Here is a 57,671-nt window from a genome sequence, read left to right on the forward strand (position 1 = left end):
AATTGCGCATGTTTAAAGTCTCCTGTGTTTTTATGCAAGACGCTCTTGGGCGTCTGTTTAATGTTTGTTACGCGTTGCTAGCCAACATAGCGTTGCACCACCTGACACCATGGCAGCGCCCTGCCAGAACGCCAGCGAAAGCGGCGCCTGCAGCAGCCAGGCCGAGAGCGCTGCGGACAGCACGGGTATGAAGTAGGACGCTCCGGCCAGAATGGTGACGTTGCCGTGCAAGATACCGATATTCCACGCGCCGTAGCCGAAGCCCATGGCCGCTGCCGCCAGTAGCAGATAGGCGATGGCGCTGCCGCTAACATGCATGGGTTCGCCACCTAGCAGCAGATATTTCACCCACAGGCTCAGCGATACCAGTATGAAAAACAGCGTCACCCCGTTCTTTCCCGCTGCCATGCGTGCCGTCACCGTGCAATAGGCCGCCCAGATCAGCGCACCGGCCAGCGCCAGCACATAGCTGAGCGGATTGGCCTGCACATTGGCCAGCATGGCGGCCGGATCGAAGCCCTGTGCACCACCCAGTACCCAGCAGATGCCGATAATCGACAGCACAAAGCCGGGCAGTATCAGCCAGTTGCTACGCTGGCGATTGAACAGTATTGCCGCCACGATCGTCAGGGTGGGCCACAGATAATTCACCATGCCCACTTCGATGGCCTGATGCGCCGTATCGGCATAGCCGATCGACAGGGCAAAGCACAATTCGTAGCTGACGAACAGCACACTGCCCCACAGCAGATAGCGGCGCGGCATATCGCCCGGCCGCACCCAGCCCACCGTCAGCAGCAGGAACAGCGAGGCCACGCTATACATCAGCGCGGCGCCGCCGGTAGCGCCGAAATGACTGCTGACGCTACGGATCAGCGCGACAAGCGAGCTCCACAGAACTACCGCCACCAGCCCGATCAGGGTAGCCCGCTTGCGCTCCATCATGCATCCATCCAGACAGTCTTCAGTTCGGTGTACTGATCATGCGCCCAGACCGACTTGTCGCGTCCGCCAAAGCCGGATTGCTTGTAGCCACCGAACGGGGTGCTGATATCGCCTTCGCCGAAGCAGTTCACCGTCACCACGCCGGCCCGTATTTCACGCGTCAGACGGATGGCGTGGCGCAGATCGTCCGTGTACACGGAAGCCGCCAGTCCGTACACCGTGTCATTGGCCAGCGCAATCGCTTCTTCCAGCGTAGTGAACGTGGTCACCACCAGCAGCGGGCCGAACACTTCCTCCTGGAATAGCCGGCTGTCGCGGCCCACGCCATCGACCACGGTCGGCTCGACATAGATCCCGTCCGCCGTGCCACCACCGGCCAGCAACGGCAGCTGTTCCTCAACGGCCAGCGCCAGATAGCTGCGCACCTTCTCGAAGTGCGCCCGGCTCACCATGGCACCCAGCCGGTTGTCCGGATCAAGCGGATCGCCCATCTTCCATGCGCGCAGATGCACAGCCATGCGATCGAGCAGCGCCTGCTTGACGTCGGCATGTACCAGCAAGCGCGAGGTGGCCGAGCAGTTCTCGCCCATATTCCAGAACGCGCCATTGACGATGTGCTGGGCCACGCTGTCGAGATCGCGCACATCGGCCAGCACCACGGCCGGATTCTTGCCGCCGCACTCGAGCACCACACGCTTCAGATTGGATTCCGCCGCATAGTGCAGGAAGCGCCGCCCCGTCGCAGTAGAGCCGGTAAAGCTGACCATGGCCACATCGGCATGGCGTCCCAGCGGCTCGCCCACTTCGCTACCGCCACCCGGCAGCACATTGAACACGCCGGCCGGTACACCGGCCTGATGCGCCAGTTCAGCCACGCGCAACGCGGTCAGCGTGGTTTCCGTGGCCGGCTTGACGACGATAGAGCAGCCTGCCGCCAGCGACGGGCCTATCTTCCATGCAAGCATCAGCAATGGGAAGTTCCACGGCAGCACCAGTCCGACCACGCCGATGGCTTCGCGCACCACCAGCGCCAGTGCATGGCTGCCCACAGGCGCCGTATGATCGTAGATCTTGTCGATCAGCTCGGCATGCCAGCGGATCGTGTGGATCGCCTCCGGCAAGTCGGTGTTCTGACATTCGCGGATAGGTTTGCCGCTATCCAGACTTTCCATCACGGCCAGCTCGTGAGCGTGCTGCTCCAGCAGGTCGGCAAAGCGCAGCAGAATCTGCTTGCGCTGGTTCGGCGTGAGTCCGCTCCAGCGGCCATCTTCAAACGCTGCCTTGGCGCAGGCCACGGCAACGTCGACATCCGCCGCCGTGCAGGCCGTGATCTGGGCCAGCACGACACCCGTGGCCGGATTGACCGAAGCGAAGCTACCACCGGCCAGTGCAGGACGGAAGCCGCCGTCAATAAAGGCTTCGGTCGGCAAGCAGATACTTGCCGCCAGCGCCGCATACTCGCGCGCGCTTAACAGTGCTGCGGCCATCAGTTCCGGCCTCCGGTAATGGCGGCCACCTCGGCTTTGAGCTGGGTGACCACACCCTGCAGCGTCGCCTGCTCTGCCGGCGTCAGGCTCTGCAGCGGTGCACGCACGCCACCGGGACGCAAGCCCACCAGTGCACAGCCATGCTTGATGGACTGGACGAATTTACCGCCTTCCAGATTATCCATCAGGCCCATCATGGCCGACATGATGCGGCGGCCCTGATCGAAGTCCTTATCCACCACGCAGGCACGGTAGAGCGCAATATGTTCCTTAGGCAGGAAATTCGAACCGGCACAGACCCAGCTCTTGGCACCCCAGGCAAAGAATTCCAGCGCCTGATCATCCCAGCCGCAGGACAGGCTGATGTCCGGATACTCGCGCGCCAGCATGTGCAGCTGACCCGTCTGGCCCGAACTTTCCTTGATCGCGACAAAATTCTTCGAACGCTGGGTGACGATGTCGAAGAACTCGCGCCCCATCGACTGGTTCATACGGCCCGGATAGTTGTACAGCATCACAGGCAGACCAGCCGCCTGATCGATCGCCAGCGCATGGGCGGCGTTTTCCTGCTCGGTCGGCAGCGCATACGGTGGCGTCCCCACCAGTATGGCGTCAGCCTTGAGCTCGCGTGCCAGCTTGGCATACTCGACCGACTCTTCCGTGCGGATAGCGCCGGTGCCGATGATGAGCTGGCGTCGGCCGCCAATGACCTGACGTGCCAGCGTCGCCAGCTCGCAGCGTTCCTGCGCCGTGTGGGCATAGTATTCGCCCGTCGAACCGGCGATGATGATGCCGTGCACGCCCTGTTCGATCAGGTATTCCAGCACTTCCGTGAATGCTGCGTGGTCGATGCTGCCGTCGGCCTTGAGCGGCGTGATTGCAGGAGTGTAAATGCCTTCGAATTGCATGATGATCTCTCTTGAAAAGGAATAGGATGATGTGGTGAGCGCTCGGTGCTTTAGTGCATTAGCGCTTGAGCGAGGCAGCCTGTTCGAGGCTCATGCCACGCGTTTCCGGCGCCAGCCAGACCGATACCAGCAGGCCGACACAGGACACGCCTGCAGCGACATACATGGTGTTGCCGATACCAAAGTTATGCAGCGCCATAGGAACCAGCCAGGTGCCGATGGCTGAGCCAACCCGCGTCATGGACGAGCCGATACCGACGGCAAACGCGCGGATTTCGGTCGGGAACAGTTCATTCGGATACACCAGTTCCAGCACCTGCGCGCCGCCGATGAACAAGGCATAGGCGCCGAACATCAGCAGTACTAACGCTTCGGCGCTATGCGACAGCGCTCCCAGCCCCAGCAAAGCCAGCGTCGACCACAGGAAGCTGTGGATGATCAGCGGACGGCGACCCATGCTATCGATCAGACGCGTGGCAATCACGCAGCCCAGCACGAACAGCAGCGTAATCAGCACCGAACCATAGGCGGCCCAGTTGCCCTTCAGATTCAGCGCCTGCAGCACGACGGGAGCGAACGAATACACGGCAAACATCGGCACCACGGCAGCGGTCCAGAACACGATCACGAACAGCATGCGCTTGCCATAACCCGAGTGCAGCAGATTGCCCAGCGAGACTTTGGCTTCAGTGCTTTCCGGCGGCATATTCGCCAGCGAGAAGTTAGCGCCATACACTTGCTTGATGATGCGTTCGGCCTCGTCGTAGCGGCCCTTATTAACCAGCCAGCGTGGCGATTCCGGCGTGCCCAGTCGCACCAGCAGCAGCACCAGACCCAGCACTGCGGAACTGGCCAGTACCATGCGCCAGCCCTGCTCGCCGCCATGGGCCAGAATGAAATTGCCGAAGATATAGGACAGCGCCGCACCGACAAACCACAATATGGTCAGGCCGGCCAGACGCGGGCCGCGATTCTTCTGCGGCAGGAACTCGGTCAGCAGCGACCCTGCCACCGGATATTCAAGCCCCACGCCCATGCCGATCAGCAGACGCAGCAGGAATAGCGAGGTGCCCGATTCAACCCAGAAAGTGCCGAGCGAACCGACGATGAACAGTATCGGGCCGACGAAATACAGACGGCGTCGTCCGATCCGGTCAGTCAGCCAGCCGCCCAGGAAGCCGCTGATAAAAGTGCCCAGCATGGCCGCGGCGGCAATCATCCCCTGCCAGAAGGAATCAAGTTTCAGGTAGTCGGAAAACTGGACAATGGCGACCCCGATAATGCTCAGAATATAGCCATCGAGTATCCAGCCGCCGCCCGAGCGGACGGTCATTAGCTGGTGAAATTTATTGAGCGGCACATCCTCGATCGATATGCGCGATGGGCGTGCTGCGGCAGCAGTGCTGTGGTTCATGGCAGATTGTCTCCTTAGTAATTCTAGTTCTGCGGTTTTATGTAGTGCGTTTAACTTTCTCTGCCCGCCTGTCGTTGTCCCCACCACAGGGTGGCATTCACCCCGAGTGACAGGAAGGGTTCCGGTGGCAAGGTATTCGGCCCCGAATCACTGATCAGGAAATCGATCAGCTCATGTTTTTTGCCAGCGATCATGTCGGCCAGCAGTGCACCCGTCACGGTGCCGCGCGTCACGCCCAGACCGTTGCAGAACAGCGCGCCATACACATTCGGCGCCAGCTGGCCGAAGAAGCTCTTATGGTTTTGCGTCAGCGCCAGCGAGCCGCTCCACGTGTAGTCGAAGCTGACCTCGGGCAGCATGGGGAAACGGCGCTCGAACGAGCGGCGATGTTGCTGGGCAAAACGCTGCAGACAGCCGGGTTTGGACTGCTGGCGCGGATTGAAACTGAAGCTATTGCGCATCAGAATGCGCTGATCATGCGTGCGGCGCACGGTGCTGCCGAACGGATCGGCCGGTATCACGCCCCAGAACGATTTGCCGCCCAGCGCAGCCTGCTCTGCTTCGGTCAGTGGACGGCTCAGACTCGCATACAGATACATCGGCAGCACCGTATGCTTGAGGAAACCGAAGCGCGCGCCGAAGGCGTTATTGGCCAGTATCAGCTGATCGGCAACGATGCGTCCGTGTGCGTGCGACAGCACGATCTTGCTGCCGTATTCCACCGCGCTGATGGCGGTGTTTTCATACAGCGTGACATTGGCCGGCAAGCTATCGGCCAGTCCCTTGACCAGTGCCGATGGCTGCAGCAGCATGGTGCCCGGCGTGAACAGCGCCTGGCGGTAGAAGTCGGTGCCCAGATGGGACGGCAAGTCTGCGCCGCTGATGATTTCATACGGTTCGCCCAGCTTGTCGAGCCCGCGCCGGTAGGCTTCCAGCACTGCAATGCCGCGCGGTTCGACGGCAGCCTGATATTTGCCGCTAGGCCGCATATGGCAATCGATCTGGTGCTGCTGCACCAGCGTATGCAGCATGTTCTGGCCCAGCCGGTTGAGCTTGAGCGTGGTACGGGCGATGCCGATATCGCCGATGTAGTCGTCGGCGCCGATATCGTGCGGCAGATCGATGGCAAAGCCGGCGTTGCGGCCCGAAGTACCGAAGCCCACTTCCTGTGCCTCGATCAGCACTACTTCATCGTGCGGAAAATTGAGTGCTAGCTGGCGCGCGGCCGCCAGTCCCGTATAGCCGGCGCCCACCACCGCCCAGCGCGTGTGAGTTTCGCCGGAGTGCGCCGGACGCGCCTGACGGGCAGGTGCTGTGTGATACCAGCCACACAGCGCGTCATCCTTTGGTAGTGCGCTGATTTTTTGCATAGTGCCTCCCTTAACTGCGCTATATTTTTTATTCCAACGTATTCAAGTTGGTATCGATATAATCTTTTATCCCCGCTTCGCCCACAATCGACCTTTTATGCAGGGAATTGATAACCAGACGTTATGAATAATCACCCGTCAACTGACCAGTTACTGCTGAAGATGCCGTCCCTGCGGGCCGTGAAATGTTTTGTCGTCGCCGCGCGCTATCAGAGTTTTACCCGCGCAGCGCAGGCGCTGTGCGTAACCCAGGCCGCCATCAGCCGGCAGATCCGCGAACTGGAAGAACAGCTGGGCACCAGCCTGTTCGAGCGCGTCGGCCGTTCGGTCAGGCTGACCAGTGCCGGTACCATCTTTTTCGAAGCCGCCCAGCTTTCCTTCATCAACATTGCGCAAGCCGCCGCGCGCGTGCGCAAGGATTACGGCCAGCATGCACGGCGTACCGTCACGCTGTGCTGCTCACCGGCCTTCTCCGGCCTGTGGCTGGCGCATCGCCTGCCCGACTTTCTGAGTGCCCATCCGGACATCGATCTCGATCTGGTGACGACGCAGAATTTCGCGGCGCTCGAACCGGGCATCCATCCCGACATCTTCATCACCAAGATGGCGCGCGTGCGGGATGGCTATATCAGCTTGCCGCTGTTTCATGACCGCATCTATCCGGTCTGCACGCCCGCTTATCTGGCCGCGCATCCGCAGATCGGCACGCTGGAGGGCTTGCGCGACGCCGTGCTGCTCAACCTGAGTCCGCATGGGCGTGCCCAAGTGGCCGAGCATGTGGACTGGAGCGTGTGGCTGGCAATCCACCATCTGGATCTGGAGCAGCGCATGAAGACCGGCGCGCACTTCTTCAACGCCAACGATTACAACCTGCTAGTCCAGTTGGTGCTGAATGGTCAGGGCGTGGCGCTAGGCTTCCATCATCTGGTAGCGCCGCTCATCGCCAGCGGCTTGCTCACCAAGCCTATCGAACAGGAACTGGTACTGGAAGATACGCGCCACTATCTGGCCTACCGCGCCGACAAGACCGAGGACGATGCCTGCGTGCGCTTCCGCAACTGGTTTATGGCCCAGCTAAATTAATTCGGGCTGGCCATAGCTGGCCGAATCTTCAGACTTGCTTCATTTTTGCGGCGCCGCCAGATTGACGCGCGCCCGCTTCTCTTTCACTATCTGCCCCGCATTGCCTCTCATCCTAGTGCGCTTTCCCGTGCCGCCATGTGCCGCGGCACGGCTTTTTTTCGCGGCTCAACGCAACCAACATGACTACGCTCTTACACCGCCTATTCCTTTACACCTGCATGCTCTCGGCGCCGCTCAGCATGGCGGCACCAGACTACCAGCCTCGGCCCTACGTACAGTTCGAGCACGCCGAGTGGAGCAAGCATGCCAGCATCTACCAGATCAATACCCGCCAGTTCACACCCGAAGGCAGCTTGCGGGCTGCCGAACAGCAGCTGCCGCGCCTGAAAGAACTGGGCGTCGGCATCCTCTGGCTGATGCCCATCCATCCTATCGGACAGGTGCGGCGCAAAGGCACACTCGGTAGTCCGTATGCGGTACGCGACTTCATGGCCGTCAATCCGGAACTGGGCACGCTGGCCGATCTCAAACACTTTGTCGAGCGTGCCCATGCACTAGGCCTGCATGTGATACTGGACTGGGTGGGCAACCATACCGCCTGGGACAATGTGCTGCGCAGCAGCCATCCCGAATGGTATGCGCACGATGCACAGGGTCGGCCCCACCCTACCCCGTGGTACGACTGGGACGACATCATCGATCTTGATTATAGCCAGCCAGAACTGCGTCGCTATATGACCGAAGCCATGAAATTCTGGGTGCGCGAAGCGGGCATCGATGGCTACCGTGCCGACGCAGCCGGACTCGTGCCGCAGGATTTCTGGGACAACGCGAGTCGCGAACTGCGCCAGATAAAGCCGGTCTTCATGCTGGCGGAATGGGAGAGCCGCGACATGCATGCGCTGGCTTTCGATGCCAGCTATGCATGGACCTGGTGGGATAGTTTGCGCAACATCGTCGAAGGCAAAGCCGATGCTACAGCGCTGTACAGCTACTATGCGTGGAATGAGAAGTTCTATCCGCAACAGGCATATCGCATGCTGTATAGCACCAACCATGACAAAAATGCGTGGGAAGGAAGCGAGTATGAAATCTTCGGTGCAGCCGTGGACGCCGTCACCGCGTTTTCCTTCGTCAGCGAAGGCATACCGATGATCTATAACGGTCAGGAAGCCGGCAACCGCAAACGGCTGGCTTTCTTCGAGCGCGATCCTATCGTCTGGCAAGATGCGCCTCAGGGCGCACTGCTCAAGAAATTACTCGCGCTAAAAACCCGCAATAGCGCGCTATGGAACGGCGCGTGGGGCGCACGCATGCAACAGGTGCGCAATCAAGCGCCCAAGCAGGTGTTCAGCTTTGTACGCGAGAATCCGCGCGACAAAGTCTTTGCCGTATTCAATCTGAGCGCTAGCCCCGTCGTAGCCCGCTTCGACGCGGGACCACAACTGGGCAGCTACCGCGACTTCGCCAGCGGCGAGGCCGTAACGATAAATCCGGCCAGCGAGTTGACGCTGCCCGCCTGGGGCTACCGCATCTTGCTAAAGGAACAGCCATGACGCAACAGAACATTACCAGCGTGGTCATTGTCGGCGGCGGCACGGCCGGCTGGATGACGGCGGCCGCGCTGTCCAAAATCCTTGAGGGCAAAGTCAAGCTCACCCTGATCGAATCGGACGAAATCGCCACCGTGGGTGTGGGCGAATCGACGATACCCATGATCCAGCTATTTAACAAAGTGCTGGGCATCGATGAGAACGAATTCATCCGCGCGACCCAGGGCAGCTTCAAGCTCGGCATCGAATTCCGCGACTGGGGGCAGCTAGGTGAACGCTATATGCACGGCTTCGGCATCTTCGGTCAGCAACTCGCTACGCTGCCGTTTTACCAGTACTGGCTGCGCATGCAACAGAGCGGCAAGGCCGCCCCCATCGAACGCTACTCGATTAACCAGATGGCCGCGCTGGAAAACCGCTTCATGCGCGCCGACCGTTCGCACGCCAACTCGCCGCTGGCCGACATCGTTCATGCCTTCCATATCGACGCCGGCCGCTACGCGGGCTATCTGCGCCAGTATAGCGAGCAGCGCGGTGTGCGCCGCCTGCAAGGCAAGGTGGTGCAAACCCTGTTGCGCCCGGCGGATGGCCATGTCGAAGCCGTGCGCATGGACGATGGCGCTATCGTCAACGGCCAGCTCTTCATTGATTGCAGCGGCTTCCATGGGCTGCTGATCGAACAGGCACTGCACACCGGCTTTGAAGACTGGAGCCACTGGCTGCCGTGCAACCGGGCCTGGGCAGTGCCTTGCAGCACTACCAGCACCGTGCTGCCCTATACGCGCGCTACGGCACGTCCGGCTGGCTGGCAATGGCGCATCGGCCTGCAGCATCGCACCGGTAATGGGCATGTCTACGCGAGCGACTTTATGACGGACCAGCAGGCGCTCGATCTGCTGATGCAGCATCTGGATGGCCACCCGCTGGCCGATCCCAGACTGCTGCGCTTTACTGCAGGCCGCCGCAAGCAGACGTGGAACCGCAATGTGGTGGCCATCGGCCTGTCGTCGGGTTTCCTCGAACCGCTGGAATCCACCAGCATCCACCTGATCCAGTCCAGCATTGCCCGCCTGATCAGCTTCTTCCCTGACCAGGGTTTCAGCGCGCCGGACGTGGCCGAATTCAACCGCCAGAGCGATTTCGAAATCGAACGCATCCGCGACTTCATCATCCTGCACTACCACGCCACACGCCGTAACGACAGCGCATTCTGGGACTATTGCCGCACCATGCCGATTCCCGCCACGCTGAGCAGCAAGATCGAGCTCTACCGTTCACGGGGCCGCATCGTGCGCACCGATAACGAGCTATTCTCCGAAGTGGCATGGCTACAGGTCTTGCTTGGTCAGGGCATCACGCCGCAAGGCCACCACCCGCTAGCGGACGTGCTTGAAGATAGCGAAGTGGCCGACTATCTGGGCGACATCAGTGACGTGATTGCCAGCTGTGTGGCGCAGATGCCCGACCACGCTGAGTTCATTGCGCAGCATTGTGCCGCGCCCATCCGGCCTTGAGCATGAATGTGCACTGGCTCGACGCAGGCGGACGCAGCGGACATAATCCGCTGCTGGCCGAGATAGTCCGGGCTATGCCGCGACTGACGCGCAGCGAGCGCAAAGTCGCCGAGTGTTTGCTACAAGACCCGCCCGCATTTGCCCGCAGCACGACGTCGGTCATCGCTGAACGTACGCAGACAAGTGCGCCTAGCATCATTCGCTTTTGCCGCAGCATGGGTTACTCGGGACTGACCGAGCTTAAGCAGGCGCTGGTAGCTCACCTGAGCCGGCATGAAGCGCCACGCCTGTTCCTGCCTGCCGAAGTACCCGCGGATGATGACGCCACAAGCTTGTTGAACGAGGCCGCCGCCAGCCTTGCACAGTTGCGCCCAGTTCTCGCTGGCGCGGCCACAGAACACGCCATCCGCCTGCTGGCACAGGCGCCACAGATTGCCTGCGTCGCCGAGTATCCGCTTGGACTGGCAGCGCTGCACGCGCGCGATAGTCTGCTGCGGCACGGCTTACCCGCCAGCATACCGGCCCCGGGCCACTGGCCGCTCACGACCCCGGACGGACTAACGAGCCGCGCCAGCGGTCTATTCTTCTGCCAGCGCATGCCCGATGCCGTCATGCTGGACGCTCTGGCACAATGTGAGCAGCATGGCAACGGCGCGGTCATCATCAGCGAAATTGCGCTGGCGTCGTTTGTACCAGCCAGCGCCAGACTGGTGCTAGGCCCACCGTGCGGACAGGATCCGTTACTACCCTATCTGCTGATGAACAGCCTACTGATAGCCGGACTACTGGCCGCCCGCGCAAGGGCCCGCCCCTGAAGACAAGCCGCTCCTTCAGGCATCGTCCGACGCGATCATATAGCCGACCCCGCGCACGGTGCGGATATAGCCATCGCCGATCTTTTTACGCAGATTGAAAATATGCACATCCAGTGTCTTGCCTTCGCTATGCGGCAGTACGCGGGCTTCGATATCATCACGGGTAATCACCCGGCCAGCCTGCTGCAGCAAACTCAGCAGCAGGGCAAATTCCGTCTTCGACAATGCCAACGGTTCGCCCGCCAGCGTTACCGACTTGCGCCGCTCGTTGAGCACCAGCGCCCCCGTGCGCCACTCGCGCTCTGCGCTGTCCGGCAACAGGCCGGCGCGGCGTACCACTGCGCGCAAACGCGCCAGTAGTTCGGGGATTGCAAACGGCTTGATCAGATAGTCATCCGCGCCAAGCGAAAATGCGCCCAGCCGGTCATTCAGACTTTCCCGTGCCGTAATCACCAGCACGGGCAAGGTATAGCCGCCCGTGCGTAGCGCCGCAAGGATTTCCACGCCGTCACTATCGGGCAGCCCCAGATCGAGCAGTACCAGATCGAAATGCTCGGCCCGAACGCGCTCGAGCGCATCGCCACCGAGGCGGCACCAGACCACGCTGTAACCCTCGTTCTGGAACACCGACAGCAGTGCGCTGCCGATGCCGATATCGTCTTCGATAAGAAAGATTTTCATCTGGATAGTGTAACAGCGCGCGCCAGTTTACCAGCCACTATTGCCGCTGCCGCGGACGATCGAGTACGGATAGGGATTGTTCAAGCCCCCCTGCGCCGCATCCCGCACCGTCACGTTGCTGAAGCTGCCTTCGCCATGCACGGCGAAATTCAGACCGTAGCCGCCCGCACGATTGATGCTGACATTGCTCAACGCTAGCTGGGTCACCGTCTGGTTATAGGTCACCAGCACACCATCGTAGGTGCTATCGTTGAGTTCCAGCGTATCGACGATGATGGGCGCATTGATGGGCTGACCTTCGGCATAAATCCACAGGCCGCCGAAAGTGGTATTCCAGCCCGGATCGTAACCGCCCGTCCGGTTCAGCGTATTGCGCCGCACCTCCGTCACGCCGGCAAATGGCTGGGCATTAAAGCGCGTGCTGATCGCAATACCGGCCGCCGACACCACGGTGTCCGCGCCGATGTTGTCGAGTAGCCTGTTACTTTCGCCGCCGTAGATCGCATAAGCGTTGGCCAGCAGTGGCACCTGCGCTGTGTTGAAGCGGAAGGTGTTATTCACGTTGGCGGTATTTTGCGACCACATGGCCATGGCGTCATCGCCATTGTTACGCAGGCTGAAGTGACTAGCGGTGGAGTTTCTGACTCCGCCGGAAAAATTAATCCCGTCGGCCCAGGTATCGCGCATGCGGCAGTTGACCAGATACAGACCGTCATTGCCGGACCCCAGCCATGCGCCAACCTTCATGTGCTCTACCCACACATTCTGGATCAGCGAACCCACCCCGAAGTCGCCTTCCAGACCCGGGCTATCTTCGGCATCCTTGCGCTGCACGGAATCGCTGCTCAGCAGCAGATCTGTCACCGTGATGTTGTTGCCACGGCCGATAAAGCCGCCCTTGCCATTGATGCCGTGCAGTTCGCTATACCACATGCCGGCGCCACGCACCTGCACTGCATTCAACTCCGGCCGGCCGCTCAGAATGAACCGTCCAGCCGGCACCCACACGCCCTTGCCCGCTGCACGCGCAGCGGCGATCGCTTTGGTCATCGCCGCCATATCGTCCACTTCGTCATCGGCCTGCGCACCGTAATCTCGGATGTCGACAAAGTTAGCCGGCATGGTCTGTGGCGCATCGATCTGCTCCAGATCGACCAGATCGATCTTGTAATAGCTGGCGCTATCATCGCCATCTTTCTGTAGCCGCAGGCGCGCGCCCTTCGGAATCTCCAGTCCGCTAAAATGGCTCTCGTCATAGAAATGCGTGGCCTGCCCTTTGGCTGGATCGTCGCTGTACGGGAAGTCACCATAGTTCCACGCATAGCGCGAGGTCAGCTTCAGACTGCGGACTTTCACATCATTCACATACAGGCTCAGCGTACGGTCGATACCGCCACCGGCGGGCGCATCGGGCAGGCTGTAGCGCAGCACCAGCGCATTCGCCGCCTGTGTCGCTACCCAGCCCACATAGTCGCCGGTACGGCTCAGCGTGACTAGTTTTCGCCCCGATGATTGCGCTTCGATGCTGCGGTAGTCGCGGCTAGGTCCTGACACTACCGCATTGGTACTACCGTCCTCCGCCTCATACTCCTGATAGCTGAGCGTGGCGCCACGGGCTGCCAGCGCCTGCCCGCCCTCCACCGCCACATAGCGCAGCGCGACATTGCCACTATCGCCCTGATCGTAACGGTACATCAGCGTGTTCAGACCTGAGCGCAAGCTCAGACGGCTGGCAGCGCTGCCCCAGATGGCTGCGCCACCCGTGGCCGCCAGCGTCACTGGGCCTATACGCAGACCATTAACGTACAGGCTCAGCGTACGGCCGTCGGCATTGGCGTTAGCGTAATTGAGGTTGACAGCATAGCTGCCGGCCGCTGGCACATTCACGGTAAAGATCGCGCGCGCGCCGACGCCGCTAAAGCCGCCTATGCTTTCGCCTTTGCTGGTGCCGCCCGAAACGAAGGCATCGGCCGCACGGTAGGCCTGCCCCGCCGACTCGACCGACACCGCTGGCGTGGTGGTGGTGGTGGGCGGCGGTGCGACGACAACCGCAGCGGGCGCAGACGCGGCGGCGCCACCCGCAGCAGAGCCACCGCACCCTGTCAGCATGAGTAGTGGCAGCATGAGCGCGGCACCACAAGCGCCAAATACATTTTTCAAGACTGGTCTCCTGTTATTTTTATGCTGAATCGCTTACGGTCAGCGCTGCCTCAGTCGAGCGCGCGGAATCGTATTGCTGTGCCACCACCGGCAGCCAGCTTGAGTGTCAGCTTGTCGCTGGCACTCACCATGCGCCGTTCGATCCGGTATGCCACCGGATTGCTGCAATAGTCAGCCGTATCAGCATCGCGATAGATGGTCGCTTCATAGCGCGCGCTGGGCGCGAGGAAATCGAGCGCGACGGTCACCGCACGTTTATGCTCGTCATTGACGGCGCCCAGATACCAGTCGCGTCCGCCACGCTCCTGCCGCGCTACGATTGCGTAGTCGCCGATCACGCTCTGCAACGTACGGCTACGTTCCCAGTCCACCGGCACATCCTTGATGAACTGGAACGCATCGGCGTGCCGCTCGTAGTTCTCGGGCAAATCGGCCGCCATCTGTACTGGGCTATACAGCACCACATACAGCGCCAGCTGGTTGGCCAGCGTCGCCTGTACACGCTGGTTCACCTTTTTCTTGCCGAACGTGAGATCGAAGATGCCGGGCGTGTAATCCATCGGGCCGGCCAGCATGCGCGTGAACGGCAGCACGGTCAGATGCTCGGGCGGATTGGTCGGTTTGCCCCACGCATTCCACTCCTGCCCGCGCGCACCTTCGCGGCTCAGCATATTCGGCCAGGTGCGGCGCAAGCCCGTATCCATGACGGGTTCATGTGCCACCACGGCGATCTGCCTTGCGGTCGCCGCATCATTGACGCGCTGGTGAAAATTCACCATGTACTGACCGCCGTACCATTCGTGCTGCCGGCTGCCGTCAGCCCCCGTGCGCGGATAATGCCCGCCCTCGGCGACAAAGCCGGTTTTCACGGCCGGTACACCGTAACGCTGGTAGAACGCCATGGCATCTTCCAGCTGGGCGCCATAGTTCTCGGTGGCGCCGCCAGTCTCGTGATGTCCGATCAGCTTGACCCCTTTGCTGGCGCCGTAAGCGGTAATGGCACCGATATCAAAGTCCGGCGTCGGTTCGCTAAAGCGGAATGCCGTACCTTTGCCCCAGTCACCATCCCAGCCCTGGTTCCAGCCCTCCACCAGCACGCCACCAAAACCGTGACGTGCGGCGAAATCCATATAGCGCTGCACATTCGCCGTGTTCGCCGCGTGCTGCGGTCCAGTACTCCAGGTGCCCTTGCCAAGATGGATTTCCCACCACACGCCCACATACTTCATCGGCTTGATCCAGCTGGTATCGCTGATCTTGCTGGGTTCGTTCAGATTCAGTTCGAGGCGCGAATCGGCCAGCGCGCCGGGGCTGTCCCCCACCAGCACGGTACGCCATGGCGTGGTGAATGGCCCGCGCTTTTTCACTGCGATGCCGTCCGACCATGGATACAGGGCCGCCTTGTACAGGCCGGGGCCACGGCGTTCCAGATACATGGCGGCGAAGTCCACCAGCGCCGCCTGATGGATACTCAAATAAGTATGACGCCCCTGCAGCGTGAACGGCGTCTCCGCGCTGCGCACGCTGGCCAGGTCGCCGTGGCGGTAAGCACCTTCGAGATTGACCTTGTCATGCGCTTCAAACCACCACGCCTGATAGCGGTCGGCGAAATGGAAGCTGGTGTATTCATCGCTGATGGCCTGTTCGCTGTCCGGCGCGATCTGCCGGTAGTCATAGCGCAGACCCAGACCGTCATCAAACAGGCGGAACACCACGTCAAAGCCGCGCTGCGGCGTGTCCGCCGCAAAGCGCACACGCAGTTCGTTGTGATGGTCACGGATCAGGCGTTGCTCACCCCATGGCTGTTCCCATTCGGTGTCAACGCTGGCACGTTCCTGCGCCGTGATCGCACCGATCTTAGCTCGCGCTTCACCGGCAAAGGCCAGACCGAGTTCGGACTGTCTGAGTATGACGACACCATTTTTACTGAGCTGATACCAGGCTTTACCGGCCTCGGCAAAGCTACACAATTCCAGTGTTTTGGCGGGCGAAAGCACGCAGGCGCGCTGCGGCAGCGGAGTTTGAGCATGGGCGAGTGCGCTCGCTGTCAGCGCACACAGTAGCGCTAGAGGTCTAGAGATCATAGTAAGAATTTGCTTGCTTAATTGGCATACATGCCGGCCATAGGCCGGACTAGCATCCGGCAGCGCGCAAGGCGGCGCCGGATACACAGCGCAGCACCCGGAGTCGGGCGCTGCGGGGCGAGTCATGGCACAGGCTTAGAACTTGTAGTTCAAACCTGCCGCATAGAACTTGCCGTAGCTGACGCTATTGGTGATGATATTCGGATCCTTGGTGTATTCGCGGAACGGTGTATTGGTCAGATTATTCATCTGCACAAACACCGACACACCTTTCAGCGGGCCACTCTGCACTTCATACGAAGCCTGTACGTCGGCAATCGATTCCGAGTGGATGAAGGTGAATTGCGAATCACTGCGGTAATCCTGGATCTGGCCGATGAACGACGAACGGTAGCGCAGGTTATACGACAGCTGGAAGCCGTGTTTCTCGTAGTACAGCCGCAGGCTGGCCACATTCTTCGACAGGCCCGGCAAGGTAATCTGCGATACCTGATTATTGAACACCGGCGCATTATTCGGGTTCACAAAGCCGGATACGGGCAACTGCACATTGCTGGTGGTGTAGGAATAGTTGACAGCCGAACCGAAACCATCAAGCGGATTCCACAGCAGCCCGAACGGCAGGTTGGCGGCCAGTTCGATACCGTGCATCGCGCCACCCTCGCCATTGGTCGGCATGGTCAGGAAGCCGATCGTGCTGTTCTTGTACACGCCCTTCTGGGGCAGTGGCGTGGTGGCACTGACAAACGGTGCGAAGTCGAATTCGCGCGGCGCATTGATCACGTAGTTGTCGAGCTTCTTGAAGAATACCGCACCACTGACATAGCCATGCTTGCCGAAGTATTTTTCATACGACAGATCGAGCGAACGCGCTGCATACGGCTTCAGCTTGGGATTGCCGCCGTAACCGGACAGCGCCGGATCGTAAGGACTGGACGTCGGCAGACCGAACGACATGCCCGATTTCATGTTGTCGAGGTTAGCCCGCGAAATCTGCTTGCCGGCACCGAAACGCAGCACCTGTTCACGTCCAAGGTCAAACGCCATGTTCAGGCTCGGCAGCACGTTGTAATAGCTGGCGCCATCGCTGATGACGGAATACGGGCAGGTATCGACCGTAATGCCGGTGCACTTGGACTGGTCGACCTGATTGCCCTGCCCGCTCTGATTGGTGTGCAGCACCTGCAGACCCAGATTACCCGTGTACGGTATGCCGAACAGTTTGCTATCCAGATCGGCCATCGCATACAGCGTATTCACATCTTCCTTGACCACCCAGTCGCGCGCCAGCACGGTGGCATCAACCCAGGTATTCATCGAATAGATCGGACCGAGCGAACCGGTGGGATCGAAGCTGGCCACGCGGATGCCCACCGGACCGGCGATCGCCGTAGTGGTGCCCGGTATGGCCACGGCAGCATAGCCATCGGCGCCGTTCACGGACAGACGGCCTTCACCGTCGCCCAGGCGCGATTTTTCGCGCCGGCTAAGATTAGCGCCCACGTGTGCGCCGATCACGGGTCCCCAGTCCATTTCGCGGTGCGCCGCCAGACGTACGCTGGTGAGCTTATCGTCGATTTTCGAACGCGATAGATAACCGGCCTGTGGCGTGGCAGGACCACCACCCCAGCCATCTACGTCGGTCAGCAACATGATTTTGCGGTCCGTATAGTCGAGGCTAGGGGTGTATTTCACATCGGCGAAATTGGTGCCGTTGAAACCGCTGAAGCTGATCGAGCCGAGCTGGCTGGCGGGCGTATTGCCGGGCTGGCCAGCCGTGGTTTCATAGTTGGAATTGTAGCGATGGCCTTTCGAATACGACAGGTCGGATTCCACACGCCAGTCGTCAAGCTTCAGCTCGTTATTCCAGCCTATCGACTTGAACTGGTCCTTGCCATTAAACGTGTTGTTGCGGATGTCGCCCTTGTAGTTGCTGAAGGTACCACTGGTAGCGATGCCGTTGGCAATGGTGGCTTTGCTGAGCACGCCGTCCGGATCGTAGATACCGGCATTCAGCGCCACCGCCCCTTCGATACCGACCGCACTCTTGACTTCGCTACCATCCGAATAGAACAGATCCATGGTGGATTTGAACTTGGCGTTCGGACGGTATTGCAGCGTCATGGTGGCGCTATCGCGGTTGGTGTGCTTGTGCGTGGTTTCCGATTTAAAGCCGCCCGGCACGCCGACTTTCTGGCCGTTGTAATCGACCAGCGGCATATACCCGCCCCAGGTATCGAACGTCAGTTCATCGCCATTATTCTGGCGGAACGAAGTAATACCGACGGAAACACCCAGCGTGCGATCGGCAAACTGGTCAATGTAAGAGAAGGTCTTGCGGCGACCACTCCCCTCCTCGCCGCCCGCATCGACGCCGATGCGCTCTTTGCGCACGCCGGCCGCCATCACGCGCTTGCCGAAGTCGAGTGGACGCAGGGTACGCAGATCGACCGTCGCGGCCAGCCCCTGACCGATGATATCGGCGGTGGGCGTTTTATACACCAGCACCGAGCCGGTCAGCTCGGCCGGGAACAGATCGAATTCGGGATTGCGCGCATCACCGGTCGATGCCTGTTCGCGGCCATTCAGCAGCGAACCGTTAAAGCTCGGCGACAGCCCCCGTACGCTGACCTGGGCAGCACGGCCGGTCACCTTGTCACGCTGGGTGGTCACACCGGGCAGACGCGAAATCGATTCGGCCACAGTACTGTCGGGCAGCTTGCCGATATCCTCGGCCGACACCGCTTCCACAATCGAGCCAGCATTCTTCTTGATCGTGATGGCCGCTTCGATACCCGTACGGATACCCGTCACGTTGACTGATGCCATACCCGGCGTGGTCTCACTGCCGGCTGCCGTCACAGCAGCGCTAGACGACGGTGGATTGCTATTCTGCTCCTGCGCATGGGCCCAGCCGCTGGCTCCCAGCATCAACAGCGAACATGCGAAGGCGATAGGGGTAACATGTAGCGGCGCGTTCATGGGCGCGCAACTCTGGATTTGTTTGCTCACTTCGTATCTCCAAATATGTAGTAAAACTATTTTTCTGGCGGAGACTCGCGTAACTACGGGCACGATCCGCCTGACCGCACAGCAGTCCAGACGAATCTTACGTTGCAGCGGGAAGTGCGAAATCGTGAGGTATCGGGTTTCGAAAAAACCTGAATCAAATCTTAAGGCAGCACCAAGGTAAGTGTTGCATATATGCCCATGCCAACAAAAATAAGTAGCTAAACTACACAAATAGGAACGACAAAAGTCCTAGAGCTGGGCAGCAAATGATACGCAGACTATCAGCCCGGACTGGCCGCTGGCCGGCGCCAGGCTGATGGACGCAGCATTCTTCAGCGCGGCCGAAGCCGCAATCGCCAGCCCCAGACCACTGCCAGACTGCGGCTGGCCGGGAACCCGGAAGAATCGCTCGAATACGCGCTGGCGATATTTAGCATCGATGCCGGGGCCGGCATCCTCGATGGTCAGGCGGTGACCACCCGCCTCGGCCGTCAGCAGCACCTGCACGCGGCCACGGTCGGGCGAATATTTGATGGCATTACTCAGCAGATTTTCCAGTAGCACCCCGAGACTCTCGACATGCACGCGTCGCCAGCAGGCTTGCGGCGCATCCAGCTCGAGTTCGATATCGCGCGTCATCGCCATCGGCACCATGCCCGCCAGACGTTCGCGGATAAACGCTGCCAGATCCACTTCGACCATGGCGCCGCTATCGGCTTCGATACTCACTCTTTCGTAGGCAAGCAACTGGTGCACCATGTGGGTGGTCCGGTTGACGCCCTCGCGCAAGCCCTGTGCCGCTGCCGCCACGGCCGGCACGGCTGCCCCTTCGGTCTGGCTGACGATCAGGTGGGCATTAATCTGTATCGCCGCCAGCGGCGTTTTCAGTTCATGCGCCGCGTCGGCGATGAATACATGCTCGCGTTCAATACGCTGCTTGAGCCTTGCCAGCAAGCGGTTGATGGCGTCTACCAGAGGCGACAGTTCGCGGTAAGTCGAAGCCGGCAGACTGGTCAGATCGAATTCATCGCGCTGTTCGATCAGCACGGCAATCGTGCGCAGCGGCCGTAGTCCGATGCCGACGATGAGCCAGGCCGGCAGCAGCAATAGCGGCAGGCTGAATACGGTAGACGACATCAGCACATCCAGGCCGTTCAGTGAAATCATCCATTCATCGTCCACCTCATGGCAGCGCTCCACCATCAGCCCCGTATTGCCATCCTGCTCCACCGCACACATCCACGAGTTGGCGGTTTTCGCCTCCTCACTGGCAAAGGTCGGCAGCAGATAAGGCAACTGGGGCGCCGAGTTATACAGTAGCTCCCCATGACGCCACACCCGCACCCGCACCCGCGAGCCATAGCCGAGCTGGGCAAACATGGACTGGCGCGTGTTTTCCCATTCGACCAGCTCAGCGCGCATGGCATCGGGACGATCGACCAGCTGCACCAGATGCAGCATCAGTTCATGTGCGTGGGCAGTATTTTCCACGCCGGTACGCCAGCGCTGGGTGGCTTTCGCGTCCGACACTACATAGGCCAGCAGCGCCAGCGTAACGACGGCGATGATGGCCGCAAAACCCCACATCAGGCGGCGAAACAGAGATGATTGCTTGGTCAGCATGAACTATCCGGAATGTATTGCGCAGTTAGGCGGCAGGTATTGCTCAGCCGAGGTGAGCACGGATTATGCCGTAAATCCGGGCCGCAGAAAGATTCGACATGAACACTGGCTGGTCGGCCTATCAGGAGCAGCGACTGGCCAGCGTTGTGTTGCACCAACAGTATCGATCATGCGCGTGAGCATTTCTGGCAGCGCCATTTGGCGCTGTTTATAACGTGTACGATTTCACGCATCGACTGTCGCTACACCGCTATTGCACCGTACAGCGCCACCATGTGCTGTCACCGTCCATACGGGATTCCGCGCGCCATCCAATGCCGGCCTAGACAGACTCGATACTGCGCTACCGAACCAGCAGGCGCTGTTTTTCGCACAATAGATAAAATAAATAATGGAGATACCACATGTTTCTTAGCACGACGCGGACCCCGATTGCGCTGGCAGTCCTCACGCTGGCAGCCTCGCTAGCGCAGGCCCAGCAAAATTCTGCCGATGCCGCTGACAACGTTGTTAGTCAAGTCAACGTGACGGGCTTTCGGGCCAGCTTGAACAGCGCATTGAACACCAAGAAGAACAGCGACGGCATCGTTGACGTTATCAAGGCCGAAGACGTGGCCAAATTCCCTGACGCGAATCTGGCTGAATCGCTGCAACGTGTGCCCGGCGTGTCGCTCACGCGCGGTGACGGCGGCGAAGGCAAGCAGATTACCGTGCGCGGCCTGAATGCCGGTTTTACCCGCGTGCGCATCAACGGCATTGAAGGCGTCACTGCCACCGGCGCATCGGACATCAATGGCAGTACCAACCGCGGCCGCGGTTTCGATTTCAGCGTGTTTGCGGCGGAACTGTTTAACAGCATGGCCGTGCGCAAGACTTCCGAGGCCGCCGTCGAGGAAGGATCGCTGGGCGCGACCGTCGATCTGCGTACCGCGCGGCCGTTCGACTTCAAGGGGCGTACCTTCAGTCTGGGCGGCCAGGAGTCCTATAATTCGCTGAGCAAGAAATCGGCCCCACGCCTGACCGCCCTGCTGTCGGATCGCTGGGATACGCCGATCGGCAAAGTGGGCGCACTGGTATCGGCCGCGCATTCGCGCCGTACCATCCAGGAGGAAGGCTACGAAGCCGTCGAACTGCTGAGCGCTAGCGTCGATGGCGGCTTCTGCTCGCCGCTCGGTGCGGCTGTACAGAACCCGGCCAGCAACACGGTCAAGGGCATCGATGCCGCCAATTGCGGTTTCGGCGTGCCGCGTACTTCAAGCACCAGCGCCTACAACGATGTAATGTCCCACCTGAACAATTACGGCGGCACGGTGGCCAATCCGGCCGCCGGTTCCGGTGCATTCGCACCGCGTATTCCCCGTTATCGCCGTTCCATCACCGAGTACGAACGCACCGGTCTGTCTGGCGCGCTGCAGTGGCGCCCCGATACCAAGAGCGAAATCAATCTGGATCTGATGGGCGGCAAGTTCGACAACAAGCGCTACGACAACTATATCGAGATGATTTCGTTCGGCCGTACGCTGGCGCAATCCAACGGCAAACCACAGAGCTCCATCGTCGAGGCCCACTTCGATCAGAACGGCAGCTGGGACTATGGCAAATTTAACGCCGTCGATGTGCGTACCGAAGGCTTGCTGGACAAGTACTCCACGCTGTTCAAACAATATGTGCTGTCTGGCCGGCGCGATCTGACGGACCGCCTCAAGGTGGACTTCATGACGGGCACCTCGAAGTCCGATTTGGATAATCCGATGCGCGCGACCGTACAGTTCGATGCGCCTAACGTCAACGGCGTGTCGTGGGACTTCCGCCAGAATCGTAACGTGCCGACGCTGAACTTTGGCATGGATGTGACCAACCCGGCGCTGTTCAGCTTTGCACCGCAAGAGGCGGACGGCACCTTCCACGGCCAGTTCGTGGGCCGCTATCTGCATACCAAGAATAAACTGCAGACCCACGCGCTCAACTTCAGCTACGAGGTCAACGACAATCTGAACCTGCGCACCGGCCTGTCGCGGCGTGACAATAACTGGACCAACGTTGAAATCGCTTCGGGTGGCAACGGCCTGACGCTGCCCGCTGGCGTCAGCATGTCCAGCATCATGCGCCAGATCACCGGCTTCGGTAACGGTCTGGGTGGTAGCGGCGTCGCCAGCAACTGGGCCGCCGTCGACCTCGATAAATTCCTCGGCGTGTACAACATCGAATGCCATTGCAGCACTGTGCCCGGTTCGAGTTACAACCTGCTCGGTCAGGTCAACCGCGGCGTAGAAGAAAAGATCGATGCGCTGTATCTGATGGGCGATTTCAAGTACGACGTGGGACCGGTCGCACTGCGCGGTAATCTGGGCGTGCGTGCGGCCGAAACCGCCGCCACCTCGTTTGCGCTGATCAATGCCAACGGCACCCTGACCCCGGCCAGCACCACCCATAAATACCGTGATGCCCTGCCGGCATTCAACCTGACGGCGCAGTTGCCCAAGGATGTACTGTTACGCTTCTCGGCAGGCAAAACCGTGGCCCGCCCCGAGTACACCGACCTGACGCCATCGGCAACGATTCTGGCCCAGACCCAGACCGTCACCATCGGCAACCCCAACCTCGATCCTATCCGTGCCAAGACCTACGATCTGCAGGCCGAATGGTATTACGCCAAAAACGCCATGGTATCGCTGGGCGCCTTCCGCAAACAGATCGGCACGTTTATTCAGGGTGTTTCGGAACGCGCCGTGTTTTCCTCGCTGGGCTTGCCGAACTCGGTGCTGCTGGGCGGCGGTTGCAGCATCACGGGCGGCACGCCGGCCTGCCCGACGCTGCCGGACACCGAGGTGGTAGTCAACCGCAAGGTCAATACGCCGGGCGGTCCACTGACCGGCTTCGAAGCTAACTTGCAGGCGCCGTTCAGCTTCCTGCCTGGTGTATGGAGCAACTTCGGCCTGCTGGCGAACTACACCCATGTGGACTCGAAGATTACCTACATTACGCGGGTAGATAATCCGCTCACGTCGGCCAACGAACTGCTGACGCAGACGGCCAACTTCATCGGCCTGTCGCCCAATGCCCACAACCTGACGCTGTACTACGAAGATGCCAAGTTCAGTGCGCGCGTCTCGGCAGCGCATCGTTCGAGCTACCTGCTCAACGTGCTGGGCAATGTGGCAGGCCATGATCTGACCACCGTGGATGGCTCGACCAATGTCGATTTCAGTGTGTCGTACAACGTCACGCCGGAGTTGCGCCTGAGCTTCGAGGGGCAGAACCTGACGGACACGCCACTGCGCTATGGCCGCGACTCGAAGCGCAATGACACGTTGCTGTATGTGCATTCGGGCCGTACCTTCGTGCTGGGCGCCAGCTATAAGTTCTAAGCGCTAGCGACGCCAAGGGCCGCCGCAGCGGTCCTTGGCGGTACAACGCATCACGCGGCGTCGCCTGTGGATGTCGATCGAATAGGATACTTATGTCAGCCACACGTGAGCGCCTGTCCTGCTGGGCCAGGATAACGCCAGCCCTGCTCTGCGCGGCCATGCTGTCAGTGCCATTGCCTGGGCAAGCCAGCGAGGTATGGAACTTCAATCTGGACTGGCGCTTGATGGTGGGCGATCCGGTCGGCGCAGCCGAACCGTCGCATGCCGATGGCGGCTGGCAGGCCGTCAGCTTGCCACGCGCATGGAATGAAGACGATGCATTTGGCAAGGATATCGTCGAGCACCGTACCGGCATTGCCTGGTATCGCAAACATTTCACACTCCCGCCCGGCGCACGCGCCAAAAAAGTGTTTCTGGAATTTGAAGGCGCACGCCAGTCCGCCGAGGTGTACCTCAACGGCAAGCGGCTAGGCCTGCATGAAAACGGCATCACCGCCTTTGGTTACGATCTCACTGCAGCGCTAGTCGACGGCGACAACGTGGTGGCCGTGCGCACCGATAACCGCTGGGATTATCGCGAAGTCGCCAGTGCCCAGCGCTATCAGTGGTCCGACAAGAATTTCAATGCCAACTATGGCGGTCTGCCCAAGAATGTGCGCCTGCACATCGCCGACAAGCTGTATCAGACTCTGCCGCTGTTCTCGTCGCTGGGCACCAGCGGCGTGTATGTGTATGCGCGCGACTTCAATATTGCTGGCCGCAGCGCCACCATCAGCGCCGAATCGCAGGTGCGCAACGAATACGACAGCGCCCGTACCTTCAGCTATGAAGTCACGCTGCGCGACGCCAATCAGCGGGAAGTGGCCCGATTCAGTGCGCCGCCGCGCACGCTGCAAGCAGGGGAAACCGGCGTGGTGGTCGCCAGCGCGCCAGTACAGGGCCTGCACTTCTGGAGCTGGGGCTATGGCTATCTGTATCAGGTTGAAACGGCGCTCAAGGTCGATGGTCAGGTGGTGGACCGGGTGCAGACCCGCACCGGTTTCCGTAAAACCGACTTCAGTCAGGGCATGGTCAGGCTCAACGACCGCGTGCTGCAACTGAAAGGCTATGCGCAGCGTACTTCCAACGAATGGCCGGCCATCGGCATGTCCGTGCCGGCCTGGCTAAGCGACTATAGCAACGGGCTGGCACTGGCCAGCAACGCCAACCTGATACGCTGGATGCACATCAGCCCATGGAAGCAGGATGTCGAATCGCTCGACCGTCAGGGCCTGCTGCAGGCAATGCCCGCCGGCGACTCCGAGGCCGATGTAACGGGACGCCGCTGGGAACAGCGCTTGCAGGTGATGCAGGACGCCATCATCTACAACCGCAACAATCCTAGTGTCGTGTTCTACGAAGGCGGCAACAAGGGCATCAGTGCCGCGCATATGCGCGAGATACGCGCACTGCGTGACCAGTACGACCCGCATGGCGGCCGTGCCGCCGGCAGTCGCGAGATGCTCAGTCAGGCTCTACAGGACGTGGCCGAGTACGGTGGCGAGATGTTGTACATCAATAAGAGCGCGCGCATCCCGATGTGGGCCATGGAGTATGCACGCGACGAGGGTGCGCGCAAGTTCTATGACGCGTACTCGCCGCCCTACCACACCGATGGCGATGGCCCCTTATACAAAGGGCAGCCGGCGGCAGCGTACAACCGCAATCAGGATAGCCATGCGATCGAGAATGTGCGGCGCTGGTATGACTACTGGCGCGAGCGGCCCGGCACGGGCACGCGGGTATCGTCGGGCGGCGTCAATATCATTTTCTCGGACAGTAATACCCATCACCGCGGCGCGGAAAACTATCGGCGTAGCGGCGAAGTCGATGCCATGCGGCTCCCCAAGGATGGCTATTATGCGCATCAGGTGATGTGGGATGGCTGGGTGGATGTCGAACGTCCCCGCCTGCATATCCTCGGCCACTGGAATTACCAGCCGGGCATCGTCAAACCCGTCAGCGTGATCTCGAGCGCCGAGCGGGTTGATCTCTACCTGAACGGCAAGCGGCTGGGCAGCGGCAAGCAGAGCGCGCGCTTCCTGTTCAGCTTCGATGCCGTGCAGTGGCAGCCGGGCCAGCTCAAAGCGATCGGCTACGATGCCCACGGCAAGCAGGTCTGCCAGCAGGTGCTGGCCAGCAGCGGCGCGCCGGCCGCGCTGAAACTGAGCGTCACCACGGCGCCCAAAGGCTGGCAGGCCGACGGCGCCGATCTGGCGCTGGTACAGGTGGAAGTGGTGGACGCCAAGGGGCAGCGCAATCCGGTGGCGCTCGACAAGGTGCGTTTCGAGCTGGACGGGCCTGCCGAGTGGCGTGGCGGCATTGCCCAGGGGCCCGATAACTATGTTCTGGCGCGCGAGTTGCCGGTCGAAGGCGGTGTCAATCGGGTGCTGTTGCGCAGCACCCGGCAGGCCGGCCAGATCGTGCTGCGTGCCAGTGCGGCCGGTCTGAAACCGGCGCAGCTAAGGCTAGACAGCAAACCCGTCGAAGTGCAACAGGGTCTGACACGGCAGATGCCGCACGATGGCTTGCCGCTGAATCTGCAACGGGGGCCGACTCCCGCCACGCCCGCCTACACGACGTCGCGCGTGGCCGTAGCGGTGGTCTCGGCCACGGCAGATAGCAACCAGCCTGCGGCCGCTGCCTCCTATGATGACGATGAAACCACTGCATGGCACAGCGAGGCGGGCCAGAGCGCTGCAATTACTTACCATCTGGCCGCAGCGGCAACGCTGAGCGAAGTAACGCTGAAACTGTCTGGCTGGAAGGAGCGGCGCTATCCGCTGCGCATTAGCGTCGATGGGCAGGAAGTGTACCGGGGCCAGACCGAAGCCAGTCTCGGTTATGTGACCTTGCCACTGAAAGCGCAGCACGGCAGCGCGGTCAGGGTCGAACTGCTAGGCGAGACGGCCGACAGCAACGCTATCCAGCTCAGCGAGGTAGCCCAGCAGGCCAATACCGACACGGGTGCCAACCGTACTCCGCGCGGCGTGTTATCGATCGTTGAAATCGAATTTTACCGGCGGCCGTGATGCCCATCACACGCTTATTGATCCTGTGGCTAACCAGTGCCGCCGCCCGTGCGTCGTTGCTAGGGCGACGGTGGGAGCCTACTTGGGAGGTCCGCCAGAGGGAGAAAAGCGAGTTTTCGGGCTTACAGAACAGTCCGCGACCCTCAAATTGTCCCTCAAAAAAGACAACGGCATCTAATGCACAGTTTCTCATGGCGCCCTCCTTCTAAAATCCTAGCATGCGTAAAGAAGTCGATCATTTCGACTTGCTATACGATCGCTAACTGATGACACACCGGATTGGGCAGATCAAACCCAAATTCTGATCGGATCCATTACGCTAGTGTGGCGCTAGCACTTCTCATACACGCTCAGTGAGCGTAAGCTAACGGACACGTCCACTTGCTGAAAATTTTGCGACGCACCATGACCTCGCCATCCCAACCAGTTCAGCCCGCCGCTATTCTGAGCCTGCAAGGCTACAAGTCCGAGCAGTCCAGCTACAACACAGGAGGCCCACTCCAGTCAGCCAACCTGTACACGTGCAAACGATTAACGGACGCTCTCACAGGTATGGGGCGGCTTGAGCCTGCGGTATGCCAGACCGAGCTTAACCAAGTAGGCCACCACGCGGGACGTTCAGCCCTGATCGGGCAGATAGCGCGCAGGCCACCAACGGAACAGACACCATGATGGACAGCCAAAGCTGCCGCGCGGTTCTCCCGCACATTACGTCACGCCTCAAGGCGCTGGCGCATGAGTCCCGGCTGCTCTTGCTCACCAAGTTGGCAGAAGGCGAATCGGACGTCAGTACGCTAGGACTCGCTTGCAACATCAGCCAGCCGACCCTGTCGCAACAGCTAACCATCTTACGGCGGGCCGGTTTGATCCGTTACCGCCGTATGGGGAAGAACAAGCTGTATCAACTCAGCGATCCCTGCACGCTGAATCTGATACAGCAATTACAAACACTGTTTAAGGTAGCGCCGGAATAAGCTCCGCGCCCGTAACAAAGTCAGGCTTCAATGGCGCGCCGGCAAATACTGGTCCAGCCACTGCAGTAATTGCGCGGCCGACATCGCTCCCGATACCCGCGCAACTTCGACGCCGCGCAGGAACAAGATAGTCGTAGGGATGCTGCGCACGGCAAAGCGCATGCTGGCCTGCGGTGCTGCATCGCTATCGACCTTGATGAAACGTACGGCTGGTCGCTGCGCAGCGGCCTGCGCAAACTGGGGCGCAAAGGTCTTGCATGGGCCACACCACGCGGCCCAGAAATCCACCAGCACGGGCGCTTCGGTACGTGCCAGATAGTGAGCTAGCTGGGCATCGCTCTGCGCAACCGGCTTAGCGGGTGCCAGTTCGACCCCGCACTTGCCACACACAGGCTGCTGTAGCAGGCGTTCGTCCGGCACACGGTTGGTACTCCCGCAATCAGGGCAAACCAGATGCATACTTCCTCCTGTCAGGCTTCCGCCGTAAATCCTGCTTTACGCAATAGACGTTCCATCAGACACCAGCGCGTCACTCCGCTCTGCAACAGGTTCACGCCCACGAAGGCGGTGAACCAGAGCCAGTAAGCACTCTGGAACCACGGGCTGGCACTGCTGCCCAGCGCGAGCGAAATCAGTATAAAGGTTCCCGCGATTACGCGGGTTAGCTGCCATGCAGTCATCATCATTCCTTTCGTTGTGAACTCGGTTATGTGCGCCCACCGTCAACGCTGACGGTAGGTGCGGTAATACAGCAAGGGAATCACCACCAGCGTCAGCACGGTGGAGACCAGTATGCCGAAGATCAGCGAAATCGCCAGACCATTGAAGATGGGATCATCGAGTATGAAGAAGGCGCCCGCCATGGCGGCCAGCGCCGTCAGCGCTATGGGCTGGGCCCGGGTTGCCGCTGAATGCACCACGGCTTCGCTCAGCGCCACGCCTTCGCGCACCTGCAATTCGATAAAGTCGACCAGCAGTATGGAGTTGCGCACGATGATGCCGGCCAGCGCGATCATGCCTATCATCGAGGTCGCCGTGAACTGGGCACCCAGCAGCGCATGGCCCGGCATCACCCCGATGATGGTCAGTGGTATGGGGGCCATGATCACCAGCGGGGTACGATAGGAACCGAACTGGGCTACCACCAGCAGGTAGATCAGAATCAGCCCTACCCCGTAGGCAGCGCCCATATCGCGGAAAGTCTCATAGGTAATCTGCGATTCGCCGTCCCACTTGAGCGACACCGCCCGATACGGGTCGCTGGGCGGGCGGATAAAGAATTCCTGCAACTGGCCGCCAGCCACCGCCAGCCCGGCGATGGCGCTGCGCATGCTGGCCAGTCCGTATAGCGGACTGTCGAGCCCCTTGAACTGGCCGCTGGTTCCCTCTGGCACCGAGGCCATATCGGCAAACACCATATTTACCGGCAGCAGATCCTTGTGCCAGATGGGCTGATCCTGACTGCCCTGCACCGTGCGCACCAGTTCGCCCACCGGCACCAGCTGGCCGCCATTGCTGCGCACCGCCAGCTGCAGCAGATGACTGCTATCGCCCTGCTGGCTGTCCGGCAGTGCCAGATGGAGCGGCACCGGATACTTGGACTGATCATGCAGATACGTCACATCTTCGCCGGCCAGACCGGCACGCAGAGTGCTGACGATGAGCGCCTGCGGCACGCCGGCAAGCGCGGCTTTCTCGCGGTCCACCAGCAGTTGCTGACGGGGTGCCGTCAGAATATCGGTGCTATCGATATCGACGATGCCACGACTCTGTTCAAACACCTTGCGCACGGCACGCGCGGCAGCCAGCCGGCTGGCATCGTCGGGGCCATACACTTCGGCCACCAGCGGCGCCAGTACGGGCGGGCCGGGCGGCACTTCCACCACTTTCACCCGTCCGCCCCGGGCCTGCGCGATGCGCTGCAGCGCCGGCCGCACACGGGTGGCAATCGCATGGCTCTGCAAGCTGCGCTGGTGCTTGTCCACCAGATTCACCTGAATATCGCCCAGTTCGCCGCCAGTGCGCATATCGTACTGGCGCACCAGGCCGTTGAAATTGATGGGCGCCGCCGTACCCGCATAGATCTGCCAGTCCTGTACCTCGGGCACTTGCGCCAGCACGGCCGACATCTCCTGCAGTACGCTGGCAGTGCGTTCCAGCGGCGTACCGGCCGGCATGTCCAGCACCACCTGAAACTCCGATTTATTATCAAACGGCAGCATCTTCAGCACCACCAGCTGGCTCACCGGCAGCAACAGCGACAGCACGATCAGCCCCAGTATCGCGGCCCATAGTTTGAGCCGCTGGGCATGACCCCGCTGCACATCGAGGAAGGGACGGAAGATACGGGCAAACCACGGCTGCAACTTGCTGCCCAGTCCGGCACCGGCGACATGCGCACCGTCTTTCAGCCAGCGCTGCGCCAGCCACGGCGTGAGGACGAAGGCAATGCTGAGCGAAATCAGCATGCCCATCGACGCATTGATAGGAATCGGGCTCATATACGGGCCCATCAGGCCGCTGACGAAGGCCATCGGCAGCAGCGCCGCAATCACGGTCAGGGTGGCGAGGATGGTGGGGCCGCCCACTTCATCGACGGCTGCCGGAATAATCTCCCGCAGGCTCAAGTCCGGCTTGAGGGCACGGTGGCGGTGGATGTTTTCCACTACCACGATGGCATCATCGACCAGTATCCCGATCGAGAATATCAGCGCAAACAGCGAGACACGATTCAGGGTAAAGCCCCAGGCCCACGAAGCAAATAACGTTGCCGTCAGCGTCAGTGCCACGGCGACGCCGACGATCAGGGCTTCACGCCGGCCCAGTGCCAGAAACACTAGCGCCACCACCGAGGCAGTGGCAAACAGCAGCTTCTGGATCAGCTTGCGCGCCTTGTCGTTGGCCGTCTCGCCATAATTGCGGCTGACACTAACTTCGACACCGGCCGGTATCACGGTATTGCGCAATTGCTCGACCCGCGCCAGCACGGCATGGGCCACCTCGACGGCATTCTCGCCCGCCTTCTTGGTAATCGCCAGCGTCACCGCATCGACTTCCTGCGCCTGCTTGTCCGCGCCGCGCTGGCCGTACCAGACCTGCCGGCTAGGAGGCAAAGCCCCATCCCGCACTTGCGCCACATCGCGCAGATACACGGGATGGCCATTGCGCACCGTCAGCACCAGCGCCGCCACTTCCTCCGCGCTGCTGAGGAAAGGACCGGCTTGTAGCTCCACCGCCTGATCGGCTGCCACTATCTGCCCTAGCGGCACGCCCAGATTGGCGGACTGCAACACGGCGCGCAGATCGGCCACCGTAATGCCGGCCGAGCGCATGTGCCCGGCATCGAGCTCAATCCGGATCGCGCGGCCGGGGCCACCGATGGTGCTGACATCGCGCGTACCCGCCACCCGCTTCAATTCGGCCTCCATGGCATGCGCTACCTGTTCCAGTTCCGCCGTGGTGGGGGCACTGGCGGCAGCGGCCGCTGCGCCGTGCAGCGTCAGCGTCACCACCGGCACATCATCGATGCCCTTGGTTCGGACCACCGGCTCGCCCACACCCAGTTGCGGCGGCAGCCAGTTGCGGTGCGCCGCAACCGTGTCATGCAGGCGCACAATCGCATCATTACGCGACACGCCCACTTTGAACTGTATGGTCAGCAGGGCGGCGCCGGTACGCGAGACCGACATCACATGCTCGACCCCGGGCATGCGCGAGAACACCTGCTCGGCCGGACCGGCCACCGCCTGTTCCACCTGCTTGGGCGAAGCGCCGGGGAATGGCACCAGCACATTGGCCATGGTGACATCGATCTGCGGCTCTTCTTCACGCGGCGTGACCAGTACGGCAAACCCCCCCAGCAGCAAGGCCACCAGCGCCAGCAAGGGCGTGATGCTGGCGTTCAGAAAGAAGGCGGCAATACGGCCTGAAATCCCCAGTGCGGGGCTGGACGTTGGCGACTCGTGTGACATCCGATTCATGGCAGCGCTCCGCTCAAGGCTGGCCAGCCTGGGCGGCCAGCACTGGATCGAGTGCCACCAGCTCACCGGCACGCAGGCCGGCCAGCACTTCCACCTGATCCCCCGCCGCTGCGCTACGCTGCCCCAGTCTGATCTGGCGCAAACGCGCTGCACCACCGGGCTGTACCACGTAGACGGCATGCAGTTCACCCCGCACCACCAGCGCGCTACGGGGCACAGTGAGGCCGGCCGGTGCGGTCTGATCGGCCGCATTCAAGGGCAGACTCACCCGTCCATACTGGCCCGGCACAAGACGCGGCGAGGCCGCTGGCAGATCGATGCGCACGGTGGCACTGTGGGTCGCCGCATCGAGTGCCGGCATCAGCACCGTTGCGCCGCCCGCCAGATGCCGGCCAGCCAGCTCGATACTGGCAGCCTGCTGCAGATCCAGCCGCGCTGCCACCGATTCGGGAACCTGCGCCACCAGCCGCAAGGCGGCCGGATCATACACGGTCAGCAGGGGCAGGCCCGGGCTGGCCATATCGCCCAGACTCACCAGCAGCTGCGCTACCCAGCCGGAGAATGGCGCCTTGACAGTGTAATAGTCGGCCTGCACGGCGCTACCGGCGGCCTGCGCCGTCAGTGCCCGTACCTGTGCCTCGATCGACTGGAAATCAGCCTGGGCCCGTTCGTAAGCTGCTTTGCTGAGGAAATTCTGCTGATGCAGCCGCTGCGAGCGCTCGTAATCGCCCCGTGCCGCCGCCAGCATGGCCTGCGCCTGCGCCAGTTGGGCCTGACTGCCGGCCAGTTGCTGGCTGGCGGCACTCTGGTCCAGCCGCAGCAGCACCTGTCCCGCCTGCACATAATCGCCGGCCTTGACGTTCAGCGCCACGACCCGCCCCTGCACCTGGGCGGCCAGTCGGGCATCACGCACGGCTTCTACCGTGGCATCGGCCGTAAAACGCTGACTGGCGTTGGCCGGTTGCACAATTGCCACAGCTAATTTGGCCGCTGGCGCAGCCATTGCTGGCGCCATCCATGCGGCCGCCGCCGCTAGCAGCCCTGCTTGCAGAGCACGCACAAAACTGACTTTTTTGCCACTTGCCGTCATCGCCTTACTCCCGGATTCATTTACGGAATAAGTATATAACTACATAGTTATGAACGCAAGTACGAATTTATGCTATGATTTAACCATCGACTTAAACCAGAGAGCTATCGTGGAAGCACTCGATACCCAGGCACTGGAACAGGTGGCCGATTATTTTCGCGCCCTGTCGGAACCATTGCGCCTGAAATTACTGAATGCTCTGCGCGACGGGCCGCTGAATGTCAGCGAACTGACGGCGCGGGTAGGATCCAGTCAGGCCAATGTGTCCAAACATCTGGCGCTACTGACCAAGTTCGGTCTGGTCACGCGTGAATCGCGCGGCACCAGCGCCTACTACCACATCGGCGATATCCGCACATACCAGCTGTGCGATCTGGTGTGTGGCCAGATTGCCCAGCGCCTGCTGGAGCAGGCGCGCGGCATGGCCAGCTTCCATCCTGACTAGGCGGGACCGGGCGCCCCGCCCGCCACCTCAATTAAGCGGCACAGCCCCCGTCAGCGGCTGCTTCTCCATGGTCCATTCATGCAGCGAACCGTCGTACAGACGCACCGCCGTATTGGCCAGCAATTCCGACATCACAAACCACGGGCCGGACGACAGATGGCCGCTATTGCAATAGCTGATCGCAGGCGCACTGCTATCGATACCCTGCCCTGCCAGCAAACCACGGTAGGTATTCGCGCTCATGAACTTGAGCGCGCCACCATCGGACTTCATCAACAGCTCGGTCGGGAACAGTCTGGCGCCCTCGATATGGCCATAGCCGGCCACGTAGTCACGCTTGACCAGCCCGTGATAGCTTTTCAGATCGCGCGCATCGACCAGACTGGCGCTGTGCTGCGCCGCTGCCTGGCGCACCTCGGCCGTGCCGGCGAAGTAGCGCGCCGTGCGATCAGCCAGCACACGCCAGTTGCCGGTCTTGGCGGCCTGCTTGTCCAGTGCATAGGCGCGCCCTTCCAGCAGCCACGCGGCCATGCCACCATCGAGTACGGCGATGTTGTCCTCACCGTAGACTTTGAACTGCCAGTACATGCGTAGCGCATCATTGACTTCGCCGATGTCGGTCGCGGGCGACATAAGCACGATCGCTTTGCCAGCATGCACGCCCAAGCTCTGCACCAGCTTGGCGAAATCGGCCGCCTCGGGGATCATGTATTTGATCTTCTGGCCATCGATCATGCGGTCCGTGCGCATCAGCTTTGCGTCCAGCAACTGTGCTCCGGCAATATGCCCGCCCACTTCCTGCAAGATTTTTTTGCCCGTCTTGGCATCCGTCTCTATTTCCGGCTGGGCGCTAAAGCTGGCCGGATTGCTGCGCACATCGATCAGCTGCACTTCGTCCAGATGGCTGGCCAGCCAGGCTGTACTGACTACTGGCCCCGGCAATGTGGCAGCATGCAGCAGACCTGCAGCAGCTGTCAGCAGACAGTTCAGACCCAGCAGGGCAATTTGTTTTACTGATTTCATCATGACTCCTTCAAAACGGGGGTTATTTCAAGCTGCCGCCAGATCTGCGCCGGCTAGCCGGTTAGCCAGACTGGCATCGCAGGTGCTCAGCACGTCGACGCTGCGCAGTTCGAAACGCTGCTCGAGCGACAGGCCACCATCGATGGCGGCCAACGCCGCATCGCGCTGTTGCAGCAGTTCAGTGATTTCTCCCTGAAACAGCTGCACCATGGCGCTGAGCCAGCGCGCCACCGGCGCCAGCCTGCCACGGCTATGCCAATGCAGCTGGGGCAGCTGCGCCTGCAAGCTAGGCGCAGCACACCAGCGCTCACCTGTTACCCAGCGATTGGTGGTGAACCAGCGTAACGGTAGGCCGTGCTGGTCGAGCGCCAGCGCGACCAGATGGGAATAGGCCGGCGTTATGCCATCCGCATGTTCGACAAATAGATGGAAATGCCCATGCTCCTGGCGCGGCGTACAGGATGAGGCATGACCGTGGTAAAAGAAGCGGGTACGCTGCGCCTGCGCTACCACGTCGGAACGCGGATAGTGACGGTAGGCCTCATAGCGGCGCGCCCCTGCCAGTGCCGCCGTGGCCAGATTCGTGCCGGCCTGCAGATACTGCAGCGGCACTTCGATGGCCTGTTGCAGCGCTGCGCCCTGCGCCAGTGCTACTTCTTGGGAGCACATGGGTTGGCCGGTGCGCATGGCGCTTCTGCAGCTTTTTTCTTCTTTTTCTTAGCCGGGCCACAGGGGTTGGCCGGTGCGCAAGGATTACTCTGCTTGCCCTTGGCTTCCTCGCTGGCCGCCGGTCTGCTGGCCGCGCTCTGCGCCAGCAGCGCCGGCGCAGCGCTGGCCAGCGCCGCCGCCACCATCAGTTGGGATAATTTTTGCGCCAATTGCGTCGACATAGTGTGCCTTTCCTAGAAAAATAATCACTCGTGGCCAGGCATCGCCTGCACCGCCGTGACGGGACCCTGACCGCGCTGCTCGAAGCGGCGCGCCAGCATGAAAATCAACACCAGCATGGCCAGCATAGCGAGCACGGCCAGCCCGGGAGTAATCCCCCAGATCTCGCTCAGGCTATCGCCACTTTCCACCTCGCCAGCCGCCATCAGCGACTCTAGTGCCGGTCCATAACTGAGGGCAAACACGCCCGTACCCAGTACTATGCCGGCAAGGAACATCAAGGCATCCAGCCGGCCCGAACACAGTCCCACCACCGAAGTACCGGGGCAATAACCGCCCACGGCGAAACCGGCGCCCACCAGCACCCCGCCTACGGCCGCAGCCACCAGCAACGAGGACGGGACAAACACGTTTGCCATATCGATCCAGCCCAGACTTTGCAGCAGCACCAGCCCGCCGGCCGCGACCACGATGGCGGTAAACATCACTTTCAGCACCGACCAGTCGGTAAAGCGGAATTGCGCGGTCAGCTTCGCTGGGCTGCCGAAACCGGCATTTTCCAGCACAAAGCCGAACAGCAAACCGCACAGCAGACCGGAAACCGGCGTACTCAGTTCGAAGCCTGCCATCTCATACTCCTTTGATTAGCCGCTGCATGATGATGCCGGCGATGAAAAAAGCTGCCAGAAACACGAAGGCCGATACGGCCAGCGTGGCCGCCCCCGACAGCCCCAGCCCGCTGGTGCAACCGGCCGCCACCCGCGCGCCAAAGCCTGCTGCCGCCCCACCGGCGAGTGCGGCTACCAGCCGGCGACGCGGCCCTACGGCGCGGCTGGCATCGATCTGCCAGGCAAAGCGGCCTGCCAGCCGCGCCGCCAGCAAGGCACCGAAGGCCACCCCTAGCACCTGCCAGCTGATCCACGACGCCAGCGGATTTCCCTGTGTCATCGGGCCTAGATAAGCATTGGCCTGGGTCGCAGCCGGTGCCGCCTGCATGCCCAGAAAAGCTGTCAGACGGGTCGTGGCGCCAGTAGCGCCCAGCCCGTGTCCGGTCAGCACAAAGGTCAGCAGCAGCACCAGCCCCAGCGCAATACCGGCCACCAGTGGTGGCCAGAACGGTTTGACGTTCCCGCTTGTTGGTAAGGACATATCGCCTCCTTGCAATAAAAAATCTGTTTAGGGCGCTTTGAAGACGTCACCGCTGGCAGCCGCTGCGGCAGCCGCCGCCTGTGCTGCGCCATGGTCAAGCAAGCGATCAGTGATGCCAGCCCCTAGCCACATGCCGATCAGCGCCAGCCACGAGGTGAGCGCAAATATCGCCCCGCCCGTCAGGCCGGAACCCACCGCACAGCCGCCGGCCAGCATGGCGCCAAAGCCCATCAGAACCGCGCCGATGATGTAGCGTCCCATGCTGTAGCCATCGCGGAAGCCTTCCAGCTTCAGATCCTTCCCCAGCCAGGCCCCCAGGAAGGAACCGATAAACACGCTGGGCAGCAGACCGAAGTCGAAAGTCAGCGGCATCTGCGGAGTCGACAGTATGCGCATCAGCCACTCGGCCGATGGACCGCTGAAGGTGATGCCCTGCATGGCGACGATTTCAAAGGAATTGCTGGCCACGCTGTAGGTGTACCACCACGCCAGCGCCACCGACAGGCCAGCGCCTATGCCACCCAACCACTTCCAGATGGTGCCGCCGCTGCGCAGCGAGAACACCAGTGCGGCCACCATCCAGACCAGCCCGAACAGCAGCCCGCCCCAGTGGCCCACGCCGGCCAGCCCCAGCAAGTCACGGGCACCGCCACCGGGCACTGTCCACCAGCTACTGATGGTGGCGCGCAGTGGCGCCAGCGCGCCCGAAAGCGAAGCTTGTGCCGCCACGGCAAACACCAGTCCGGACAGCAAAGCGCGCAGATTGCCATTGGCTGACAGGATCAGCAAGCGGCTGGCACAGCCACGCGTGAGGATCATGCCGATGCCAAACAGTAGGCCACCGGCGATTGCGCCGGACAGACTGCCCGTATTGGCCAGCTGACGGGCCGAACTGAGATCGACGTAATGGCCGAGTATGAGCAACTGGATCGCCACCACGGCCGTAGAGAACGCCAGCAGCCAGACGGACAATTTCTCACCGAAACGGTGGTTCCAGAATTCGATCACTGCGGCACGCAGACAGAAACGGGAGCGCTGGGCGGAAAATCCGAACAGCAGGCCGATCAAGGCGCCGCCCGCACTGAGCACCTTCGCTTCGCCGTAGTGTTCGATCAGGGCAGCAAAATCCAGCATCACTCTATTCCATGCAGCCAGTCTGGCCGCGCTAGCATTACAGTCGGGTTGGGGGACACAACAACACTCAGGGCTTCAGATAGGCATAGCCTTCTTCGATCTGCAGCCGTGCCACTTCGGCCACACCGGAGGGCACGATGCTGGCTTCGGGCAGCAGACGGGCTTTGTCGATCTTGCGGCTGGTCAGGGTGTTATTGCAGACGCGGAATTCCACCTTGCGTGCCGCCAGTTCCTGGACCGCGATGTCATATGGATTACCGTTCTTGTCGACCGCGCCTTCCAGCAAAAAATCGATGCCCGGGCCATGGGTGACAAACACGATCTTGGCACGTGGACTCTGATCCAGATGGTTGCGCGCATTGCGCAGGGCCGCTGCCGCGTTGCTGCTGTCGCTAACGTGGTAAATCACTTTTTCCTGGCGTTCGGCGGCCGGCGCAACGGCCATCACACCGGCCAGCAACAGCGCCACACACAGCAGATAAAGCTTTTTCATAGGTTTCCTTTCGGGCAGTGGTCGTGCAGATCAACGGAACAGGGTCACTGTCCCAGACTTTCCTTCTCCATCAACAGATAGGTGCCATAGGCATTCAGCCGGTTGGCCGCCTGAAACGCCGGCAATTGGGCAAACGGCGACCAGTCGGTCTGCTGATAGGCTTCCTCAAAACTGCGCATCTCCTGTACGGCCTGCCCCATGTGCAGGCGCAGATATTCCAGATAGGTTTTGGTCAGTTCGATATCGCGCCGCGTATCGCTGGACGCAGTACCATGGCCGGGGATCACCAGCCTGGGCTTGATTTCCTGCAGGATGCCCAGTGTCTGCAGCCAGACGCGGCTATCGGCACTGCCGACGAAGGGCACCCGGCCAGAGAAATAGATATCGCCGGCAAACAGCACGCCTTCGTTCTCCACCAGCAGCAGCACATCTTCCGGTGAATGGGCGCCGCTGCTATCGATGATCTGGAAGCGGGTCTGACCGAGCGTAAAGGGAATACTGCGCCGGCTGGTAAAGTCCAGCCAGCGATCGGCTGCCACCACCTGAGTCTGCTCATCCACCCACGGGTACAGCTCGGCACGCCGCTGGGCCAGCCGCTGCTGGGCCAGATCGGAACTCAGATACAGCTGGCCAGCCTGATGGGCGATGATCTCGGCGCCGATAGCACGGAAAGCCTGCAAGCCATAGATATGGTCGGCATGGTAGTGCCCCACCACCACCGTGCGGATAGGCTGGCTGGTGACGCGCCGGATCGCCTCTATCATGGCCACGCCCAGCGCCGGGGTAGCCAGCGCGTCGTACACCACCACCCCCTGCTCGGTCACCACAAAGCCGGCATTCGACATAAAGCCCTTGTTGGCCGCACTGGCCACGCCCGCTTCGCCTTTGAAATAATACACATGGGGGCTGACCTGTATCGGCTCCAGCCGCAAGCCATCGGCCACTGGCGCAGCAGCAGCCCGTCCCGCCCACAACAAGGCGAGGAAAGCGAGTATGCGCAAGATAGGCTGGCCCATGCTTAGCGCCCCTTGGCCGCAGCGGCCTGCTGCAAGCGCTGTTCCAGATAGGCCCCGTAGAAGCCGGCCTGATCGAGTCCGCGCAAAGGCTCGGCAACGGGCTGCATGGCCGCATCAAGAAACAGTAAGGTAGGAAAGAAATTGACATGCATACGTTTCAACCACTCCTTGACACTGACGCTACTGCCATCGAGCTGGCGCAGGCTGGACACCTGATCTGACTCCAGTTCGCGGATTAGCCACGGGCGCCCCGCTTCGCTGCGCGCCAGCGGCAGCAGATAGTGCAAACGCACTTCGCGGCAATAGGCACAATCGCTACGCGATACCAGCAACACCAGCACGCTGCCCTGCTGGCGCAGTGTTGCCGCCGCTTCCTGTAAGTTCGCCAATGCTGGCAGTTCAGTCTGCATATTTTTCAATCTGCATAGCGCCCAGTCTAATCGAGTTCAAGCGCATCTTGTATCGCACGGATACCTGCCTGGGCACAGGCTTCATCCAGCTCGCCACCCGGCGCACCGGACACGCCGATGCCACCCACGATGCTACCGGTGGCGCGTATCACCAGCCCACCGCCCACCATGGCCACATTGGGTAGCTGGCGGATGCCGCTGCTGGACTGGTCATACGCCGTCACTTTCACCAGTTCGGTGGTGGCATTCTTGAAGCTGATAGCCGTCCACGCCTTGCGCGTTGCCGCTTCCGGCGCATGCATGCCGGCCAGAGCATCGCGCAGCATGACCAGCGGTACACCGGAACGATCCAGCACGGCCACGGCCACCAGTGCCCCACGCTGGCGGCACTCGGCCAGCGCGCTCTGGGCGGCCACCAGCGCCGCATCGAAGCTGAGCACACTGACCTTGTCGAGCGCGCGCAACTCGGCCGCCTGCACCGGCGCCGCCCCCATGCCGGCCAGCGCCAGCAATGCAGCGATCAGATGGCGCTTCATGCTGCCATCCCCGGATTGCCTTCCATGCCGATAATCTTAGGCTGGTTCAGCTTGCGCGGCTTGATCACAGGATGGGCTTGCAGATAGGTTTCCATCACCTCCCAGATCGGCGCCCCCTGCACACCTTCGGCCACGGGTGCCCAGCCTGCCACCTTGTAAGTCTTGTCAGCCTCGATCGCCTTGCCGTTGAGGCTCATGTTATTGATGCGCGCACCCGCTTTGGCATTCGGCGTACACGAATACTGCAGACCGCCGACCCGCACCATATCGCCGCCCTGCTGGAAGTAGGGATCGGGATTGAACAGGTTGTCGCACACGTCTTCCAGGATGGTCTTGATGGTAGTGCCGCTCATTTCCGTCAAGGTGGTGGCCGGATAGGTAATCGCCACCTGATCCATCAGATGCTCGCGCGTGATGGCCTGCCCCGGCAGGATGGTGGTGCCCCAGCGGAAACCGGGCGAAAACGCGATATCCGCGCCCTTCACTTCCATCAGCGCGTCAACGATCAGCTGATCCCACGATCCGTTGAAATTGCCACGGCGGTAAAGCAGACCTTCGCTGACCGCGAGCTTCTGTTCCAGCTTGCCCTTGTACGGCGCCCTGACCCGCTCGATCAGCGCCTGCATCTCGGCATCGGCTGGCAGCAGATTGGAGAACACTGGCAGCAAGCGGTACTGGAAGCCCTGCACGGCACCGGCACGCACATCGAGATCGAGCACGGCGAGGAACTTGCCGTTGGAGCCGGCGTTGGTGACCAGCGTCTGTCCCTTGGCATTTTTTACCACGATAGGGGCCGGCACGCCGTCGTGGGTGTGGCCACCCATGATGGCGTCGATGCCCGTCACGCGCGAGGCCATTTTCAGATCCACATCCATGCCGTTATGGGACAGTACGATGACCGCCTGCGCCCCCTTGGCGCGCGCTTCGTCCACCACCTTCTGCATGTTTTCGTCCTGTATGCCGAACGACCAGTCCGGCACCATATAGCGCGGATTGGCAATCGGCGTATAGGGGAATGCCTGACCGATGATGGCCACCGGCACGCCCTGCATTTCGCGCATCACATACGGTTCGAACACCTGATCGCCGAAGTCGGTGGTCTTGACGTTCTGCGCCAGAAAATTGATCTTGCCCTTGAAGTCCTGCTCGATGATCTGTTGCACGCGCTGGGCACCGAGGGTAAATTCCCAGTGCGGGCTCATCAGGTTCACTCCCAGCAACTTACAGGCATCTACCATATCCTGCCCGTTGGTCCACAGCGCCGTGGCCGAGCCCTGCCAGGTATCGCCACCATCCAGCAGCAGCGCGTGGGGACGGCTGGCGCGCACCTGCTTGATCAGCGTGGCCAGATGGGCAAAGCCGCCTATCTTGCCGTACTGGCGAGCGGCCTGCTCGAATTCCAGATAGCTGAACGCATGTGCGCTGGCCGTGTGGGCCGGAATCTTGAACTGCTTCAGCAAAGCCTCGCCGACCAGATGGGGCGGCTTGCCATAGGCCTGCCCTATGCCCAGATTGACGTTAGGCTCGCGGAAATAAATCGGCATTAGCTGCGCATGGCAGTCCGTAAAATGCATGACGCTGACATTGCCGAACTTGGGCAGATCGTATAGATGCTCGGCCGCACCGGGCTGGGCCGCCAGAACGGCTTTGCTGCCCAGTGCCATGCCGCCGGCACTGGCCACCGCCAGCACCTGCATAAACTCGCGACGACTGATACTCATAGAACCTTCCTCGCCCTGCTGGGACGCTTACTGGTTGACGGGCGACTGCGGATCGAGCAGCAGTGCCATCACATCTTTCATCTGCTGCTCGCTGAGGATGCCGGCGGCACCATAGCGTGGCATGACGGAACAGGCATTCACCGCATGCGAGCTATACAGTTTGCTCCACGTATAGCGCACAATGGCCTCGGTCGGGCCGCCGCGCAGCTTGCCGTATTCCGCCAGACTGGGGCCGATATTGCCGTATGCAATTTCGCTCTTGGTGATCTGGTGGCAGGCATAGCAGTTGCCGCCATTGACGGTCTTGGCATCATCGGAAAACTGTAGGCCACGACCGTTCTGGGCGATCTTCTCGCCCTCTTTCCAGTCGCCCAGATAATTGCCGTCGGCCGGGTGTTTGACGGCCGCCATTTCAGCCTTCTCCAGTTTGGCCCGCACTTTGGCAGGTAACGGCTTGGTGGCATAAGTCGAGCAGATTTTCTGCAACTCGCTCTGCTCAAGCCGGTCCAGCTTGGCGATGCCTTTTTCGGCAAACGACGCTTTGAAATTGGCCAGATCATCGGCGCTGGCGGGCAGGCAGGTCAGGCCGGTACTGAGTGCCAGCAGAACGCCAGCCTTGGATAGGATGCTAGGGTTGCTCATGATCGCTCTCGCTTCAGGTAGGCTGCATGGTTATCGTTTCAGCGCTGGCGCATCCATCGCGCCGCCCTTGGCCATCACCCCGAGAAAAGTGATCAGGTCGATCGAGGTGAGGGAACCGTATTGCAGATCGGGGAAACGCTGCTGGCGGAAGCAGTCATTCATGCGCCACTGCATGGTGCGCACAGCACCCTGACTGACCCGGTAGGCCGGCCACGTAGCAAAAGCTTTCTGCGCCTGCGCCGGATTCTGCAGATTGGGCAGATCCTGCAGGCGGATACGCTTGCCATCGGCGCCATGGCAGGAGGCACAACTGAAATCAAACGGCCCGCCACGGTAATAGAACGCTTTCTGGCCACGCGCGTACGCCGCCTTCTCCTTGGCATGCTGCTGCGGCACATTGATCTTGTAGCCGCGCGACTCGGCTACCGCGTAGGCAGTCAGCGCTTCCAGATCAGTGGCTCGTTCGCCTTGCGCCGAATAGGGCTGGCGCACCACGTCCGAGCGGCTAAAACCCTGCTGGGTCACCATGCAGTGCACCAGACGGGACTCGAAATCCAGCACCGCATCGACATCCTTGAAATAGCGCGGCAGTTCGGCATACGCGCCCTTCAACACGCCGGGGCCCTTGCCGAAGTCGCACTGCTCGAGCGAGACATTATTCGGCCCGCGCTTGCTACTCCATAAGGCTTCGCCCTGCGCTTCCACCAGTTCGGCCGGATTACCATCGGCCAGCATGGCACGGTACTTGGCGATTTCGTCGGAAGCCGACTGGGCGCCAGCATTGGCCGCCCCCAGCGCCAGCAGGCATACACTGAGAATTCTTGCGTTCATAGCAGTCCCGTCAGAAGAAGGTTAGCCTGCAGTTCAGGCGATGGTGGCTTCGTCGCTACGGCTATCACCCTTGTTATCAACCCAGCTCACCTGGATTTTCTCGCCTTTGGCACCGCCCTTGAATTTAAAGGCGAGGAAGGGATTCTGCGAAACTGACTGACCCCACAGGCACTGCAGCACCAGCTTGCCGGCGCAGGTGGCTTTGACTTCCTTGATGAAGTGAGCGGGCACGATCTTGCCGGCGCTATCTTTACGCATACCGCCTTCCATCGGGTGGGCCATCAGTACTTTTACTTCAGTCGTGCCATTGTTATGGTTTGCACGGATTTTCATCGGATCTGCCATGGTGTTCTCCTGATTATTCTGTTCAGTTGGGCTGACGTAGCGCGCTTAACCGCCGCAACCACCCAGCGTGACTTTGGTTTCCTTGGTGGCGCTATACAGCTTGCCGCCCGCTTTCACCACGACCAGCACATTGGTGCTCTGGCCCATCTTCAGACGGGTCTGCACCATAGGCTCGGTATCGGCCGGTATCATGAATACGGCCGCCATCGGGTTGGGATTCTTTTCCACGAACAGATAGATTTCGCTGGCACCGGCCAGCGACGTGCTGACGGAGACAGGCACCACCGCTCCATTCTCGGCAATATCCGGCGTGGTGATGGTGATGTCCTTGCTATCGGCAGCCGTGCCACCCAGCACTTTCAGAGCGTCGGCCAGATTCTTCGCATCGAAGCCGCTCTGGACCTCGGCCGCCAGCACCGCCTCGGCGGAAATCACCCCCGCTGCTATCAGTATTCCGAATGCACCAGCTGATTTCAGCAGCGCGCGACGATTGGTATCCATAAAGTCTCCTAGTTAGCTAATCAGATTGTTACTGCGGGTGATACGGTTCAGCTTCCACTACTGCGCACCGGCCATCAGCCAGGCGGCGATGGCTTTCAGTTCTGCCTCCTTGAGCTGGCTCTGCGGCGGCATAGGCACTGCGCCCCAGACAGCGGTGCCGCCGGCTTTAATTTTGCCCATCAAGTAGGCCTCACCATCGGCACGGCCACGGTACTTGGCCGCCACTTCGTTGAAACCGGGCCCCACCACTTTGTTCTTCAGCCCGTGGCAGGCCGTGCAGGAATTCTTGTTGAGCAGAGCTTTCACATCGGGACCGCTGGCAGCGGCGGCAGGCTTCTTACTGTCTGCCTTACTGTCTACCTTATTCTCGGCCGGCGCCACAGTTTTGAAAGGCTGTGGTGGACGGGTGGTATCAGCTCCCCGTACTGCCCCGATCACGCGATTCTGCTCGGACAAATTACCGTGCGCATTGCGGGCAAAGTCAGGCAGTGCCGAACTGACTTGCTCGATCGGGCAATCGTGCATACAGGCCACGTTCTTCACATCGGGCTTGCCATTGGTCAGCCACAGCCCGTCGAACTTGACCAGCCCGTTACGGTTAGGCAGTTTCTGCTGTACCTGGGCGATGTTCTCGTCGGACAAGGTAAAGTCGGACGGCACTACGCCGCTCAGATTCATGATGTAGGCCACCACCGCATACACCTCATCAGGCTTGAGCGATTTGGGCGCCGTCCATGGCATAGCGCGATTGATGTAGTCCCACATGGTGGAGATACGGGCCAGCTTCATCATGGTGGTCTTTTGCGCCACCCCGCCCTTGGCATTGGCGGCAACGATGCCGCTACGGATATCGTCCGGTGTCGTGCCGCCTACCAGCGGCGGGAACACTTCGTTGAGTTCACCGAAACTGCCATGGCAGCTGGCGCACTTGCCTTCCCAGATCTGCTCGCCCTGCGTCACCGAACCGCGTCCCTTCGGCAAGCCTTTGAAGTCGCCGCGCACATCGATGTCCCAGGCTTGTACTTCAGCCGGTGTGGCCGCACGCCCGATGGCTTGCCACGGTTTATCTTCCGCCTGCGCACTACCGAAGACCAGCAGTCCCAGCAAAGCCGCTTGCAAGAGTTCCTTTTTCATCAAGACACCTGTACGTTGGAGACTTCGCCATTGGCATGCACTTGCCACGACTGGATAGCGTTGTTGTGATAGATGGACTTGGTGCCGCGCACCGCCCGCAACTGGCTGATCTTGGGCTGCACATAGCCGGTTTCGTCGATCGCCCGGCTTTGCAGGATGGCCGGTGAACCATCCCACACCCAGTCGATATTGAAGCGTGTCAGCGCCTTCGACAGGATGGGGGTTTCCAGCCGGGCGGTGCGCCAGTTACGCCCGCCATCCATGCTGACATCCACCCGTTTGATCTTGCCGCGGCCGGACCACGCCAGCCCCGTCACGTTGTAATAGCCTTTATCGAGCAGTATCTGGCCACCCGACGGCGAAGTAATCACGCTCTTGCATTCCTGTATCGAGGTGTACTGGCGATGCATACCGTCCGGCATCATGTCGATGTAGTGGATAGTCTCGTCCTTGGTGTCGTAGCGCTGGTCGCCCACCTCGATGCGGCGCAGGTATTTCACCCAGCTCACGCCCTGCACGCCGGGCACTACCAGCCGCAGGGGGTAGCCGTTTTCCGGACGCAGCATTTCACCATTCATGGCCCAGGCCACGATCACATCATCCATGGCCCGCTCAATGCTGATGGTACGGGTCATGCTCGAACCATCGGCTCCTTCGGCCAGCACGTATTTACCCTGCTTCTTATCGTAGCCGCACATTTCCAGCAGGGTCGACAGCAGCACCCCCGTGAATTCGGAGCAGCTCAGCATGCCGTGGGTATATTGCACGGTAGGCAGCGCCACATTGCCCCATTCAGCTCCCGTATTGGCGCCGCATTCGATGAAATGGATGCGCGACACGCTAGGCAGACGCATCAGATCGTCCATGGTGAACACGCGCTGCTCCTTGACCAGCCCGTTGATCATCAGACGATGCTGGCTGGGGTCGATGTCATGCCAGCCCTGATGGTGGCGTTCGAAGTGCAGGCCGCTGGGCGTGATGATGCCGAACAGACCCTGCAAAGGCGTGAAGCTGACCGATGCCTGCGAGACCCTCGTCAGACCGGGGCTCTCGCGCCGCTGCAGGTTCTTTTCCCATTGCGACGGCATGCCGTAGCCCAGTGCCGCCACGGGCTGACCCAGCGTCTTGCTATGGGTAGGCAGTGTCAGGATGGCCGGATCGCCCTGCTCGGGCGCCGCCAGCGCCGCGGCACTGCCGGCCACGCCGGCGCCCATGGCCAGCGCCTTGCCCATGAAATTGCGGCGGGCTTTGCGGGCCTGCTCCAGCGCCGCATCATCGAGAAAGCCTTCAGGCGCTTTAACGATACGACCGATGATCTTTTTCAGTTCTTCAGACACCTGAGCTCTCCCCTTCAGCCTAATTCAATCAGATACGTACATAACTACATACGCATATAATCAATTAACAGAGAGAGATGCACAAGCAGTTTCGCTGATGCAATGCAGCAATTGTGGAGAGATACAGACACTTGCGCCCGACACGCAGGCGCACGGGGGGCATACCGGCTAGTACAACGTGCCGGCGCGACGCTTTACTACAGGGGAAAGACTAGCGCAGTTCGACGGCGGGATAGCTGGCGCCGGGCAAGGCAGCCGGCAGCGCGCCATCCATCTCGATATCCATGCCCAGCCGTTTGGCCATTTCATTGCAAACACCCTGACACATGGCCAGCGTCTTCTGATCTTCGATGCGGTAGAACACTTGCGTGCCCTCTTTCCGGCGCGCCAGAATTTTGGCCCGATATAGCATATTGATCTGACGTGAAACATTCGCCTGGGTCGACTCGACGAACTGCACAATCTCACCCACCGGCTTTTCACCCTTGCAGATGGCATTGATGATTTTCAGACGAGTAGGCTCGCACAGCAGCGAAAAATACGCAGCCAGTTCTTCAAACAATATCTCTCGTTGCTCTTTACTTAGGTTCTCGTTCACGAAACATGTCCTGCATGATTACTTAGCGATAGAGTTGATTATAGTAGAGAACTTCGGAAGTTTCCCGCACGAAGCAAACGTTTTCGAGGGTAATGAATCAACTTCGCACTGCGACCGATAGTGAAAGTGTTTGCTAGGCCTATCCCTCATAGGGAGACGCCATCAGGTGCGCGAACATGCGTGATACCTATTGGCGACACAAATTTTCCAGACAAAAACAAAAAAACCCGCAGCTTCATAGCTAGCGGGCTTCTTTGATTGTTAAAGATTCTCTCTAACAAAGGGTTCTGGCGGAGACGGTGGGATTCGAACCCACGATACAGGTTTTGCCCGTATGCTTCCTTAGCAGGGAAGTGCCTTCGGCCACTCGGCCACGTCTCCTAGTCGATTACTCAACTATGTCTGCTTTGCTAACTGCGCTACAGCAGACGACCGCCATAGTATAGACCGCACTGGGTTTGGTCAAGGCTACTAGGCGAATTTTTTGAAAAAATTATGCTTTTTCCAGTTCGAAGGCTTTGTGCAGTGCGCGCACAGCCAGTTCCATGTATTTCTCGTCGATCAGCACCGAGATCTTGATCTCCGAAGTCGAGATCATCATGATGTTGATGCCCTCTTCCGACAGGGTACGGAACATCTGCGATGCTACGCCCACGTGGCTGCGCATGCCCACGCCCACCACCGAGATCTTCGACACTTTGGCATCGCCAGTGATGCTGGCTGCGCCCAGTTCGGCCTTGGTGCTGTTCAGCACGTCCACAGCGCGCTGGTAGTCATTGCGCGAAACGGTGAAGGTGAAATCGGTTTTACCGTCAACCGACTGATTCTGTATGATCATGTCGACTTCGATATTGGCATCGGCCACCGGGCCCAGAATGTGGTAGGCCACGCCCGGACGATCCGGTACGCCCAGCACGGTGATTTTGGCCTCATCGCGGTTAAACGCGATACCGGAGATGACTGCTTGTTCCATGTTTGTATCTTCCTCAAACGAAATCAGGGTACCCGAGTTAGCTTCGACTTCGATGTCCAGCATAGGGTCGGTCAGTGACGACAGCACGCGGGTCGGCACACGATAGTTACCGGCGAATTCCACCGAACGGGTCTGCAGGACTTTCGAGCCCAGCGACGCCAGTTCCAGCATCTCTTCGAAGGTAATCGCCTTCAGGCGGCGCGCTTCCGAAACCACGCGCGGGTCGGTGGTGTAGACGCCGTCGACGTCGGTGAAGATCAGGCACTCGTCGGCCTTCATTGCGGCCGCAATCGCCACCGCCGAAGTATCCGAACCACCGCGACCCAGCGTCGAGATGTTGCCACCTTCGTCAACGCCCTGGAAGCCGGTGATGATGACGATCTTGCCGTCATCCAGATCACGGTTCACCTTCTCGTTGTCGATCGATTGAATACGGGCTTTAGTGAAAGCGGAATCAGTTTTAATCGCCACTTGCCAGCCGGCGTAGGACACCGCCTTCTTGCCAATAGCCAGCAGGGCCATCGACAGCAGGCCCACCGACACCTGTTCGCCGGTCGAGGCGATCATGTCGAGTTCACGTGGGTCAGGCTGCTCTTGAATTTCTTTTGCCAGCGCGATCAGGCGATTGGTTTCGCCGGACATAGCCGAAGGCACCACAACAATGCGGTGACCTGCGTCATGCCACTTGGCGACACGCCGCGCCACGTTCTTGATACGTTCCGTCGAACCCATCGACGTACCGCCGTATTTGTGCACGATTAAAGCCATAACAGTGAGTTTTTCCGCTCAAATAAAGGTAAATGGAACCCTAAACTCTACATGCCGCACTGCAAAATAACAAGTCAAAAAACAGATAAAGTCATACCGAATAAGCATATCTACATACAAAATTCGGCAGAAACAGACAAATGTCTATACTGCTTGCCAGCGCAGACGGATGCGATCAGTGCCTGTAGTCAACTTATTGCAGTCCATGCCTATGCCTGCCGCGAATAGCAACTGTTGCGGCGCACTCACAACGGGCAGACGGCCCCGTTCCCACGCGGGGATATTCAGGGCCTGATAGTGGTATTTGATGCCCCGCGTAGGCCGGTTCTCGGCCAGTTTCAGGCGCTCACCACCGCGGCGGAACTCGATCACCAGCTTTTGCTGCTGCAGCCATTGCGGGTCCAGCCCCTGCTCTGCCCGCTCGAAATGCAGCACGCCGCCATACGCCGGAAACGCCAGTTCGGTTTCGCCATTCCAGTTAAACGTGGTGCCGGGCGACTGGTCGAATTGATCTTCCCGCTCCCCTTCCAGTGGCTCCAGCTTGGGCGTCAGATATAAGCGGTCACGATGACGGCGCACATGGCAGTCCGGATGGGTCACCAGCAACTGGGCGTCGTAACGCGCTTCCAGCAACTGGGTCAGCATTTCGCTCAGCCATGCGGAACTCGGCATGCGCAACTGACGTACTTTGAACCAGTGGCGCAGCAGATTGGCGCAACGATCGGCGCTCAGGCCGCGCAGCTTGGCCACATCGAGGCTATCGCCCTCCAGACACTGGGCCAGATCCTGTTCGGCCAGTTCGGTCAGCAGGCGCTGGGCAGACTGTGCGTGCTGGGCGCTGCGCGCAAAGCGTTCCTGAAAACCGGGGAAGGCTGCATCCAGCGCCGGCATCACCTTGTGGCGCAGGGCATTGCGGGCAAAGCGCGCATCGTCATTCGATTCGTCGTGAATATGGGTAATCTGCTGCGCTGCCACATAAGCATCCAGCTGTTTGCGTGCAACGGGTAGCAATGGACGCGCCATTACAAGCGCCGGATTAGCCAGCAATTCCGGTGCCGCATTGGCCGCATCCATGCCGGACAGGCCAGCCGTACCGGAACCGCGCAGCAGCTGCAGCAGCACGGTTTCAGCCTGATCGTCGAGGTGGTGCGCGGTCAGCAGCAGACGCACATCGTGGCGCGCGCACAGGCCGCCTAAAGCCGCGTAGCGCACCTTGCGGGCGGCCGCTTCCGTGCCGGTCTTACCCTGCTCCGTCAGTTGCACGCGCTGTGCCTCGAACGTCACGCCCAGTGCAGCGCAGGCCTGTTCGCAATGGGCCAGCCAGTGATCCGCATTCGGGCTCAGGCCATGGTGGATGTGAAATGCAAACAGTTGTATGCCATGCTCGCGCGCATAGCCGTGCGCCAGATGCAGCAAGGCGGACGAATCGAGCCCGCCGCTGAGCGCGACCGCCATGCGCGGACTCGCCACAGCGCCATCGTCAGCCTCTACGCGCGCCAGTGCGGCGCTGGTGGCCTGAGCAAAGATGCTGCTCAGGGTAGGAATCTGTTGCTTCTTCAATGCCTGCTCCAAAAATGCAAATCGGGGGCAGCGCCCCCGACTCTTGTTGATGCCGCGCCCGCTTATTCCTGCGGCGTGGTCTCTTTGAACTTACCGTAGCTCATCAGCTTCTCGTGACGGGCTTCCAGCAGATCCTTGGTCTTCATGCCGTGGAACTGGCGCAGCGAATCAGCCAGCGCGCGCTTCAGCAGCGTGGCCATCTGTTTCGGATCGCGGTGTGCGCCGCCCAGCGGCTCATTGACGATCTTGTCGATCAGGCCCATGGCTTTCAGGCGGTGTGCCGTCAGGCCCAGCGCTTCGGCCGCATCGGCCGCACGCTCCGAGGTCTTCCACAGAATCGAAGCGCAGCCTTCCGGCGAGATCACCGAGTAGGTGGCGTATTGCAGCATCAGCACGGCATCGCCCACGGCAATTGCCAGCGCACCGCCGGAACCGCCTTCACCGATGATGGTGGCGATCAGCGGTACTTTCAGTTCGGCCATCACATACAGATTGTGACCGATGGCTTCCGACTGGCCACGCTCTTCCGCGTCGATGCCGGGGAATGCGCCCGGGGTATCCACAAAGGTGAAGATAGGGATGCCGAATTTTTCAGCCAGCTTCATCAGGCGCATGGCTTTGCGATAGCCCTCAGGCTTAGGCATGCCGAAGTTGCGCATCGCGCGTTCTTTGGTGTCGCGGCCCTTCTGGTGGCCGATGACCATACAGGCCTGACCGTTGAAACGGGCCAGACCGCCGACCACGGACAGGTCGTCCGCATAGGTGCGGTCGCCGTGCAGTTCGTGGAAGTCGGTGAAGATTTCGTTCACATAGTCCATGGTGTATGGACGCTGCGGATGGCGCGCAATCTGCGCTACCTGCCAAGGGGTCAGCTTGGCGTAGATATCCTTGGTCAGTTGCTGGCTCTTTTTGGCCAGACGGTCGATCTCCTCAGAGATGTCGACAGCCGAATCGTCCTGGACGAAACGCAGTTCTTCGATTTTGCCATCAAGTTCGGCGATCGGTTGCTCAAAGTTGAGGAAAGTCGTTTTGGTCATTGTACCTCCGTGTTTATTCTCCGCCGTGGGGTCTTGCAGACAAGCATGATAAGACCTCGCTCAGCGATTAGAGTATCTATTCTACAGCAAGCGGATCGAGACTACGCCATAAATACCATGTCGCCACCGTGCGCCATGGCTCCCAGTTGGCGGAAACTTCGCGTGCATCGCTGCGCGAAACCGGCTCGCCGGAGAAGTAATTCTGGCTGATGCCCTGAATCAGACCGGGGTCGTCGAGGGGCAGAACATTAGGCCGCAGCAGGTTAAAAATCAAAAACATCTCGGCCGTCCAGCGGCCGATGCCGCGGATCTGGGTCAGTTCCGCGATCACTGCTTCATCGTCCATCTGGTCCCACTGGGCAGTATGGACGCGCTTGTTTTTGAAGTGGTCGGCCAGATCAAGGATGTACTCGGTCTTGCGCTTGGACAAACCGCAAGCAGCCACCTGCTCGGCGCCCGCCTTGATGATCTGGGCCGGCGTGCATTTCGGGCTCAGCAGCAAAAGCTTGGCCCAGGCCGCTTCGGCCACCTTGGCCGTGACCTGCTGCCCTACAACAGAACGGGCCAAGGTCGTGAACGGGTCGCTATGGCCGACCAGACACAGGTCGCCAAATTGCGGAATCAGCTTTTTCATGATGCGGTCACGCTTCATGAGCTCGATTTTGGCCTGCTCCCAGTACGGCGGTACTGCCGTGACCGGGCCTGCGCCCCCGTTATCCTTGGCCGTGACCATTATGCGCGGCGCCAGTTAGTCGTGCCGTCAGGCTTGTCTTCGAGGATGATGCCTGCGGCCAGCAGTTCGGCACGAATCCGGTCGGATTCGGCGAAATTGCGGGCTTTCTTGGCCGCAGCACGCTGGGCGATCGCTTCGGCAATCGCCGCATCGCCCGCGCCACTGGCCTCGCCTACCGAGGCCTGCAGGAAGGCCTGCGGGCTGCGTTGCAGCAGGCCCAGCACACCGGCCAGCGCTTTCAGCTGGGCGGCTACGCGTGGCGATTTCGACTTGTTCAACTCGGTCGCCAGCTCGAACAGGGCCGCCACTGCCAGCGGCGTGTTGAAGTCGTCGTCCATCGCTTCGGCGAAACGGCGGGCCTGTTCGCCCTGCCAGTCCAGCGCCGAACCATCGTCCGCCACGCCGTCCAGCGCCGTGTACAGACGGGTCAGTGCACCGCGCGCGTCATCAAGGTGGGCATCCGAGTAGTTAAGCGGGCTACGGTAGTGGGCGCGCAGAATGAAGAAGCGCACCACTTCGGCGTCATACTTCTTCAGCACGTCACGTATGGTGAAGAAGTTGCCCAGCGATTTGGACATCTTCTCGTTATCGACGCGCACAAAGCCGTTATGCACCCAGTAGTTTACTGGTGGGCGGCCAAACGCGCCTTCCGACTGGGCAATCTCGTTTTCGTGGTGGGGGAACTGCAGGTCGGCACCGCCGCCATGGATATCGAAATGTTCACCGAGCAGCGCCGAGCACATGGCCGAGCATTCGATGTGCCAGCCGGGACGGCCCTTACCCCACTTGGAGTCCCACTTCACTTCTTCCGGTTCGGATTCTTTTGACGCTTTCCACAGCACGAAGTCGAGCGGATCGCGCTTGCCCGTATTGACATCCACCCGCTCGCCGGCGCGCAGATCATCGAGCGATTTGCCGGACAAACGGCCATAGTTATGGAAGTTACGTACGGAATAATTCACGTCACCATCTTCGCCCTGATAGGCCAGATCCTTGGCTTCCAGCTTTTCGATCAGCGCCAGCATCTGTGGCACATACTGGGTGGCGCGTGGCACCAGCGTAGGCGGCAGTATGCCCAGCGCCTGGGTATCTTCATCCATATACTGGGTGAAGCGGGTCGTCAGCTGCGAAATGGTTTCGCCGTTCTCTACGGCGCGCTTGATGATCTTGTCATCGATATCGGTGATGTTACGGGCGTAGGTCACCTCGTAGCCGGAGGCCATCAGCCAGCGGTACATCACGTCGAACGCCATCATCATGCGGGCATGGCCGATGTGGCAGTAATCATAGATGGTCATGCCGCATACATACATGCGGACTTTGCCAGCTTCTATCGGTACGAAAGTCTGCTTGTCACGCGCTAGCGTGTTGTAAATCTTTAAATTGCTCATCGGCTCTTGCTATGTTCTCTTTATCGGCGCGACCGGCAGGTACACCCGTTTAATCTTTCCACTCCGAAGGAGTAGAATGGGCAAGTATAGCATTGATAAAAACGGCATAGTCCCGATATGCCTTATGATTTTTTGGCAATTCGTTCTACACAACACCGCCTATAACTAGACAAGGAAGTAACAATGCAAGTATCCCAGCCTACCCTGTTCGGCAAACTGATGTCCCTGTTCGCAGGTGTGGCCCTGTCCGGCGCCGCACTGGCCGCCACGCCAGCGGCCTCGCCAACGACGCCGCAGGTGGAAATCAAGACCACCATGGGCGATATCGTGGTGGAACTGAACGGTGAAAAAGCCCCGAAAACGGTGGACAACTTCATCACCTATGTGAAGGCAGGTTTCTATAAAGGCACGATTTTCCACCGCGTCATCGATGGCTTCATGATTCAAGGTGGCGGCTTCGATGAGAAACTGGTGCAGAAAAAAACCAACAAACCCGTACCCATCGAGTCGCAGAACGGCTTGACCAATAACACCTACACCATCGCCATGGCACGTACCGGTGATCCCAACTCGGCCACCTCGCAATTCTTCATCAATGTGGCCGATAACGACGCGCTCAACTATCCGGGCCGCGACGGCTTCGGCTACACCGTGTTCGGTAAAGTGGTGAAGGGTCAGGAAGTGGTCGACCGCATCAAAGCCGTGCTGGTAGACGACAAAGGCAGCTTCCAGAATATCCCTGTGGTACCGGTCGTCATCAAGTCGGCCACAATTTTAAAGACGCCTATCGCGCCGAAACAGTAAAATAGCGCCCTCAGCATCATTGTTCACTCAGGATAAACACATGACCAACGTAATCATCACCACCAATCTGGGCAACATCACCGTTGAACTGAACGCGGAAAAAGCCCCTAAAACCGTTGCTAACTTCCTCGCCTACATGGAAGCCGGCCACTACAGCAACACCATCTTCCACCGCGTAATCGACGGTTTCATGATCCAGGGCGGCGGTTTCGAGCCAGGCATGAAGCAGAAGCCAACCGAAACCACGGTAGAGAACGAAGCCAAGAACGGCCTGAAAAACGAACCGTACACGCTGGCCATGGCCCGTACTTCGGCACCGCACTCGGCTTCGGCACAGTTCTTCATCAACGTGAAAAACAACAGCTTCCTCGACTACCCAGGTCAGGACGGCTGGGGCTACGCTGTGTTCGGTAAAGTTACCGCCGGCACCGAAGTGGTCGACCAGATTAAGAAAGTCAAAACCACCCGCGCCGGCATGTTCGCTGACGTACCAGTGGAAGACATCATCATCGAGAAAATCGAACTGGCTGCCTAATCTCATAGGCTGACAAGTCGGATTCCGTATGACGACTCACAACACGCGCGCCGGCCAGACCGGCGCGCTGTTTATCTCCGATCTGCATCTGCAGGCCGGCCACCCCGCCACCACGGCGGCGTTCTTCCGTTTTCTGGAGGAACAGGCACGGCACACGCAACAACTCTACCTGCTGGGCGACCTGTTCGAATACTGGGCCGGTGACGACGACCTGCAGGACCCTTACCATCAACAGATTATTACTGCCCTGCGCGCCCTGAGCGACGCCGGTGTGACGATCTACTGGATTGCTGGCAACCGCGATTTCCTCGTCGGTGCCGAATTTGCGCAAGCGGCTGGCGTGACGCTGCTGGCCGAACCCCATGTGGCGACCATCGCCGGTCAGCGCGTGGTGCTACTGCATGGCGACGCCCAGTGCACCGAAGACACCCAGTACATGGCCTTCCGCGCCATGGTGCGCCAGCCCGCGTGGCAGCAGCAGTTCCTCGCCACTCCGCTGGCGCGGCGCAAAGCCATCATTGCCGGCATGCGCGAAAGCAGCCGCAAGGATCAGGGCGCAAAAAGCTATGAAATCATGGATGTGACACCGGCCGCGATTGCCGCCGTGTTTGCCGATACCTCGTGCGACGTGATGATTCATGGCCATACCCACCGCCCGGCCCTGCACAGCGCGCACGGCCAGCGCCGTTACGTGCTGCCGGACTGGGAACCGGAAGCCTCGCCGCCACGCGGTGGCTGGATCGCCATCAGTCTCGATGGCGTGATCACGCGCCATCGCCTCGATGGCACGCAAGTAAGCGACTAGCCTTAGCGCGGCAGCGCGGCCATGGCTGCCTGCAGGCGACGGATCAGTTCCTGATTCATCTCGCGTGTGTGGCGGTTCCAGCGATCCATCGTGCGCTGCAGTTCTGCATGCAACTGGCGCGCTTTGTCTGCATCACCCTGCCCTGCGGCCCAGATCGCATACTCGGCCTGCGTGGCAAAACTGTTGTAGCGCTGCAGCGCATAATCGAACTCGGCGCCTGCTTCGCTGGCACGGCCAGCCGCTGCCAAAGCCTGCGCCAGTAACAGCGCCACCTGCTCGCCACGGAAATTCGCATCACTGCTACGGATAGTCTGCAGATGCGTCACGGCGGCCGCCGCATTGCCCGCCGCCAGACTGGCGCGCGCGGCGCCGAAACGGATTTCCAGATCGCCCGCGAACGGCCCCTGCAGACAAGCTTCATAGCTGGCTGCCGCTTCGGCAGCCGCGCCTGCGGCCAGTTGGGCTGCGGCCAGCCGCATCTGGTTCTGCGCCGTCGGCGTGAAATCGTAGGCCTCGCGTGCTTCGCGCAGTTCACGCCCCGGGTCCATGGCACGCGCAGCTACGGCGACGGCCTGGCGCGCGCCATGGTGCAGCTTAGAGTCCGGCAGGTAGATGGCAATGAAATACACCACGCTGCCCAGCAAGGGAAACATAAACAATATCATCAGCCAGTACAGCTGCTGACCGCTACGGATCACATGCACGGCAAAAAACAGTGCAATCAGCACATGCAGTCCCACACCAAATATCGTCATGACGCTTGCTCTCCTCTAGGCGAATCTGGCGCATTGTAAAAGTGTTTGCCTACGCCCACAAGAAAACTTGCCAGTTATTTAAGCCTCTCGCTGTGCTAGGTAACGGCACGTTACAAAAAACCGGTGGCGGGCTGAGGCAAATAGGAATAAATTACCATAAAGCAATATAAAGCAAAGCCATCTCCCACCAGAGGACACCGCCATGCCCACACCCACTGCCAACGCCGCGTCGCGTTTTCTCGCGCAAGCGTCCATGGGCGCCAGCCGCGCCGACATCAGCCGCGTTCAAGCTCTGGGCTTTGCCGCATGGATCGAGGAACAACTGGCCGCACCGCGCTCCGGCACCCGCTGGGACTGGCTAGTAGAGAAGGGCTATAGCAACGCCAGCTTCCGCAACTCCGAACAGGGCTTCGATGCCTGCGCGTGGCGCAAGCTGATCAGCGCACCGGATACCTTGCGCCAGCGCGTTACACTGGCGCTATCGGAAATCTGCGTAGTGGCTATCAGCGGGCTGGTCGGCGCGCCGTGGCGCAGCTTCTCCGCCGCTGCCTATCTCGATCTGCTGGAAGAACACGCTTTCGGCAACTATCGCAACCTGCTGCTGGCCATTTCCACCAGCGCGCCCATGGGCCAGTACCTGACCTTCCGCGGCAACGTCAAGCAGAACCCCAGCACCGGCGCCCTGCCGGACGAGAACTATGCGCGCGAGATCATGCAGTTGTTCAGCATCGGCCTGATCCAGCTGAATCTGGACGGCACGCCCAAACTGCTCAATGGCAATCCGCAGGAAACCTATGGCCTGAGCGACATCACGGGACTGGCACGGGTCTTCACGGGCTGGGACTTCGATCTGAACGGCACCACCAAGGACACCCCGGACTTCCTGCGCCGCCCCATGCAGCAGATTGCACGGCGCCACGAGACGGGTGCTTCCAGCTTCCTTGGCAGCACCGTACCAGCCGGCATGGCCGGTGC

51 protein-coding genes and 1 tRNA gene (2 of these 52 only partly in view) are annotated in these 57,671 nt (G+C 60.5%); 12 read left to right on the forward strand and 40 right to left on the reverse strand.

Annotation, left to right across the window (positions count from 1 at the left end; all coding sequences use genetic code 11):
- The 6 genes in view from ABNT42_RS01600 to ABNT42_RS01625 are tightly spaced (at most 58 nt apart) and all read right to left on the reverse strand, a layout consistent with a single transcriptional unit that may run on beyond the window.
- A protein-coding gene (locus tag ABNT42_RS01600; protein ID WP_348693110.1) for a porin crosses the window boundary here: on the reverse strand, positions 1–10 show its start. 971 nt of this gene lie to the left of the window's left edge; the window shows 10 of its 981 coding nt (coding positions 1–10); it begins with the start codon at positions 8–10; its stop codon lies off the left edge, out of view.
- Between the two features lie 47 nt (positions 11–57).
- Positions 58–945 carry an aromatic amino acid DMT transporter YddG gene (yddG, locus tag ABNT42_RS01605; RefSeq protein ID WP_348693113.1) on the reverse strand — a complete coding sequence of 296 codons (888 nt, stop codon included), beginning with the start codon at positions 943–945 and terminating at the stop codon, positions 58–60.
- A complete protein-coding gene (locus tag ABNT42_RS01610; protein ID WP_348693116.1) occupies positions 942–2,432 on the reverse strand; it encodes an aldehyde dehydrogenase in 1,491 nt (496 codons plus the stop codon). Before ABNT42_RS01610 ends, yddG begins: the two co-directional genes overlap by 4 nt.
- Complete coding sequence (locus tag ABNT42_RS01615) at positions 2,432–3,340, reverse strand: dihydrodipicolinate synthase family protein (protein WP_348693119.1); 909 nt, start codon at positions 3,338–3,340, stop codon at positions 2,432–2,434. Before ABNT42_RS01615 ends, ABNT42_RS01610 begins: the two co-directional genes overlap by 1 nt.
- Before the next feature lie 58 nt (positions 3,341–3,398).
- Positions 3,399–4,754: an MFS transporter gene (locus ABNT42_RS01620; protein WP_348693122.1), complete on the reverse strand. Its 1,356-nt coding sequence runs from the start codon at positions 4,752–4,754 to the stop codon at positions 3,399–3,401.
- A 50-nt stretch (positions 4,755–4,804) separates the two neighbouring features.
- Positions 4,805–6,124 (reverse strand): FAD-binding oxidoreductase, encoded by a 1,320-nt coding sequence (locus ABNT42_RS01625; protein ID WP_348693126.1) that lies wholly within the window; start codon positions 6,122–6,124, stop codon positions 4,805–4,807.
- A 123-nt stretch (positions 6,125–6,247) separates the two neighbouring features.
- On the opposite strand from ABNT42_RS01625, the gene ABNT42_RS01630 reads away from it, so the two are divergent.
- The 4 genes from ABNT42_RS01630 to ABNT42_RS01645 all read left to right on the forward strand — a co-directional run bounded on the left by ABNT42_RS01630 (position 6,248) and on the right by ABNT42_RS01645 (position 11,089).
- Positions 6,248–7,207 (forward strand): LysR substrate-binding domain-containing protein, encoded by a 960-nt coding sequence (locus ABNT42_RS01630; RefSeq protein ID WP_348693129.1) that lies wholly within the window; start codon positions 6,248–6,250, stop codon positions 7,205–7,207.
- Between the two features lie 179 nt (positions 7,208–7,386).
- On the forward strand, positions 7,387–8,763 hold the full coding sequence (locus ABNT42_RS01635; RefSeq protein WP_348693132.1) for an alpha-amylase family glycosyl hydrolase: 1,377 nt from the start codon (positions 7,387–7,389) through the stop codon (positions 8,761–8,763).
- Positions 8,760–10,274 carry a tryptophan halogenase family protein gene (locus ABNT42_RS01640; RefSeq protein ID WP_348693135.1) on the forward strand — a complete coding sequence of 505 codons (1,515 nt, stop codon included), beginning with the start codon at positions 8,760–8,762 and terminating at the stop codon, positions 10,272–10,274. The genes ABNT42_RS01635 and ABNT42_RS01640 overlap by 4 nt, the downstream gene beginning before the upstream one ends.
- A gap of 2 nt (positions 10,275–10,276) precedes the next feature.
- A complete protein-coding gene (locus ABNT42_RS01645) occupies positions 10,277–11,089 on the forward strand; it encodes a hypothetical protein (RefSeq protein ID WP_348693138.1) in 813 nt (270 codons plus the stop codon).
- A 15-nt stretch (positions 11,090–11,104) separates the two neighbouring features.
- Here ABNT42_RS01645 and ABNT42_RS01650 read toward each other — a convergent pair whose 3' ends face one another.
- From ABNT42_RS01650 to ABNT42_RS01670, 5 genes are all read right to left on the reverse strand, one after another.
- Complete coding sequence (locus ABNT42_RS01650) at positions 11,105–11,770, reverse strand: response regulator transcription factor (protein WP_348693140.1); 666 nt, start codon at positions 11,768–11,770, stop codon at positions 11,105–11,107.
- Positions 11,771–11,797: 27 nt separating this feature from the next.
- Positions 11,798–13,894, reverse strand: a complete 2,097-nt coding sequence (locus tag ABNT42_RS01655) for a glycosyl hydrolase family 28-related protein (RefSeq protein ID WP_348693142.1) — start codon at positions 13,892–13,894, stop codon at positions 11,798–11,800.
- Positions 13,895–13,980: 86 nt separating this feature from the next.
- Positions 13,981–16,014 carry a glycoside hydrolase family 97 protein gene (locus ABNT42_RS01660; RefSeq protein WP_348693145.1) on the reverse strand — a complete coding sequence of 678 codons (2,034 nt, stop codon included), beginning with the start codon at positions 16,012–16,014 and terminating at the stop codon, positions 13,981–13,983.
- 135 nt (positions 16,015–16,149) lie between these two features.
- On the reverse strand, positions 16,150–19,026 hold the full coding sequence (locus ABNT42_RS01665; protein ID WP_348693148.1) for a TonB-dependent receptor: 2,877 nt from the start codon (positions 19,024–19,026) through the stop codon (positions 16,150–16,152).
- 249 nt (positions 19,027–19,275) lie between these two features.
- Entirely contained in the window at positions 19,276–20,649 is a 1,374-nt protein-coding gene (locus ABNT42_RS01670) for an ATP-binding protein (protein ID WP_348693150.1), read from the reverse strand.
- A 404-nt stretch (positions 20,650–21,053) separates the two neighbouring features.
- Between ABNT42_RS01670 and ABNT42_RS01675 the strand changes: the two genes are divergently transcribed.
- The 3 genes from ABNT42_RS01675 (at position 21,054) to ABNT42_RS01685 (ending at position 28,062) form a co-directional block, all read left to right on the forward strand.
- Positions 21,054–24,017: a TonB-dependent receptor gene (locus ABNT42_RS01675; protein WP_348693153.1), complete on the forward strand. Its 2,964-nt coding sequence runs from the start codon at positions 21,054–21,056 to the stop codon at positions 24,015–24,017.
- Positions 24,018–24,109: 92 nt separating this feature from the next.
- Positions 24,110–27,088 (forward strand): DUF4982 domain-containing protein, encoded by a 2,979-nt coding sequence (locus ABNT42_RS01680; protein ID WP_348693156.1) that lies wholly within the window; start codon positions 24,110–24,112, stop codon positions 27,086–27,088.
- Between the two features lie 668 nt (positions 27,089–27,756).
- Entirely contained in the window at positions 27,757–28,062 is a 306-nt protein-coding gene (locus ABNT42_RS01685; protein ID WP_348693159.1) for a metalloregulator ArsR/SmtB family transcription factor, read from the forward strand.
- Positions 28,063–28,089: 27 nt separating this feature from the next.
- Here the strand turns inward: ABNT42_RS01685 and trxC are convergent, their stop codons facing one another.
- The 4 genes from trxC to ABNT42_RS01705 are packed head-to-tail and all read right to left on the reverse strand — an operon-like array spanning position 28,090 to position 33,132.
- On the reverse strand, positions 28,090–28,521 hold the full coding sequence (gene trxC / locus ABNT42_RS01690) for a thioredoxin TrxC (protein WP_348693161.1): 432 nt from the start codon (positions 28,519–28,521) through the stop codon (positions 28,090–28,092).
- An 11-nt stretch (positions 28,522–28,532) separates the two neighbouring features.
- Positions 28,533–28,742: a DUF2892 domain-containing protein gene (locus ABNT42_RS01695; RefSeq protein WP_348693291.1), complete on the reverse strand. Its 210-nt coding sequence runs from the start codon at positions 28,740–28,742 to the stop codon at positions 28,533–28,535.
- A gap of 42 nt (positions 28,743–28,784) precedes the next feature.
- Entirely contained in the window at positions 28,785–32,042 is a 3,258-nt protein-coding gene (locus tag ABNT42_RS01700) for an efflux RND transporter permease subunit (RefSeq protein ID WP_348693166.1), read from the reverse strand.
- 13 nt (positions 32,043–32,055) lie between these two features.
- The gene (locus tag ABNT42_RS01705; protein WP_348693169.1) at positions 32,056–33,132 is read right to left on the reverse strand and encodes an efflux RND transporter periplasmic adaptor subunit; all 1,077 of its coding nucleotides are present in this window, start codon (positions 33,130–33,132) and stop codon (positions 32,056–32,058) included.
- Between the two features lie 109 nt (positions 33,133–33,241).
- On the opposite strand from ABNT42_RS01705, the gene ABNT42_RS01710 reads away from it, so the two are divergent.
- Positions 33,242–33,577 carry a metalloregulator ArsR/SmtB family transcription factor gene (locus ABNT42_RS01710; protein ID WP_348693172.1) on the forward strand — a complete coding sequence of 112 codons (336 nt, stop codon included), beginning with the start codon at positions 33,242–33,244 and terminating at the stop codon, positions 33,575–33,577.
- A 27-nt stretch (positions 33,578–33,604) separates the two neighbouring features.
- On the opposite strand, the gene ABNT42_RS01715 is transcribed toward ABNT42_RS01710, so the two are convergent.
- From ABNT42_RS01715 to cysS, 24 genes are all read right to left on the reverse strand, one after another.
- Complete coding sequence (locus ABNT42_RS01715) at positions 33,605–34,600, reverse strand: rhodanese-like domain-containing protein (protein WP_348693174.1); 996 nt, start codon at positions 34,598–34,600, stop codon at positions 33,605–33,607.
- Between the two features lie 27 nt (positions 34,601–34,627).
- Positions 34,628–35,269: a hypothetical protein gene (locus tag ABNT42_RS01720; protein ID WP_348693177.1), complete on the reverse strand. Its 642-nt coding sequence runs from the start codon at positions 35,267–35,269 to the stop codon at positions 34,628–34,630.
- A complete protein-coding gene (locus tag ABNT42_RS01725) occupies positions 35,251–35,490 on the reverse strand; it encodes a hypothetical protein (RefSeq protein ID WP_348693179.1) in 240 nt (79 codons plus the stop codon). The genes ABNT42_RS01720 and ABNT42_RS01725 overlap by 19 nt, the downstream gene beginning before the upstream one ends.
- 24 nt (positions 35,491–35,514) lie before the next feature.
- Positions 35,515–36,117 carry a DUF6691 family protein gene (locus ABNT42_RS01730; RefSeq protein ID WP_348693182.1) on the reverse strand — a complete coding sequence of 201 codons (603 nt, stop codon included), beginning with the start codon at positions 36,115–36,117 and terminating at the stop codon, positions 35,515–35,517.
- A gap of 1 nt (position 36,118) precedes the next feature.
- On the reverse strand, positions 36,119–36,637 hold the full coding sequence (locus ABNT42_RS01735; protein ID WP_348693185.1) for a YeeE/YedE thiosulfate transporter family protein: 519 nt from the start codon (positions 36,635–36,637) through the stop codon (positions 36,119–36,121).
- A gap of 27 nt (positions 36,638–36,664) precedes the next feature.
- A complete protein-coding gene (locus tag ABNT42_RS01740) occupies positions 36,665–37,771 on the reverse strand; it encodes a YeeE/YedE family protein (RefSeq protein ID WP_348693188.1) in 1,107 nt (368 codons plus the stop codon).
- Positions 37,772–37,838: 67 nt separating this feature from the next.
- Positions 37,839–38,264, reverse strand: a complete 426-nt coding sequence (locus ABNT42_RS01745) for a DsrE family protein (RefSeq protein ID WP_348693191.1) — start codon at positions 38,262–38,264, stop codon at positions 37,839–37,841.
- A gap of 44 nt (positions 38,265–38,308) precedes the next feature.
- Positions 38,309–39,280, reverse strand: coding sequence for an MBL fold metallo-hydrolase (locus tag ABNT42_RS01750; protein WP_348693194.1), 972 nt, complete (start codon positions 39,278–39,280; stop codon positions 38,309–38,311).
- Between the two features lie 2 nt (positions 39,281–39,282).
- Positions 39,283–39,690: a hypothetical protein gene (locus tag ABNT42_RS01755; RefSeq protein ID WP_348693197.1), complete on the reverse strand. Its 408-nt coding sequence runs from the start codon at positions 39,688–39,690 to the stop codon at positions 39,283–39,285.
- Between the two features lie 26 nt (positions 39,691–39,716).
- Positions 39,717–40,226, reverse strand: a complete 510-nt coding sequence (locus tag ABNT42_RS01760; RefSeq protein WP_348693200.1) for a heme-binding protein — start codon at positions 40,224–40,226, stop codon at positions 39,717–39,719.
- The gene (gene soxB, locus ABNT42_RS01765) at positions 40,223–41,947 is read right to left on the reverse strand and encodes a thiosulfohydrolase SoxB (RefSeq protein WP_348693202.1); all 1,725 of its coding nucleotides are present in this window, start codon (positions 41,945–41,947) and stop codon (positions 40,223–40,225) included. The genes ABNT42_RS01760 and soxB overlap by 4 nt, the downstream gene beginning before the upstream one ends.
- A gap of 27 nt (positions 41,948–41,974) precedes the next feature.
- Positions 41,975–42,589, reverse strand: coding sequence for a sulfur oxidation c-type cytochrome SoxX (gene soxX / locus ABNT42_RS01770; RefSeq protein ID WP_348693205.1), 615 nt, complete (start codon positions 42,587–42,589; stop codon positions 41,975–41,977).
- Positions 42,590–42,619: 30 nt separating this feature from the next.
- Positions 42,620–43,420: a sulfur oxidation c-type cytochrome SoxA gene (soxA, locus tag ABNT42_RS01775; RefSeq protein ID WP_348693208.1), complete on the reverse strand. Its 801-nt coding sequence runs from the start codon at positions 43,418–43,420 to the stop codon at positions 42,620–42,622.
- Between the two features lie 33 nt (positions 43,421–43,453).
- Positions 43,454–43,765, reverse strand: a complete 312-nt coding sequence (gene soxZ / locus ABNT42_RS01780) for a thiosulfate oxidation carrier complex protein SoxZ (protein WP_348693211.1) — start codon at positions 43,763–43,765, stop codon at positions 43,454–43,456.
- A 45-nt stretch (positions 43,766–43,810) separates the two neighbouring features.
- Positions 43,811–44,266: a thiosulfate oxidation carrier protein SoxY gene (gene soxY, locus ABNT42_RS01785; RefSeq protein ID WP_348693213.1), complete on the reverse strand. Its 456-nt coding sequence runs from the start codon at positions 44,264–44,266 to the stop codon at positions 43,811–43,813.
- 57 nt (positions 44,267–44,323) lie between these two features.
- Complete coding sequence (locus ABNT42_RS01790; RefSeq protein ID WP_348693217.1) at positions 44,324–45,400, reverse strand: c-type cytochrome; 1,077 nt, start codon at positions 45,398–45,400, stop codon at positions 44,324–44,326.
- Positions 45,400–46,737, reverse strand: a complete 1,338-nt coding sequence (gene soxC, locus ABNT42_RS01795; RefSeq protein ID WP_348693219.1) for a sulfite dehydrogenase — start codon at positions 46,735–46,737, stop codon at positions 45,400–45,402. Before soxC ends, ABNT42_RS01790 begins: the two co-directional genes overlap by 1 nt.
- Positions 46,738–46,948: 211 nt before the next feature.
- Positions 46,949–47,299 (reverse strand): metalloregulator ArsR/SmtB family transcription factor, encoded by a 351-nt coding sequence (locus tag ABNT42_RS01800; RefSeq protein ID WP_348693222.1) that lies wholly within the window; start codon positions 47,297–47,299, stop codon positions 46,949–46,951.
- A gap of 324 nt (positions 47,300–47,623) precedes the next feature.
- Positions 47,624–47,716: transfer RNA gene (locus ABNT42_RS01805), tRNA-Ser, on the reverse strand.
- 112 nt (positions 47,717–47,828) lie between these two features.
- Positions 47,829–49,076: an aspartate kinase gene (locus ABNT42_RS01810; protein WP_348693224.1), complete on the reverse strand. Its 1,248-nt coding sequence runs from the start codon at positions 49,074–49,076 to the stop codon at positions 47,829–47,831.
- Between the two features lie 144 nt (positions 49,077–49,220).
- Complete coding sequence (gene tilS / locus ABNT42_RS01815; RefSeq protein WP_348693227.1) at positions 49,221–50,636, reverse strand: tRNA lysidine(34) synthetase TilS; 1,416 nt, start codon at positions 50,634–50,636, stop codon at positions 49,221–49,223.
- Between the two features lie 62 nt (positions 50,637–50,698).
- Positions 50,699–51,673 (reverse strand): acetyl-CoA carboxylase carboxyltransferase subunit alpha, encoded by a 975-nt coding sequence (locus ABNT42_RS01820; RefSeq protein ID WP_155433718.1) that lies wholly within the window; start codon positions 51,671–51,673, stop codon positions 50,699–50,701.
- Positions 51,674–51,749: 76 nt separating this feature from the next.
- On the reverse strand, positions 51,750–52,406 hold the full coding sequence (locus ABNT42_RS01825) for a DNA-3-methyladenine glycosylase 2 family protein (protein ID WP_348693230.1): 657 nt from the start codon (positions 52,404–52,406) through the stop codon (positions 51,750–51,752).
- Positions 52,406–53,797, reverse strand: coding sequence for a cysteine--tRNA ligase (gene cysS, locus ABNT42_RS01830; protein WP_348693232.1), 1,392 nt, complete (start codon positions 53,795–53,797; stop codon positions 52,406–52,408). The genes ABNT42_RS01825 and cysS overlap by 1 nt, the downstream gene beginning before the upstream one ends.
- 183 nt (positions 53,798–53,980) lie before the next feature.
- On the opposite strand from cysS, the gene ABNT42_RS01835 reads away from it, so the two are divergent.
- Genes ABNT42_RS01835 through ABNT42_RS01845 form a run of 3 tightly spaced genes read left to right on the forward strand, consistent with a single transcriptional unit; the run spans position 53,981 to position 55,941 of the window.
- Complete coding sequence (locus ABNT42_RS01835) at positions 53,981–54,601, forward strand: peptidylprolyl isomerase (protein ID WP_348693235.1); 621 nt, start codon at positions 53,981–53,983, stop codon at positions 54,599–54,601.
- A gap of 40 nt (positions 54,602–54,641) precedes the next feature.
- Positions 54,642–55,136, forward strand: coding sequence for a peptidylprolyl isomerase (locus tag ABNT42_RS01840; RefSeq protein ID WP_155433714.1), 495 nt, complete (start codon positions 54,642–54,644; stop codon positions 55,134–55,136).
- A 28-nt stretch (positions 55,137–55,164) separates the two neighbouring features.
- A complete protein-coding gene (locus ABNT42_RS01845; protein WP_348693238.1) occupies positions 55,165–55,941 on the forward strand; it encodes a UDP-2,3-diacylglucosamine diphosphatase in 777 nt (258 codons plus the stop codon).
- A gap of 2 nt (positions 55,942–55,943) precedes the next feature.
- Here the strand turns inward: ABNT42_RS01845 and ABNT42_RS01850 are convergent, their stop codons facing one another.
- Positions 55,944–56,696, reverse strand: coding sequence for a tetratricopeptide repeat protein (locus ABNT42_RS01850; protein WP_348693241.1), 753 nt, complete (start codon positions 56,694–56,696; stop codon positions 55,944–55,946).
- Positions 56,697–56,898: 202 nt separating this feature from the next.
- Here ABNT42_RS01850 and ABNT42_RS01855 point away from each other — a divergent pair, with 202 nt between their 5' ends.
- Positions 56,899–57,671, forward strand: partial view of a DUF1800 domain-containing protein gene (locus ABNT42_RS01855; RefSeq protein WP_348693243.1) — the 5' portion only. 760 nt of this gene lie beyond the right edge of the window; 773 of the gene's 1,533 nt are visible here — the first part of the coding sequence; the start codon lies at positions 56,899–56,901; the stop codon falls past the right edge of the window.

Origin of the sequence: Duganella fentianensis (assembly GCF_964031615.1) — a bacterium.
Classification (GTDB): domain Bacteria; phylum Pseudomonadota; class Gammaproteobacteria; order Burkholderiales; family Burkholderiaceae_D; genus Rugamonas; species Rugamonas fentianensis_A.

Bases quoted from the DNA above. Each gene is read 5' to 3' on its own strand.
- yddG (WP_348693113.1), bottom strand. From the start codon at position 945: ATGATGGAGCGCAAGCGGGCTACCCTGATCGGGCTGGTGGCGGTAGTT.
- ABNT42_RS01610 (WP_348693116.1), bottom strand. From the start codon at position 2,432: ATGGCCGCAGCACTGTTAAGCGCGCGCGAGTATGCGGCGCTGGCGGCA.
- ABNT42_RS01615 (WP_348693119.1), bottom strand. From the start codon at position 3,340: ATGCAATTCGAAGGCATTTACACTCCTGCAATCACGCCGCTCAAGGCC.
- ABNT42_RS01620 (WP_348693122.1), bottom strand. From the start codon at position 4,754: ATGAACCACAGCACTGCTGCCGCAGCACGCCCATCGCGCATATCGATC.
- ABNT42_RS01625 (WP_348693126.1), bottom strand. From the start codon at position 6,124: ATGCAAAAAATCAGCGCACTACCAAAGGATGACGCGCTGTGTGGCTGG.
- ABNT42_RS01630 (WP_348693129.1), top strand. From the start codon at position 6,248: ATGAATAATCACCCGTCAACTGACCAGTTACTGCTGAAGATGCCGTCC.
- ABNT42_RS01635 (WP_348693132.1), top strand. From the start codon at position 7,387: ATGACTACGCTCTTACACCGCCTATTCCTTTACACCTGCATGCTCTCG.
- ABNT42_RS01640 (WP_348693135.1), top strand. From the start codon at position 8,760: ATGACGCAACAGAACATTACCAGCGTGGTCATTGTCGGCGGCGGCACG.
- ABNT42_RS01645 (WP_348693138.1), top strand. From the start codon at position 10,277: ATGAATGTGCACTGGCTCGACGCAGGCGGACGCAGCGGACATAATCCG.
- ABNT42_RS01650 (WP_348693140.1), bottom strand. From the start codon at position 11,770: ATGAAAATCTTTCTTATCGAAGACGATATCGGCATCGGCAGCGCACTG.
- ABNT42_RS01655 (WP_348693142.1), bottom strand. From the start codon at position 13,894: ATGCTGCCACTACTCATGCTGACAGGGTGCGGTGGCTCTGCTGCGGGT.
- ABNT42_RS01660 (WP_348693145.1), bottom strand. From the start codon at position 16,014: ATGATCTCTAGACCTCTAGCGCTACTGTGTGCGCTGACAGCGAGCGCA.
- ABNT42_RS01670 (WP_348693150.1), bottom strand. From the start codon at position 20,649: ATGCTGACCAAGCAATCATCTCTGTTTCGCCGCCTGATGTGGGGTTTT.
- ABNT42_RS01675 (WP_348693153.1), top strand. From the start codon at position 21,054: ATGTTTCTTAGCACGACGCGGACCCCGATTGCGCTGGCAGTCCTCACG.
- ABNT42_RS01680 (WP_348693156.1), top strand. From the start codon at position 24,110: ATGTCAGCCACACGTGAGCGCCTGTCCTGCTGGGCCAGGATAACGCCA.
- ABNT42_RS01685 (WP_348693159.1), top strand. From the start codon at position 27,757: ATGATGGACAGCCAAAGCTGCCGCGCGGTTCTCCCGCACATTACGTCA.
- trxC (WP_348693161.1), bottom strand. From the start codon at position 28,521: ATGCATCTGGTTTGCCCTGATTGCGGGAGTACCAACCGTGTGCCGGAC.
- ABNT42_RS01695 (WP_348693291.1), bottom strand. From the start codon at position 28,742: ATGACTGCATGGCAGCTAACCCGCGTAATCGCGGGAACCTTTATACTG.
- ABNT42_RS01700 (WP_348693166.1), bottom strand. From the start codon at position 32,042: ATGAATCGGATGTCACACGAGTCGCCAACGTCCAGCCCCGCACTGGGG.
- ABNT42_RS01705 (WP_348693169.1), bottom strand. From the start codon at position 33,132: ATGACGGCAAGTGGCAAAAAAGTCAGTTTTGTGCGTGCTCTGCAAGCA.
- ABNT42_RS01715 (WP_348693174.1), bottom strand. From the start codon at position 34,600: ATGAAATCAGTAAAACAAATTGCCCTGCTGGGTCTGAACTGTCTGCTG.
- ABNT42_RS01720 (WP_348693177.1), bottom strand. From the start codon at position 35,269: ATGTGCTCCCAAGAAGTAGCACTGGCGCAGGGCGCAGCGCTGCAACAG.
- ABNT42_RS01725 (WP_348693179.1), bottom strand. From the start codon at position 35,490: ATGTCGACGCAATTGGCGCAAAAATTATCCCAACTGATGGTGGCGGCG.
- ABNT42_RS01730 (WP_348693182.1), bottom strand. From the start codon at position 36,117: ATGGCAGGCTTCGAACTGAGTACGCCGGTTTCCGGTCTGCTGTGCGGT.
- ABNT42_RS01735 (WP_348693185.1), bottom strand. From the start codon at position 36,637: ATGTCCTTACCAACAAGCGGGAACGTCAAACCGTTCTGGCCACCACTG.
- ABNT42_RS01740 (WP_348693188.1), bottom strand. From the start codon at position 37,771: ATGCTGGATTTTGCTGCCCTGATCGAACACTACGGCGAAGCGAAGGTG.
- ABNT42_RS01745 (WP_348693191.1), bottom strand. From the start codon at position 38,264: ATGAAAAAGCTTTATCTGCTGTGTGTGGCGCTGTTGCTGGCCGGTGTG.
- ABNT42_RS01750 (WP_348693194.1), bottom strand. From the start codon at position 39,280: ATGGGCCAGCCTATCTTGCGCATACTCGCTTTCCTCGCCTTGTTGTGG.
- ABNT42_RS01755 (WP_348693197.1), bottom strand. From the start codon at position 39,690: ATGCAGACTGAACTGCCAGCATTGGCGAACTTACAGGAAGCGGCGGCA.
- ABNT42_RS01760 (WP_348693200.1), bottom strand. From the start codon at position 40,226: ATGAAGCGCCATCTGATCGCTGCATTGCTGGCGCTGGCCGGCATGGGG.
- soxB (WP_348693202.1), bottom strand. From the start codon at position 41,947: ATGAGTATCAGTCGTCGCGAGTTTATGCAGGTGCTGGCGGTGGCCAGT.
- soxX (WP_348693205.1), bottom strand. From the start codon at position 42,589: ATGAGCAACCCTAGCATCCTATCCAAGGCTGGCGTTCTGCTGGCACTC.
- soxA (WP_348693208.1), bottom strand. From the start codon at position 43,420: ATGAACGCAAGAATTCTCAGTGTATGCCTGCTGGCGCTGGGGGCGGCC.
- soxZ (WP_348693211.1), bottom strand. From the start codon at position 43,765: ATGGCAGATCCGATGAAAATCCGTGCAAACCATAACAATGGCACGACT.
- soxY (WP_348693213.1), bottom strand. From the start codon at position 44,266: ATGGATACCAATCGTCGCGCGCTGCTGAAATCAGCTGGTGCATTCGGA.
- ABNT42_RS01790 (WP_348693217.1), bottom strand. From the start codon at position 45,400: ATGAAAAAGGAACTCTTGCAAGCGGCTTTGCTGGGACTGCTGGTCTTC.
- ABNT42_RS01810 (WP_348693224.1), bottom strand. From the start codon at position 49,076: ATGGCTTTAATCGTGCACAAATACGGCGGTACGTCGATGGGTTCGACG.
- ABNT42_RS01820 (WP_155433718.1), bottom strand. From the start codon at position 51,673: ATGACCAAAACGACTTTCCTCAACTTTGAGCAACCGATCGCCGAACTT.
- ABNT42_RS01825 (WP_348693230.1), bottom strand. From the start codon at position 52,406: ATGGTCACGGCCAAGGATAACGGGGGCGCAGGCCCGGTCACGGCAGTA.
- cysS (WP_348693232.1), bottom strand. From the start codon at position 53,797: ATGAGCAATTTAAAGATTTACAACACGCTAGCGCGTGACAAGCAGACT.
- ABNT42_RS01835 (WP_348693235.1), top strand. From the start codon at position 53,981: ATGCAAGTATCCCAGCCTACCCTGTTCGGCAAACTGATGTCCCTGTTC.
- ABNT42_RS01840 (WP_155433714.1), top strand. From the start codon at position 54,642: ATGACCAACGTAATCATCACCACCAATCTGGGCAACATCACCGTTGAA.
- ABNT42_RS01845 (WP_348693238.1), top strand. From the start codon at position 55,165: ATGACGACTCACAACACGCGCGCCGGCCAGACCGGCGCGCTGTTTATC.
- ABNT42_RS01850 (WP_348693241.1), bottom strand. From the start codon at position 56,696: ATGACGATATTTGGTGTGGGACTGCATGTGCTGATTGCACTGTTTTTT.